This window comes from Paenibacillus sp. SRL342, assembly GCF_984798905.1.
This window is the reverse complement of sequence record NZ_OZ481790.1, coordinates 5,995,850-6,053,520: the sequence shown is the minus strand read 5'-3', so window position 1 is coordinate 6,053,520 and position 57,671 is coordinate 5,995,850. Positions and strand designations below refer to the sequence as shown.

General features: G+C 46.4%; 42 protein-coding genes and 2 pseudogenes (2 of these 44 running past the window's edge). 41 read left to right on the top strand and 3 right to left on the bottom strand.

All coding sequences use genetic code 11. The features are described 5' to 3' along the window. From AC4E8D_RS26770 to AC4E8D_RS26635, 28 genes and pseudogenes are all read left to right on the top strand, one after another. Nucleotides 1-594, top strand: partial view of a substrate-binding periplasmic protein gene (locus AC4E8D_RS26770; RefSeq protein ID WP_221820733.1) — the 3' portion only. 258 nt of this gene lie to the left of the window's left edge; only the last 594 of its 852 coding nucleotides appear in the window; its start codon lies beyond the left edge, outside the window; it ends in the stop codon at nucleotides 592-594. A gap of 32 nt (nucleotides 595-626) precedes the next feature. Further along, a complete protein-coding gene (locus AC4E8D_RS26765) occupies nucleotides 627-1,271 on the top strand; it encodes an amino acid ABC transporter permease (protein ID WP_017692207.1) in 645 nt (214 codons plus the stop codon). A gap of 16 nt (nucleotides 1,272-1,287) precedes the next feature. Then, the gene (locus tag AC4E8D_RS26760; protein ID WP_221820738.1) at nucleotides 1,288-2,034 is read left to right on the top strand and encodes an amino acid ABC transporter ATP-binding protein; all 747 of its coding nucleotides are present in this window, start codon (nucleotides 1,288-1,290) and stop codon (nucleotides 2,032-2,034) included. A 17-nt stretch (nucleotides 2,035-2,051) separates the two neighbouring features. Further along, nucleotides 2,052-2,474 carry an OsmC family protein gene (locus AC4E8D_RS26755; RefSeq protein ID WP_017692209.1) on the top strand — a complete coding sequence of 141 codons (423 nt, stop codon included), beginning with the start codon at nucleotides 2,052-2,054 and terminating at the stop codon, nucleotides 2,472-2,474. Between the two features lie 136 nt (nucleotides 2,475-2,610). Next, nucleotides 2,611-3,944, top strand: a protein-coding gene (locus tag AC4E8D_RS26750; RefSeq protein WP_339183318.1) for an IS3 family transposase whose coding sequence is annotated in 2 segments (ribosomal slippage) — nucleotides 2,611-3,013 and nucleotides 3,013-3,944 — 1,335 coding nt in all. Because the reading frame shifts where the segments join, the coding sequence is not laid out codon by codon here. Between the two features lie 388 nt (nucleotides 3,945-4,332). Further along, nucleotides 4,333-6,123: a sensor histidine kinase gene (locus AC4E8D_RS26745; RefSeq protein WP_100529851.1), complete on the top strand. Its 1,791-nt coding sequence runs from the start codon at nucleotides 4,333-4,335 to the stop codon at nucleotides 6,121-6,123. Next, a complete protein-coding gene (locus tag AC4E8D_RS26740) occupies nucleotides 6,116-7,708 on the top strand; it encodes a response regulator (RefSeq protein WP_339179494.1) in 1,593 nt (530 codons plus the stop codon). The genes AC4E8D_RS26745 and AC4E8D_RS26740 overlap by 8 nt, the downstream gene beginning before the upstream one ends. A gap of 175 nt (nucleotides 7,709-7,883) precedes the next feature. Continuing rightward, nucleotides 7,884-10,793 (top strand): glycoside hydrolase family 2 protein, encoded by a 2,910-nt coding sequence (locus AC4E8D_RS26735; RefSeq protein WP_490205392.1) that lies wholly within the window; start codon nucleotides 7,884-7,886, stop codon nucleotides 10,791-10,793. Nucleotides 10,794-11,071: 278 nt separating this feature from the next. Continuing rightward, nucleotides 11,072-12,055 (top strand): ABC transporter permease, encoded by a 984-nt coding sequence (locus tag AC4E8D_RS26730; RefSeq protein WP_127546607.1) that lies wholly within the window; start codon nucleotides 11,072-11,074, stop codon nucleotides 12,053-12,055. A gap of 15 nt (nucleotides 12,056-12,070) precedes the next feature. After that, nucleotides 12,071-12,973: a carbohydrate ABC transporter permease gene (locus AC4E8D_RS26725; protein ID WP_127546605.1), complete on the top strand. Its 903-nt coding sequence runs from the start codon at nucleotides 12,071-12,073 to the stop codon at nucleotides 12,971-12,973. 190 nt (nucleotides 12,974-13,163) lie between these two features. Continuing rightward, a complete protein-coding gene (locus tag AC4E8D_RS26720; RefSeq protein ID WP_339179489.1) occupies nucleotides 13,164-14,852 on the top strand; it encodes an ABC transporter substrate-binding protein in 1,689 nt (562 codons plus the stop codon). A 389-nt stretch (nucleotides 14,853-15,241) separates the two neighbouring features. After that, nucleotides 15,242-16,945, top strand: a complete 1,704-nt coding sequence (locus AC4E8D_RS26715; RefSeq protein WP_490205391.1) for an ABC transporter substrate-binding protein — start codon at nucleotides 15,242-15,244, stop codon at nucleotides 16,943-16,945. A 319-nt stretch (nucleotides 16,946-17,264) separates the two neighbouring features. Beyond that, the gene (locus AC4E8D_RS26710; protein ID WP_017692217.1) at nucleotides 17,265-18,962 is read left to right on the top strand and encodes an ABC transporter substrate-binding protein; all 1,698 of its coding nucleotides are present in this window, start codon (nucleotides 17,265-17,267) and stop codon (nucleotides 18,960-18,962) included. A gap of 190 nt (nucleotides 18,963-19,152) precedes the next feature. Beyond that, complete coding sequence (locus AC4E8D_RS26705; protein ID WP_221820753.1) at nucleotides 19,153-21,534, top strand: glycoside hydrolase family 95 protein; 2,382 nt, start codon at nucleotides 19,153-19,155, stop codon at nucleotides 21,532-21,534. 16 nt (nucleotides 21,535-21,550) lie between these two features. Further along, on the top strand, nucleotides 21,551-22,912 hold the full coding sequence (locus AC4E8D_RS26700; protein ID WP_221820754.1) for a GH1 family beta-glucosidase: 1,362 nt from the start codon (nucleotides 21,551-21,553) through the stop codon (nucleotides 22,910-22,912). 360 nt (nucleotides 22,913-23,272) lie between these two features. Beyond that, a complete protein-coding gene (locus AC4E8D_RS26695) occupies nucleotides 23,273-23,536 on the top strand; it encodes a hypothetical protein (protein WP_036606904.1) in 264 nt (87 codons plus the stop codon). 318 nt (nucleotides 23,537-23,854) lie between these two features. Further along, a complete protein-coding gene (cyoA, locus tag AC4E8D_RS26690; RefSeq protein ID WP_221820756.1) occupies nucleotides 23,855-24,829 on the top strand; it encodes a ubiquinol oxidase subunit II in 975 nt (324 codons plus the stop codon). 21 nt (nucleotides 24,830-24,850) lie between these two features. Further along, nucleotides 24,851-26,821, top strand: a complete 1,971-nt coding sequence (locus AC4E8D_RS26685; RefSeq protein ID WP_076212762.1) for a cbb3-type cytochrome c oxidase subunit I — start codon at nucleotides 24,851-24,853, stop codon at nucleotides 26,819-26,821. Beyond that, nucleotides 26,822-27,442 carry a cytochrome o ubiquinol oxidase subunit III gene (gene cyoC / locus AC4E8D_RS26680; protein WP_036606911.1) on the top strand — a complete coding sequence of 207 codons (621 nt, stop codon included), beginning with the start codon at nucleotides 26,822-26,824 and terminating at the stop codon, nucleotides 27,440-27,442. Beyond that, nucleotides 27,443-27,772 (top strand): cytochrome o ubiquinol oxidase subunit IV, encoded by a 330-nt coding sequence (gene cyoD, locus AC4E8D_RS26675; protein ID WP_036606914.1) that lies wholly within the window; start codon nucleotides 27,443-27,445, stop codon nucleotides 27,770-27,772. A 221-nt stretch (nucleotides 27,773-27,993) separates the two neighbouring features. Continuing rightward, nucleotides 27,994-28,977: a zinc-dependent alcohol dehydrogenase family protein gene (locus tag AC4E8D_RS26670; RefSeq protein ID WP_221820758.1), complete on the top strand. Its 984-nt coding sequence runs from the start codon at nucleotides 27,994-27,996 to the stop codon at nucleotides 28,975-28,977. Between the two features lie 354 nt (nucleotides 28,978-29,331). Further along, the gene (gene kduI, locus AC4E8D_RS26665) at nucleotides 29,332-30,171 is read left to right on the top strand and encodes a 5-dehydro-4-deoxy-D-glucuronate isomerase (protein WP_036606918.1); all 840 of its coding nucleotides are present in this window, start codon (nucleotides 29,332-29,334) and stop codon (nucleotides 30,169-30,171) included. Nucleotides 30,172-30,257: 86 nt separating this feature from the next. Then, nucleotides 30,258-31,016, top strand: coding sequence for a DeoR/GlpR family DNA-binding transcription regulator (locus AC4E8D_RS26660; protein ID WP_221820760.1), 759 nt, complete (start codon nucleotides 30,258-30,260; stop codon nucleotides 31,014-31,016). A 77-nt stretch (nucleotides 31,017-31,093) separates the two neighbouring features. Next, nucleotides 31,094-31,846, top strand: a complete 753-nt coding sequence (kduD, locus tag AC4E8D_RS26655; RefSeq protein WP_221820762.1) for a 2-dehydro-3-deoxy-D-gluconate 5-dehydrogenase KduD — start codon at nucleotides 31,094-31,096, stop codon at nucleotides 31,844-31,846. Between the two features lie 37 nt (nucleotides 31,847-31,883). Then, nucleotides 31,884-32,729, top strand: coding sequence for a sugar phosphate isomerase/epimerase family protein (locus AC4E8D_RS26650; protein ID WP_221820764.1), 846 nt, complete (start codon nucleotides 31,884-31,886; stop codon nucleotides 32,727-32,729). Between the two features lie 238 nt (nucleotides 32,730-32,967). Continuing rightward, entirely contained in the window at nucleotides 32,968-34,275 is a 1,308-nt protein-coding gene (locus AC4E8D_RS26645; protein ID WP_339179470.1) for a homocysteine synthase, read from the top strand. 420 nt (nucleotides 34,276-34,695) lie between these two features. Beyond that, on the top strand, nucleotides 34,696-36,711 hold the full coding sequence (locus tag AC4E8D_RS26640; protein WP_339308775.1) for a heavy metal translocating P-type ATPase: 2,016 nt from the start codon (nucleotides 34,696-34,698) through the stop codon (nucleotides 36,709-36,711). A 133-nt stretch (nucleotides 36,712-36,844) separates the two neighbouring features. Further along, nucleotides 36,845-37,654: pseudogene (locus AC4E8D_RS26635) on the top strand (alpha/beta fold hydrolase). A 123-nt stretch (nucleotides 37,655-37,777) separates the two neighbouring features. Here the strand turns inward: AC4E8D_RS26635 and AC4E8D_RS26630 are convergent. Further along, nucleotides 37,778-38,509: a ZIP family metal transporter gene (locus tag AC4E8D_RS26630; protein ID WP_221820769.1), complete on the bottom strand. Its 732-nt coding sequence runs from the start codon at nucleotides 38,507-38,509 to the stop codon at nucleotides 37,778-37,780. 256 nt (nucleotides 38,510-38,765) lie between these two features. Here AC4E8D_RS26630 and trxB point away from each other — a divergent pair, with 256 nt between their 5' ends. Together trxB and AC4E8D_RS26620 are read left to right on the top strand one after the other, a co-directional pair. Continuing rightward, on the top strand, nucleotides 38,766-39,707 hold the full coding sequence (gene trxB, locus AC4E8D_RS26625) for a thioredoxin-disulfide reductase (protein ID WP_036668032.1): 942 nt from the start codon (nucleotides 38,766-38,768) through the stop codon (nucleotides 39,705-39,707). Nucleotides 39,708-39,769: 62 nt separating this feature from the next. Then, complete coding sequence (locus AC4E8D_RS26620; RefSeq protein ID WP_076212704.1) at nucleotides 39,770-40,000, top strand: glutaredoxin family protein; 231 nt, start codon at nucleotides 39,770-39,772, stop codon at nucleotides 39,998-40,000. Nucleotides 40,001-40,139: 139 nt separating this feature from the next. Here the strand turns inward: AC4E8D_RS26620 and AC4E8D_RS26615 are convergent, their stop codons facing one another. Together AC4E8D_RS26615 and AC4E8D_RS26610 are read right to left on the bottom strand one after the other, a co-directional pair. Then, nucleotides 40,140-40,337, bottom strand: coding sequence for a hypothetical protein (locus AC4E8D_RS26615; protein WP_017692236.1), 198 nt, complete (start codon nucleotides 40,335-40,337; stop codon nucleotides 40,140-40,142). A 147-nt stretch (nucleotides 40,338-40,484) separates the two neighbouring features. Next, nucleotides 40,485-41,651 carry an ROK family transcriptional regulator gene (locus AC4E8D_RS26610; RefSeq protein WP_339305660.1) on the bottom strand — a complete coding sequence of 389 codons (1,167 nt, stop codon included), beginning with the start codon at nucleotides 41,649-41,651 and terminating at the stop codon, nucleotides 40,485-40,487. Between the two features lie 198 nt (nucleotides 41,652-41,849). Between AC4E8D_RS26610 and xylA the strand changes: the two genes are divergently transcribed. The 11 genes and pseudogenes from xylA to AC4E8D_RS26555 all read left to right on the top strand — a co-directional run. Next, complete coding sequence (gene xylA, locus AC4E8D_RS26605; RefSeq protein WP_036606941.1) at nucleotides 41,850-43,166, top strand: xylose isomerase; 1,317 nt, start codon at nucleotides 41,850-41,852, stop codon at nucleotides 43,164-43,166. A gap of 706 nt (nucleotides 43,167-43,872) precedes the next feature. Then, entirely contained in the window at nucleotides 43,873-45,366 is a 1,494-nt protein-coding gene (gene xylB, locus AC4E8D_RS26600; RefSeq protein WP_221820773.1) for a xylulokinase, read from the top strand. 221 nt (nucleotides 45,367-45,587) lie between these two features. Continuing rightward, nucleotides 45,588-46,304: a glycosyltransferase gene (locus tag AC4E8D_RS26595; protein ID WP_490205390.1), complete on the top strand. Its 717-nt coding sequence runs from the start codon at nucleotides 45,588-45,590 to the stop codon at nucleotides 46,302-46,304. Beyond that, nucleotides 46,292-46,945: pseudogene (locus AC4E8D_RS26590) on the top strand (glycosyltransferase family 2 protein); the annotation flags it as partial. The gene AC4E8D_RS26595 and the pseudogene AC4E8D_RS26590, both read left to right, overlap by 13 nt. A gap of 441 nt (nucleotides 46,946-47,386) precedes the next feature. Then, nucleotides 47,387-48,457 (top strand): glycosyltransferase, encoded by a 1,071-nt coding sequence (locus AC4E8D_RS26585; RefSeq protein WP_221820849.1) that lies wholly within the window; start codon nucleotides 47,387-47,389, stop codon nucleotides 48,455-48,457. 249 nt (nucleotides 48,458-48,706) lie between these two features. Then, on the top strand, nucleotides 48,707-49,333 hold the full coding sequence (locus AC4E8D_RS26580; RefSeq protein ID WP_237178233.1) for a bifunctional 4-hydroxy-2-oxoglutarate aldolase/2-dehydro-3-deoxy-phosphogluconate aldolase: 627 nt from the start codon (nucleotides 48,707-48,709) through the stop codon (nucleotides 49,331-49,333). A gap of 169 nt (nucleotides 49,334-49,502) precedes the next feature. Further along, a complete protein-coding gene (locus tag AC4E8D_RS26575) occupies nucleotides 49,503-50,429 on the top strand; it encodes an alpha/beta hydrolase (RefSeq protein WP_490205389.1) in 927 nt (308 codons plus the stop codon). A 228-nt stretch (nucleotides 50,430-50,657) separates the two neighbouring features. Further along, entirely contained in the window at nucleotides 50,658-53,051 is a 2,394-nt protein-coding gene (locus AC4E8D_RS26570) for an S-layer homology domain-containing protein (protein ID WP_490205388.1), read from the top strand. 201 nt (nucleotides 53,052-53,252) lie between these two features. Then, on the top strand, nucleotides 53,253-54,380 hold the full coding sequence (locus AC4E8D_RS26565; RefSeq protein WP_221820777.1) for a transglutaminase domain-containing protein: 1,128 nt from the start codon (nucleotides 53,253-53,255) through the stop codon (nucleotides 54,378-54,380). Nucleotides 54,381-54,543: 163 nt separating this feature from the next. After that, nucleotides 54,544-57,552 (top strand): collagen binding domain-containing protein, encoded by a 3,009-nt coding sequence (locus AC4E8D_RS26560; protein WP_490205387.1) that lies wholly within the window; start codon nucleotides 54,544-54,546, stop codon nucleotides 57,550-57,552. Between the two features lie 50 nt (nucleotides 57,553-57,602). Next, nucleotides 57,603-57,671 carry the 5' portion of a SpaA isopeptide-forming pilin-related protein gene (locus AC4E8D_RS26555; protein WP_490205386.1) on the top strand. Its footprint extends 1,401 nt past the window's final position, so only the first 69 of its 1,470 coding nucleotides appear in the window; it begins with the start codon at nucleotides 57,603-57,605; the stop codon falls past the right edge of the window.

The window sequence follows — 57,671 nt, the reverse complement described above, 5'->3', positions numbered from 1 at the left end:
GAAGTTGCGAAGCGTCTTGGGGTTGAAGTTGAATTTGTATCTCAGGAGTTCTCCGGTCTGACACCAAGTCTGCAAGCCAAAAAGCTGGATGCCATTATCAGCCAGATGACGATTACCGATGATCGTAAGAAAGTACTGGATTTCAGTGATCCGTATATTACGAACCAAGTTAAAATTATTGTAAAAGAAGATAATAACGATATTACCAAGCTGGAAGACTTCAAAGGAAAAACGATTGGCGTAGGTTTGGGTACAAATGATGAATCATATCTGCGCAATGAAGTATTGCCAAAAGTGGGAGACTTCACGATTAAAACCTATGACGATGTCATCTCTTCACTCAAAGATCTGAATGCTGGTCGGATTGACGCAACAATTAACAATATGTATGCACTGAAACCGATTGTGGATGCCAACGGGTTGAATATTAAAGCTGTAGGTGAACCGATTAAGAGTGACCAGGCAGGTATTGCTGTTCGTAAAGACAATCCGGAACTCGTAGCAGCACTGAATGATGCTCTCAAAGGCATGAAAGATGATGGCACGTACAATACCATTTTCAAAAAATGGTTTGGTGAAGAGCCTGCGCAATAACGAACCTGCAAGGCGAAGGGAAGATTTGACCCATGGAACTGGTATTTGAGAATATCCCCTTTTTTCTGAAGGGGGCTTACTATACGCTGTATGTAACTGTGATCTCCATGTTTTTTGCGTTCATCATTGGAGTGCTCGTTGCCATTGCTCGTCTGAAGGGACCGATGTGGCTTAGGTTGATCGCAAGGTTTTATGTATCCATCATGCGGGGAACCCCGCTGCTGGTGCAATTATTCGTCATTTATTACGGATTGGTCGATTATGGAGTGACCTTGGGATCACTCACGGCTGCATGTCTGGGACTCAGTCTGAATGCAGGAGCGTTTCTGTCGGAGACGTTCCGTGGAGCCATTCAGGCTGTACCAAAAGGACAGACCGAAGCTGCATATGCAACGGGAATGACCCCGGCTCAAGCGATGAGACGGATTATCTTCCCGCAGGCTGTGCGCATTGCCATCCCGCCGATGGGTAACACCTTCATTGGCATGTTGAAGGAAACATCACTTGTGGCGGCGATTGGTGTCACCGAGTTATTACGGTCAGCACAACTGCTGGTATCACAATATGCATTGAACATGCCGTTTTATCTGGCCATCGGTGTGATCTACTGGATCATGAGTATCGGCTTCTCGGCCATTCTGGAACAAGTGGAGCGCCGGTTGGCCCGGGCTTACTGAGGGGAGGAGAGAACCGATGATTACAACAACTGGACTTACCAAACGTTTTCAGCAAAATGAAGTACTTACGAACATCGATCTTCATGTCGATGCCAAAGATATTGTTGTATTGCTCGGCCCAAGTGGTTCAGGCAAAAGTACCTTACTGCGCTGTCTGAATGGGCTGGAGGAGCTGTCCGGAGGACAGATCGAAGTCAACGGCATTGTGGTCAACAGCGCAGATCCGCTGCGAGTCCAGCGTGCCCGGGTACTGGAGATTCGTCGCCAGACCGGCATGGTATTCCAGCAATTCAATCTGTATCCGCACAAGTCAGTGCTGGGTAATGTGATGGAAGGTCTCGTTACGGTGAAAAAAATCAAACGGGACGAAGCAGCTGAACGCGGCCGAATTCTGCTGGATCGGGTCGGCTTGTCGGACAAGCAGGATGCGTATCCATCCCGATTGTCCGGTGGACAACAGCAGCGGGTTGCCATTGCACGTGCACTTGCCATGGAGCCGGAAGTGATGTTGTTTGATGAGCCCACTTCAGCTCTTGATCCTGAATTGGTCGGAGAAGTGCTTTCCGTCATGAAGGAGCTGGCAGAGGAAGGTATGACGATGCTGGTTGTGACGCATGAATTGAAGTTTGCCCGTAATGTGGCGAACAAAATCGTCTTTATGGCGGATGGATCGATTGTGGAAGAAGCAAGTCCACAGGCGTTCTTTGAACAGCCGAAGCAAGAACGCACTCGCCGTTTCTTGCAACAGATTACTGAATTTTAAGAAAGAAGGATAACATCATGAATGTAACAACCGTATGGAAAGGCAAACGTGCGTTTACTTCCGAAGGACCCTCTGGCTACGCCGTTGGCATGGATGCCACTGCTGCTTATGGTGGTGACAGCAAGGGAGCTACCCCGATGGAATTGTTACTGGCGGGTCTCGGTGGCTGTATGGGAATCGATATTACGATGATTCTGGACGCATTTTTGGACAAAATTGAATCGATTGAGATTGAAGCGCAAGGCACACGAAGTGAAGAGATGCCCAAAGGCTTCACATCCATTGATCTGATCTTCAAAGTCGATGGGGATATCCCGGATTATCGTATCTGGAAAGCCATCCAGATGGCTGAGGAAAAATATTGTGCAGTTTCTGCTTCGCTGAACGCTGATATTCATCCTAAACTGATCCTCAATGGGGTAAGTACACCTCGTCCTTAACACATATGAGTAAATCTTATACGGAGAAGGCACTTCCAATCTAAACTGTACCCTATAGAGTAGATACTTTAAAAAAGTCTCTCTATGGGGTGTTTTTGTTATATACCATGTACGAGACAAGGACGGAGAACGATTAATGAGTAAGAAAACATTTACAACAAGCGAACTAGAGCAACTTGCTACAAATCCCTATGTGAAGTCTGTTTCGACCAAGGGAATCACTTATACGGACGAGTTCAAACAACTCTTTATTACATTAAATCAGCAAGAAAGGCTGCCTAGAGAGATCTTTGAGACTTGTGGATTTGACGTTCAGATCATTGGAATGACTCGGGTCAAAGCCGCAGCCGACCGATGGAGAGCCAGTTACAACGAGCAAGGGGCTATAGGCTTACAAGATACACGAGGCAAACATTCAGGAGAGTCTCTAAAACGAGAGTTAACCTTGGCAGAAAAGAACGCGAAACTCGAAGCGCAGATTCACCTGCTCCAAGCAGAGAATGAACTCTTAAAAAAGATTCGCCTGGCCGAACGGGGGTGGAACCACGAGTAAAACTAACGCCTAGCCTTCGATACAGGTTAATCCGAACCGTGATTGAGAAATACCATCTTCAGCGAATGGTAAGTGTTCTGTGTGAGACTGCTGGGGTCTCCAAAAGCGGATATTACCGATACTGGAGCACTTCAGCCATTCACAGACGCACGAAGAAGGAACAGGTTGATGAGGAAATAGGTGTGTACATTCGTCAAGCCTTCCAGTTTAAGAAACGTAACAAGGGCGCTCGTTCCATTAAGATGACGCTGCAAGGACAATTTCAGATCATTTGGAATCTCAAGCGCATCCGAAGAATCATGAAAAAATACGATATTGTATGCCCTCATCGACGAGCTAATCCCTACAAACGAATGATGAAGGCAACCCATGAACATCGAACCATGCCTAACCTGTTACAACGCAACTTCAAACAAGGCATCCCGGGCAAAGTACTTCTAACAGATATTACATACTTAAGTTACGGCCAAGGGAAACGCGCCTATCTGTCCACCATTAAGGATAGTTCCACCAATGAAATTTTGGCTTATCATGTGTCGGAGCGAATGACGATGGATCTGGCGACAAACACGTTGCTTCACTTACAGAAAAATCGCAAATTCAAGAAGAGTCGTAATGCCTTCATTCATTCCGATCAAGGTACGCATTACACTCATCCGGATTTTCAGAAGAAAGTGAAACGGATGGGGCTTGGACAATCCATGTCAAGACGAGGAAATTGTTGGGATAACGCACCGCAGGAGTCGTTTTTTGGTCATTTTAAGGATGAAACTTCCTTAAAGAGCTATGCCACGTTAGACGAAGTCAAACGTGAAGTTAAAGCCTATATGACCTACTATAATCACTATAGATACCAGTGGAACCTAAAAAGGATGACCCCTGTACAATACAGAGATCATCTTCTTGAAGCCATATAGTTTTTTTTAGAAATGTCCTTTACATAGGGTACAGTTTAATCGTGGGAGTGCCTTTTTGGCTTTTCTAACCCATCAACAGTTCGTAAGTAAAGTCAGGCTGGATGTTGAACAAGGTTCCAGATGCCCATGAGCCAAAGGATATAGATTCCGTCCAACTAGGAGTCGCTAAACTTCTGTCAGTAGAAAATAATTCCGTAAGCCTGGTCGCCATGTTAATGGCGGCCTCTTCTACTAGAGGTAGGCTGGCTTGTAGGCCTGGCAATATATTACCCATTGCAATGACAATCCGAATTCTGGCGGTTATGTGGTATGATTAATTCTGAGGACAGGGCATCCTGATCCTGCTGTTTATATGTAAGCGCTTATACAGATGACGGAAGGTGCAGACATGTTGAAAAGGCTGATACGAACCACCAATAATCTCAAATTAAAGCATAAATTGCTCATTTCCTATGTACTGGTTGTCATGATTCCGGTCCTGATTGTTGGTCTTGCTGTGACCAGTTATTTTCGCCAGCAAGCCCTGGACAATGCGATAGGACAGACGATCATCAATGTGGACAAGATCAAGAGCCAGACAGCAACCATGCTGCGTGTACCAACCGATATATCCAATCTTTTAATGTTTAATGCGGATCTCAAGGAGATCGTGAATAAGCGGTACAAGAGCGTTGTGGAGTTAACCTCAGCGTATCTTGCATACAAAGACTTTCAGGAATACAGGCGTTTGTACCGTGAGATAGCCGGCATTCGCTTTTACTCAACTAACCCAACATTGATCAACAACCTCGAATTCATTCCGGTAGACAAGCAGACGGAAGAGAGTTACTGGTACCAACAGGCATTGAAAACAACCAGCATCGGGTGGTTCTACATCCCAGACAAGGAAGATAATCCTGTACACAAGCTCAGCCTGGTGCGCAAAGTACCTTTTGCCGAGTATCGGACAGAGGGCGTGTTGATGATTGTGATCAATCAGGATGAGCTGAACGGATTGCTACGTCAGGAACAGTTCGAGACGATGATTACGGACGAGCAGGGGTATGTGGTTGCAGCCAAGAATACCGAGCTGGTGGGTAAAACGCTGGATGAGCTTGATTTTGGCGTTGATCTGCAGAATCAGGCGAAAGGCACCATAGAGGGTGATTTCCGGGGGGAACCATCTAATATTGTTATTGATGAGCTGGGCCCTGGATCGAGCATGAATAGCCTGAAGGTGATTTCGGTTTTTGCCACCAAAAATATCGTCAAAGACGCCAACACCGTCAGCTTGATTGGCATGATTTTTATTATACTGGTGCTGGTGATCGCCCTACTATTCGTATATATCATCTCGTTCCTCACTTCGAACCGATTGCTCCGGCTGAGTAAACACCTCAACAAGCTTGCATTAGGAGACCTGAACGTGACTTCACGGATTGATGGAAATGATGAGATTGGGCAACTATCAAGACAGTTCAACTATATGGTGAAAAGTATCAATGAACTCATGACGCAGGTGGTAGAAGCGACCGAACAGAACAATCAATTGGAAATCGCACAAAAAGAGATTAAACTGAAAATGATGGCGAGCCAGATCAATCCCCATTTCTTGTTTAATGCATTGGAGTCCATTCGCATGAAAGCCCATATCAAAGGGGAAGCAGAGATTGCCAACATCGTCAGGCTGTTGGGCAAGCTAATGCGCAAGAGTCTGGAGATTGGCAGTGGAAAAACAACCTTCCGGGCTGAACTAGAAATGGTACGTTCCTATTTGGAAATTCAGAAATTCCGGTACGGCGATCGCCTCGCATTCCAGATTCATATCGATCCCGAGGTGGAGAAGATGTACATTCCGCCTTTGATTATTCAACCTTTGGTTGAGAATGCGATTGTCCATGGTCTGGAGAACAAAGAGGGGACAGTCCGTGTTCATATAAGTATTCGTTTAGTTGAGAACATTGTACAGATCCGTGTGGATGACAATGGTGCAGGCATAACGCCAGAACGACTGGCTGAGGTGATGCAGTTTATCTGTGGACCGGAGGAACAGGAGAAGAGTCGGATCGGCATGCGTAATGTACATCAACGCTTAACATTGACGTACGGCGAGCCGTATGGATTACAGATTAAGAGTGTATATGGGGAAGGAACAGAGGTTTCTTTCACTTTGCCAGCAGGAGGGGACCAACATGTATAAAGTATTTTTGGTGGATGACGAACCGAGCATACGTGAGGGACTGACAACCATTATCGAGTGGGAAAAATACGGATTCCAGGTCATCGCTACAGCTGCCAGCGGGCGTGAGGCCATCTCCCGGTTTGAGGAATTGGAGCCTGATCTGACGATTATTGACATTCGTATGCCCGGTATGACCGGGCTGGATGTGATTGAAGAAGTCCGCCGGAATCATCCGGATTCGCACTTTTTGATATTAAGTGGTTACGCGGATTTTGATTATGCCAAAAAAGCCATCAGTTTTGGTGTGGATGGTTATCTGCTCAAACCGGTGGATGAAGAAGAGATTATTGGTGAACTGGAGCGTATTGCTACAATCCTGACCCGTGAACGGGAGACAATTGCACGTCATGCTGGTGAAGATACCGTCTATCGGGAGCATCAGATCGAGGCTTTGCTCTTTGACAGTCTGGAGGGTGCGGGTAGCATGGAAGAAGATAGCTTGGGACTGCACTGGCCTCACTATCAGATTGTGCTGCTGGAGCTGCATGTAGCCCCCGACCTGCAACGGGGAAGTGTTATGAAACGCAAACTGATTGAAGCATTTGACCATAAAGACCGAGGCATTGTATTCTCGTTCCATTCAGGTCTGGGGCTGTTAAGTAAGGAAACAATCACATCCGAGTCTTCTGCAAGAAATCTGTATGATGAGCTGGAAGGACTGTTGGGAGAATGGGAGGTTCACATGTACGGTGCTGCGGGAGAACCTGTACATTCCACTTCTGAAATTGCGCGGTCATACACACAGGCGAATCGTTTACTCGGGGAACGCTTCTTGTTCACGGAGCAACGCATCATTTTGTGGAATGAAGGCAGCGAAAGCGTTGTTAAGCCAGAAATTGAAGCTGTGGACGGAGCCCATGAGCCAGTTGAGGACGAACTTGCGGACAAGCTGTATTATGCGTTAGACATCCGAAGTAGTGAGTCCGTTATGCGAGTACTGGGTGAGATGGAAGAGCGCCTGGTTCCATATCACCGAACAGAGCAAGCGATCAAGACGGCGTTCTCACAGGTATTTTCCCTGGCGTTCAACAAGCTTGCAGCGACGAATCAACATATGCACTCCATTATGCAGGAACATTCGGTTCTGATTAATGAAGTCTATCATCAATTTACGATGTCTGACCTCAAAGTCATGGCAGCGGAACATTTGAATCGACTTATTCAACGTATGGGTGGAGGAAGTAAGGATACTGTATTAAAACAGATGATTGAATTTATCCAGCGTAACCCTGGCGAAAATCTCAAGCTGGAGGTACTTGCTGAAGTATTCAACTATAACAGTAGTTATCTTGGCAAGTTGTTCAAGAACCATACAGGAGAGTACTTTAATGTATTTCTGGACAAGGTCCGTATGGAAAAGGCCAAGGAATTGCTGGATGAAGGACTCAAGGTCCATCAGGTTGCGGCCAGAGTGGGATATGCGAACGTGGACTATTTCCACGGTAAGTTCAAGAAGTATGTAGGTGAATCCCCTTCCGCGTACAAACAGGCCAGAAACCAATCATCAATTAAAGGAACGGCTACGGATATAAACGAGGAATAAGTATGGAGTGCGGGGCCTAGCCCTTGCCTATTGTGTAAAACGTTTTCGGTATTGCTGAGAAATTCCCAGATTCATCATATTGTCCATGCACTTCCCATGATAAGCAATGGTCACGGAATGTTTCACATTTTAGACTGGATTTACAAGAATCCAGTTGAAGGGATGGCTATACGATATGAATGTATCTGATATAGGCGCTGTACGTCAACCATTGAACTTAAATGGAACATGGCAGTTTTGTTTGGATCTGGAGTCCGATAAACTCGTTGAACAAGAGATATTACCGCCATCACAGTGTGAAAACACATCATGGGAGACCATTCAGATTCCCGGTTCATGGGAAGAGCAAGGATACGGAGATGAGCCTGAATACGAAAGGCTCGATACCTGGACAAAGGTACGCGAGTATGAAGGCTCAGCCTGGTATGCTCAGGATGTCCATGTTCCATCAGAGGATCCCGGATGCCACTATGTATTCAGATTGGAAGGTGTCCGATGGACAACGCATCTCTGGATCAATGGACAGTATGCCGGGCAGCAGGATAGTCTGGTGAATCAACAGAAGTGGGATGTCACTTCTCTGGTGAAGCAGGGAGAAGTGAATCGTGTGGAGATCCGCGTGGATAATACGATGAAACTTCCGCTGGCGGGTAGCCATATTCATTCATTGCATACGGCCACAGCCTGGGGGGGAATCACAGGTGGTGTTTATCTGGACAGTATGCCTCCCTGCCGATTACAGACGTTACGTATTCAACCAGATGCTGAGAACGGAACCATTCTGGTTGATTGTACTGTAAGCGCTCCCGCAAATGAATCGGCTAGATCAATGCAATTACATGTGGATATCCAGCATCCGGACGGCACATGGCTTAATCGATATAGTTGTAATGTGAATCTGAGTGATCCATCACATGTGGATATAAGCTCAGCAGGTTTAACTGAAATCAACGCTGTAATAGAACAGTGGCAATTGGAACTTGGAACAGAAAAGTCTATCGCAAAATGGTCGGATGAATCCCCTGAATTATACAAGGCAGTGATCCGTCTCCATGAAGGTGAACAGGAACTGGATCGACTGGAGCAATCATTTGGTGTACGCTCCTTTGCAACAAACGGGAAGCAGCTTGAATTGAATGGGACACCAGTATATCTGCGTGGGTACGTCGATTGCTGTATCTTCCCACTGACGGGTTATCCCGTCTGGGACAAGGAGCATTATCTTCAGCAGTTTCGAATCGCCAGATCGTATGGTTTCAATCATGTCCGACTGCATGGGTGGAGCGCGCCGGAGCCTTTCTGGGAGGCGGCTGATGAAGTCGGCATGCTGGTACAGGCAGAACTTCCCCATTGGTCTCGTTTCTTTGAGCAATCGGATCAGTCTGCGCCAGCTGAAGTGTTGTCCTATCTGACACAAGAACTGGACGGGTTGCTTCAGTCGCTGCATAGACATCCTTCATTCGTCATGTTCTCCATGGGGAATGAACTCATTGGCCCGAATGGTCACCCTGAACTCAATGCATGGGTATCGAGGGCAAGGGATATCGACCCAACCCGGTTATATACGGACAATACAGGTTTTGGACAACTTCCGGCGCAAGGGCGGGAAGGTGATTATTATATCCAGTCGTTGAACTGGCATCCCCCCCTGGAATCCGCATACTCAGCTGTGCCGGATACCACGCTGGACTATCATGCAGTCACCCGGCTTGCGGAGCATCCCGTCATTGGGCACGAACATGCACAGTACACCATGTATGTGCGGCCCCAAGAGCGAGCCAAGTATACTGGCGTATTGCGTCCTAGCTGGTTACGACCGATCGAAGAATCGTTAACTAACAAAGGAATGATGGAGGACCTCGAGCATTTTCAACAGGTCAGTGGTACCCATCTGGTACGTTCCTTAAAAGAAGCCATGGAGCGAATTCGGCGAACACCGGACGCTGCGGGGGTACAGCTTCTGGACATTCGCGATTTTCCAGGGCAGGGACATGCTACGACGGGCATTCTTGATGTATTTTGGGATGACAAAGGCATTACAACACCAGAAGAATTCATGCGTTTCAACGCAGATGTGGTGCTGTTATTAAGCTGCAAGGAGCGTACATTTTACGCCGGAGAATCCATTCATGTCGATGTACGCATCTCTCACTACGGTAAGGAGCCGCTTGAGGACGCGCTCATTCAGTGGAGGTTAATAAGCGATGATGTGATACTCACTGAAGGAGAATGGAAGACCGGAGATATCCAATGTGGGTCCGTCATGTCACTGGGAAGCATCGTCGCTACAGCACCTCGGGAAGCAGCAGCGGCTTTTCGGATTGAGGCGGAGTTGATATCAGGCGATTTGGAAAGAACTGTAGCGAATGTATGGCATGGCTGGTCGTTTCCTTTTTATCAGTCTCATCCGGGTTCGAATCGGTTCTGGAATACCGTGGCAGAGCTGCAGCCACTTCTCGGGGAAGCACAACATGATGGCGTAGATCGCATCGATGGATTTCAGTTGTTGAAAAATCGGGAGATTGACTTGGTGATCGTTCAGTCGTTAACACCCAATGTCGTTGATTATGTGGTCAACGGGGGGAGTGTTTGGCTACAGTCAACCGCAGAAGGGTTATATGATTCAGTGAAGACCAAGTATCTGCCTGTATTCTGGAATTACCTGATGTTTGCTACACAGCCTGGTGCAACGATGGGCATGTATTTGAGAGAACAGCTAGCACTACTAGGGTCCTTCCCGCATGATGGGGCTTCGGACTGGCATTGGTATCACTTGGTGAACGGTACACCAGCGATATGTTTGGATACGTTGCCCGGGGTGGAGCCGCTGATCGAAGTGGTGGACCATTTCCATCGGGCCAAACGACTCGCTTATGCCTTTGAGGCAAAAGTAGGGAAGGGTAAGATTTTGATATCCTCACTTCCGTTTGCCAACCTGGCTTTAATGAAGCGTCCAGAAGTCGCCTTTTTATTTCAGGAGATACTTGCGTATCTGCATGGAGATCAATTCCGTCCAGCAACCTCCATATCCGTAGCGCAATTACTCGGCATCGTTAAACTGCAAACGATTCAATTCACATTGTAATTATAGGGACCCGAAAGGGTCCTTTTTGTATGCAATCAGTTTGAAGTAAACGATTTCTATAAAACGTTTTCGAAATTTACCAATTTAGATAATATATTACCTTAATATAACTTTTGTTTCATTTAAAAGTAGAATTTATCACTGATTTTAACGAATTAATGTCTGATTATATATGTCTATATCTAATTTTTATATGATTTTCTCTAAAATCCAGATGGTATTTTGAAAACGCTCTATCGGGTATGATTATTTTATAAAACAGAGGAGGGGGAACGGAGATGGAAACGCTAACAAAAAAATCCGCTTCCGCGAACAGAAGCAGTGACCCCAAACCGCCTTTAAAGAATCGGCGGAACGGAATTTGGGACAGAATGAAACAGCAGAAATATCTCTATCTCATGTCATTGCCATTCGTAGCTTGGGTTTTCGTTTTTAACTATCTGCCACTATGGGGATGGACGATGGCTTTCCAAAATTATAAACCTGCCAGATCGTTTGGTGATCAAGAGTGGGTTGGTTTTAAACACTTTGTAGAGCTGTTCAGTGATGATCGTTTCTATCTGGTACTTCGAAATACACTTGCAATGAGTTTGATGGGACTGGTTGTCGGTTTTATCGTACCGATATTCTTCGCTATTCTCTTGAATGAAATGAGAGGCATGTTCTTCAAACGTGCCGTGCAAACGGTATCATATCTGCCTCACTTTGTATCCTGGGTCGTTGTGGCAGGTATTATCACCAAGATGCTCTCCACCGATGGCGGGATTATCAATGATCTATTGGTAGGACTGAACATTATCGATCAGCCGATCCAATTCATGGCCAAGGGGAACTTGTTCTGGTACATTGTAACCGCTTCAGATATGTGGAAGGAAACCGGTTGGAATGCCATCATCTATCTGGCGGCGATTACAGGTATCGACAATGAGCTGTATGAAGCTTCCCGTGTAGATGGAGCCAACCGCTGGAGACAGATGTGGCACATCACGCTGCCTGGCATACGGACCACGATTTCCGTACTTTTCATCATGTCAATTGGACATCTGATCAGTATCGGTTTCGAGAAGCAATTTTTGCTACAAAACAGTCTGGTCACAGACTACTCGGAAGTACTTGATCTATACGCGCTCAATTATGGTTTGAATATGGGACGATTCTCATATGGTACAGCCATAGGTATATTCAACTCCGTTGTCAGTATCATCCTTCTGTTTACTGCGAACGGCTTGTTCAAAAAATTCACAAAAGAAAGCATCATGTAGGGAGGGGACGACATTATGGCGAACAAAGCATTCAATGCTACTCGGGGCGATAAACTGTTCGATATATTCAACATCCTCGCGATGACCATGGTGCTGGTTGTAACACTTTATCCATTCCTTAACGTACTAGCCATCTCACTCAATAACTCGACAGATACAGTACGTGGCGGAATTTACTTGTGGCCTCGCGAATTCACATTACAGAATTACAAAACGATTTTCCAATATGATGGATTGCTACAAGGTTTGCAGATCTCCATTCTGCGTACACTTGTAGGTACCGTGCTCGGATTGATCAGTTCATCCATGATCGCCTTTACACTGAGCAGACCTGACTTTGGACTTAGAAAATTTGTATCCACAACACTCGCACTCACGATGTATTTCTCCGGTGGTCTGATTCCGGTATACATCCTGATGCGTGACTTGGACCTGATCGGTACATTCTGGGTATATGTATTGCCTGGCATGATCAGTGCATTTAACGTGTTTATCATCCGTTCATTCATTGATGGCCTGCCATACTCATTGCAGGAATCCGCGAAGCTGGACGGAGCGAATGACTTTACAATCTACTACAGAATCATCTTGCCACTGTGTAAACCAGTGCTTGCTACCATCGCATTGTTCCTGGCTGTAGGTCAATGGAATGCGTGGTTTGATACGTACCTGTATAATGGTTCAAAGGCACATCTGACCACGCTCCAATATGAGCTGATGAAAGTATTGCAAAGTACGCAGCAAGGCTCAGGTGCTGGACGAAATGCCAATGATATGGCACAGCAAATGACACAGATTTCACCGGAATCGATCAAAATGGCGATTACGATCGTTGTAACGGTTCCAATCCTCATTGTATATCCATTCCTTCAGAAGTACTTTGTTGGCGGTATGACACTGGGCGCAGTAAAAGGTTAAACAATTGGGTACAGGCTGCCACATAGAGCGGCCGTACATCTACAAACAAATGAAGCATCAGGATACCCGAAGCGCAGCCATTTGGTCTGCGCTTCACCGTATAGGGCTGCGGTGTGGTATTCATGAAGCTATAGACAGGGACAAAAAAGTCCCGGACAAACAGACATATGAAACAGGGAGGATTACCATTATGGCAAGTTCCAAAATGAAGATTGCACTGGCACCAGTGCTTGCAATGTCTTTACTCGCAGGTTGCGGTGGAGGAAGCGGCAGTGATACGTCGTTCAAGGATACAAGCGCAGAGACAACTCCACTTACTTTTGATTTCTTTAGCGTTGACCCCAGTCCGAACTGGAATGGCATGAAGGATGAAGTAGGTAAAGTCCTTACGGAAAAAACAGGGATAACCCTTAACGGTGAATTTGCCGTTAGTGGTGGTCAAGATAAAATATCCTTAATGGCGGCGAGCGGAGACTATCCGGATATTGTCTCCCCCAAAGGAGAACTCAGCAAACTGGTGGATGCCGGAGCAATGCTCGATCTGACAGATCTGATCGACCAATATGCTCCCAATCTGAAGAAGCTGTATGGTAATTACATGGACCGGTTGAAATACAGTAATGAAGATCAGGCTATTTATGTGCTGCCGACGTATTATGCGGTAGACCAGAAGTACTTTGATGCAGGTGGTGGATTTGGTATTCAGCACCGTGTACTGAAAGAACTCGGATACCCTGAAGTGCGTACACTTGAGGATTACGAGAATGTATTGAAGGCGTACAAAGAGAAACACCCAACAATTGATGGTCAGCCAACAATCCCGTTAACATTGGACGCGGATGATTGGAGAATCATGATTACGGTAACGAACCCTGCCTTCCAGGCAACAGGTGCTCCGGATGACGGTGAATACTATATCGATCCAGAGACGTATGAAGCAAGTCTGCATTACAAACGTCCAGAGGAAAAAGAGTACTTCCGCTGGTTGAACCATATGTATAACACTGGATTGCTGGATCAGGACAGCTTCATCCAAAAAACAGACCAATACAAATCCAAAATTGCAAGTGGACGTGTTCTGGGTGTCATTGACCAGGATTGGGGTTATTCCGATGCAGAAAATGCACTGAAATCTGCGGGCAAGGATGAAGCAACGTATTCACACTTCCCGGTAACCCTGTCCGAGGATATCAAGGATCATGCTTACCAAGATCCAGGTTTTGTATCCGGTTGGGGTGTAGGGATTACCACATCGAATCCTGATCCGGTTCGTACGATCAAATTCTTCGATTACCTGGCTTCTGAAGAAGGGCAAGTGCTGATGAACTGGGGAATTGAGGGCAAACAGTACGAAGTGAAGGACGGCAAACGTGTCATTCCTGCCGACATTCTGGATCAGAAAACCAATAATGCAGCCGTATTCCAGAAAGAAACGGGTATTGGACTGTACACCAATATGTCTGGTCACTATGGAGACGGTGTGAAGGATTCAACGGATAACTACTACACTACGAATTTCCCTGAACAGATCGTGGCAGCATATTCCGATGCAGAGAAAGAAACACTCAAAGCTTACGGTGCTACGACGTGGAAAGATCTGTTCCCGAGTGAAGACGAGTTCCCGATCAAACCATGGGGAGCAGCATACAATCTGCCAACACCAGGTGACTCCAACTACAACGTCATCTTCAAGAAAACACAGGATATCATTCGGAAACGTATCCCGGAAGCCATCCTGAGTACTCCTGAGCAGTTCGATGCCATCTATGATGGCATGATTGATGAAGTGAACAATGCAGGAGCAGAGGACATGGAGAAACAATACACAGAACTCGTTCAAAACCGTGTTCAATTGTGGAGCGGTGAAGAGACTAAATAAGCTATCGATTGAATGGATTCAAACCGAGAAAGAACCCGGATAACCGGGTTCTTTTTTATAACTAAAACGTTTTCTAAAAAACGTTTTCAATTTTATAAATTCACTATTGACAAGGGATATAGGAGCGATTATTATTCAATTATGAAAGCACTTACATTGTCCCGTACATCAGAGAAAAACAACATACATCATTCTCATTTATTCAAGGGGAATTCCAGAGGGTGACGAGTAAATTAAGGTGTGTGAAGATCCATTCACCGTTTTAAAGAAAACGCTTCTAATGTTATAAAAACAAGAAAATTACATTTGTTTCATCTGGTCACGGTATGTGCAGGTCAGCCTGTTATACAAATATACAGCTTCATTAATATCCATAAGGGGGATTACACATGAAGGGCAAAACACCAAAAACATTCGCAATGCTTCTGTTAGCCAGTGCACTTGCAATTACAGCAGGATGCAGCGGCAGTGGAGGAGGAACTAACGCTTCAGAAAAGCCGGTTGATTCCGGAGATACAACCACTCCAGTGACCTTTACATTCTTTGGTGCAGATGCAAGTCCAAGCTGGAACAACATGAAAGATGCAGTGGGCCAAGAGATTACCAAAAGAACAGGTGTTACAATTGAAGCAGAATACGATGTGAACAATGGTGGCGACCAAAAGATACCTTTGATGGCTGCCAGCGGTGATTACCCTGATATTATCTTTCCTAAAGGTAACCTGTCGAAGCTGGTGGATGCAGGCGCAATGCTGGACCTGACTGACCTGATTGAGGAACATGCACCTAACCTGAAAAAGATATATGGCGATCAGATGAATCGTTTGAAATACAGTCTGGAAGATCAAGCGATCTATGCTATTCCAACCAACATGGGTGTAGATAACGTTGCTTTTGATGCAGGTGGTGGATTCGAAATTCAGCAAAGAGTGTTGAAAGAACTGGGATACCCAGAAGTGAAAACACTTGAGGATTACGAAAACGTTCTTAGATCGTATTATGAAAAGCATCCAACGATTGATGGTCAACCAACCATTCCACTGACACTCAATGCAGATGACTGGAAGATCATGATCACGGTAACGAACCCGGCCTTCCAGGCAACAGGTGCACCGGATGATGGGGAATATTACATTAATCCTGAAACGTATGAAGCGATGCTTCACTACAAACGTCCAGAGGAGAAAGAATACTTCCGCTGGTTGAACAAAATGTACAATGAAGGCCTGCTCGACAAAGATACTTTTGTACAAAAAGATGATCAATACAAATCCAAAATCGCCAGTGGCCGTGTACTTGGTCTGATCGACCAGGACTGGAACTATGGCGAAGCTGAGAACGCTCTCAAGGCAGCAGGCAAGGACGAAGCCACATATGCTCACTTCTCCGTGTCCCTGAATAAGGACATTGTGGATCATACATTCCAGCCAACAGGATTTGACGGTTATGGCATCGGGATTACAACTTCGGCCAAAGATCCGGTACGGATTATCAAATTCATGGATTGGCTCGCTTCCGATGAAGGCCAGGTGTTGAGAAACTGGGGTATTGAAGGTGAACACTACAATGTAGAAAATGGCAAACGTGTGATTCCTGACGATGTTCAGGAACGCAAAACAAATGACAACTCCAATTTCACGAAAGAAACAGGAGTTGGGTTGTACAATATTTTCAGCGCAAGATACGGTGATGGTGTAAAAGATTCTACAGACAACTACTATACAACGAACTTCCCAGAGCAGATCCAAGCAAGCTACACACCGGCTGAGAAGGAAACGTTGAAAGCATACGGTATCACAACATGGAAAGATTTCTATCCATCCGAAGATGAATTGAAACTGAAAGATTGGGGCGCAGCGTATAATATGCCTGTACCTTCTGACACAGACTACAACGTAACATTCCAGAAGACACAGGATATCATCCGCAAACGGATCCCAGAAGCGATCCTTGCCAAACCTGAGAACTTTGACAGCGTGTATGACAGTCTCCTGGCTGAACTTGATAAAGCAGGTGCAGTAGAAATGGAGAAACAATACACGGTTTGGGTGAAAGAACGTGTCTCCCTGTGGACTGGAAAAGATGTGAAATAAGCTTGAAAACAAAGCATTAAAGTTAAGGATTTTCATTGCAAAAAAGCTCTTGAAAAAGGGCTTTTTTTGTTGTTGACGTAAGGTGGTGATAGCAGTATAATCTATCATGTAAGCACTTTCAGTAAGCGGTTTATTTCATTTCCGAAAACGTTTTACGTCTGTTAGAAGAATAATCTTCTTTTTACAGAATCGAAACGTCAGCTTCACTAAAAACGTCGGAATGAATGAACTCGAAAGCGTATTCAAAAAAAGTGGTATCCTCAGGCATAAAGCCTGTTATACAGATAAAACCTTCATAAATAATAGGGGGAACTAGACAATGAGAGGCAAAATGAAAGGCAATACACCCAAGACGTTTGCAATGTTGATGCTCGCAAGTGCAATGTTGGTTACAGCTGGCTGCGGGAATTCGGGAACCAAAGAGACTTCGGAGTCCAGCGGTACCGAACCCATTACAGTTACGTTCTTCGGAGCGGATGCTAGTCCCACCTGGAACAAGATGCAAGATGCTGTTGGTAAAAAGATCACGGAGCAAACAGGCGTTACAATTGAAGCTGAATATGATGTAAATGATGGTGGTAACCAGAAGATTGCACTGATGGCTGCCAGTGGTGACTTTCCGGATATGATTTACCCTAAAGGTAACTTATCTAAGCTTGTGGATGCAGGCGCGATGCTGGATCTCACGGATCTGATTGAGGAGCATGCTCCCAATTTGAAAAAAATCTATGGGGAACAGATGAACCGTTTGAAATACAGTCTCGAAGATCAAGCGATCTATACCATTCCAACCAATATGGGTGTCGATAATGTTACGTTTGACGCTACAGGTGGATTCGAAATTCAACAAAGAGTATTGAAAGAGCTTGGATACCCTGAAGTGAAGACACTTGAGGATTACGAGAATGTACTCAGAGCCTATTATGAAAAACATCCAACGATTGATGGTCAACCAACCATTCCATTAACATTAAATGCAGATGATTGGAAAATCATGATCACGGTAACGAATCCAGCTTTCCAGGCAACAGGTGCACCGGATGATGGTGAATATTACATTGACCCTGAAACGTATGAAGCAAAATTGCACTACAAACGTCCAGAGGAAAGAGAATATTTCCGCTGGTTGAATAAAATGTACAATGAAGGCCTACTGGACAAAGATGCATTTGTTCAAAAGGATGACCAATACAAGTCCAAAATTGCCAGTGGTCGTGTCCTCGGTCTGATTGACCAAGAGTGGAACTATCAAGAAGCGGAGAACGCACTTAAATCATCTGGCAAGGATGATGCCACATACGCTCACTTCTCTGTATCACTTAACGATGAAATTGTGGATCACACGTTCCAACCAGCCGGATTTGACGGTTATGGCATCGGGATTACAACTTCGGCCAAAGATCCAGTGCGTATCATCAAATTCATGGATTGGCTTGCTTCCGATGAAGGACAAGTTCTGAGAAACTGGGGTATCGAAGGTGAACATTACAACGTAGAAGATGGTAAACGCGTGATTCCAGATGACGTTCAGGACCGCAAAACGAATGACAACTCCAATTTCAGTAAGGAAACAGGAATTGGGATGTACAACGTATTTAGCGCAAGATACGGTGATGGGGTAAAAGATTCAACGGATAACTATTACACAACGAACTTCCCAGAGCAGATTGTAGCTGGTTACACAGCTGCAGAGAAAGAAACACTGAAAGCTTACGGTATCACGACTTGGAAAGAGTTCTATCCGGCTGAAGAAGATCTGCCAGTTAAGGATTGGGGCGCAGCGTATAACATGTCCGTACCTTCCGGTACAGACTATGAGGTAACGTTCCAGAAAACACAGGATATCATCCGTAAACGGATTCCGGAAGCTGTTCTGACTACACCAGCAAACTTTGATGCAACCTATGATGCTTTACTGGCTGATTTGGACAAAGCGGGTGCAGTTGAAATGGAGAAACAATTTACGGTTTGGGTTAAGGAACGTGTCTCTCTGTGGACAGGAAAAGACGTAAAATAACATGGATTGTCTGTGATCCATGGTTAAACAAGGAAAGGGCTCTATATGGGGCCTTTTTTTTGTGTAATGATGTGATGATTTGCATTGACGCAAATTTTGAAATCACATATAATTTTATTATTGTAAGCACTTACCGAAAACGTTTTATGACATAAGGAATATACAGCTGATTCAGGAACAGGAGCTAATCATGTCCCAACACAATAACCAAACTAAAATCAATCGTCTATGGTATCAACAACCGGCAAAACGCTGGGAAGAAGCGCTCCCCATCGGGAACGGCCGTCTTGGAGGCATGGTGTACGGTGGCGCAGCAGATGAACGAATTCAGCTCAATGAAGATACATTATGGTCAGGATTTCCACGGGATACGATTCAATACAGCAGCCAGCGGTATTTGAAACAGACACGTGAGTTGATCCTGTCCGGACAATATGGTGAAGCTGAGGATTTGTTAAACCGTGAAATGCTCGGTCGTGATGTAGAGGCCTATCAGCCAATGGGTCACTTTCTATTGCACCATGAAGGTCTGGATGATCTTTCATATGATGCATTTGAACGGGAACTTGATCTGGAATCGGGTATTGCAACCACGACGTACTCATGGGAAGGAATTCGTTACGTACGTGAAGTGTATTCCAGTGCTTCGGATGATCTGATGGTCTGCACATTAACTGCTGATCAGAAGGGCGCTGTGAGTGTAAGTGTTACGCTAGACAGTCCCCATCCTTATCGCGTTGAGACTTCGGGAGATGCACTAACCATGTTCAGTCGGTGCCCAAGTCACGTGGAGTCCAATTACTTCAGAGATCACCCGGAATCCGTCCTCTATGAAGAGGATCGGGGAACGGCTTATGCTGTCCGTGTAGCATTCACGGCATCTGGCGATCAGGTGAAGGTCTCCAATCTGGAAGGCAAGTTACATATTCAGGGTGCTGACCAGGTTGTTTTCTATCTGGCAGCGGCTACCTCCTTTGAGAGTTACGATGTGTTACCTCTGAAGGATCATCCTGTATTGGAAGAGGAATGCAAGGAGTTGATCTCCAAAGCGATCACACATGGCGTGGAAGGCCTTCGTGACCGACATATTCAGGATCATAGTGCGCTGTTTAACAGAGTCTCTATTGATTTAGGGGTATCGGCTAACGCCGAATTACCTACAGATGAGCGGCTGCAGGCTTATCAGGCAGGGCAACAAGATCCTGGACTGGAGGCACTTTATTTTCAATATGGAAGATATCTGTTAATGGCTAGTTCGCGTCCAGGCAGCCAGCCTGCCAATCTGCAGGGAATCTGGAACCATCAGGTAGAGCCGCCATGGCATAGTGACTACACAATCAACATCAACACGGAAATGAATTACTGGCCGGCAGAAGTCTGCAATCTCAGTGAATGTCATGAGCCGCTGTTCGATATGCTGACAGATCTCAGTGATACAGGGCGCAGAACAGCACGGATTCTCTACGGAGCCCGTGGATGGACTGCGCATCATAACGTGGATATCTGGAGAACCACCACACCTACAGGCGGAGACGCGAGCTGGGCATTCTGGCCAATGGGCGGCGTTTGGCTGACCTCGCATCTATGGGAGCATTACCAATTTACCGGGGATCAGCGTTTTCTTGAGAAACGTGCGTATCCCATCATGAAAGAGGCTGCCTTGTTCTGTCTCGACTGGTTGGTGGAAGGACCTGACGGTTATCTGGTCACGATTCCATCCACTTCACCAGAGAACAAGTTTCTCACAGATAATGGGGAGGCACGCAGTATATCCATGGCTTCAACGATGGATATGACGTTAATTCGTGAACTGTTCACCCGCTGTATTGAGGCCGCGAAGCAATTGAATCTAGATGAGTCATTGGCGGGCGAGTGGGGGGAGGCTCTGGACAAACTCTATCCATTCCGAATTGGAAGCGAAGGACAATTGCTGGAGTGGTTTAAGGATTTTGCCGAATCCGAGCCAGGGCATCGTCACGTCTCCCATCTGTATGGACTGTATCCGGGAGAGCAGATCAATCGAGTACACACACCGGAATTGGTAGAAGCAGCACGGGTATCGCTTGAACGTCGTATCTCACAAGGTGGCGGGCATACAGGATGGAGCTGTGCATGGTTGATCAATCTGTATGCACGACTGCTGGATAGCAGCCAGGCACATCAGTTTGTGCGCACGTTGCTGGCCCGGTCCACACATCCAAATCTGTTTGATGACCATCCACCATTCCAGATCGATGGTAATTTTGGAGGTACGGCCGGAATCGCGGAGATGTTATTGCAGAGCCACTTGAACGAGTTACATTTACTGCCGGCACTACCCGAACTCTGGACTCAAGGTCGAGTTGAAGGGCTTCGTGCAAGAGGTGGTTATACGGTAGCCATAACGTGGACGGACAACAAGCTTGCTTCAGCGGTTATTAAGGCAGATCGAAGTGAGTCGCTTACCCTTCGCAGTGCTTATCCGCTACGCGTGGAAGGACATGAACAAGCCAAGGCAGAGCTTACGCCTCAGGGCGATTATGTAATTATTTTAACGATGACCGTAGGACAGACGATCCGCGTGTCATCATGAGACGGAGGAGCCAACCATGACCATTTTTAAATTTCCGCAAGATTTCCGCTGGGGGACAGCAACAGCTTCCTATCAAATAGAAGGAGCGGCACAGGAAGGTGGACGCGGGGTATCCATCTGGGATACGTTTGCGCGCACACCTGGCAAGGTATATAACGGAGACAATGGGGATGTCGCATGTGACAGTTACCATCGTTACGAGGAAGACATCGAACTGATGAAGAAACTCGGGATTAATACGTACCGGTTCTCCATTGCGTGGCCGCGCATTATTCCTGACGGAGATGGGGAGATCAATCGGGAAGGACTGGACTTCTACCATCGCTTCGTGGATGCATTGTTAGAGGCTGGCATCGAACCGTTCCTCACGCTGTATCACTGGGATCTTCCACAAACGCTGGAGGATGACGGGGGTTGGGGCAACCGAAGAACGGTAGACGCTTTTGTGAAATATGCCGAAGTGATTTTCAAAGAATTCTCGGGCAAGATCAACTTTTGGCTGACATTCAATGAACCATGGTGTATCGCGTTCCTGTCGAACCTTCTCGGGATTCATGCGCCAGGAAACAAAGACCTGCAAACGTCAATTAATGTGGCTCATGGATTGCTGGTTGCTCATGGTAAAGCCGTTCAATCCTTCCGTCGCTTGGGAACAACGGGTCAGATTGGAATTGCTCCGAACGTATGCTGGGCTGAGCCGTACAGCAAATCTCCTGAGGACCAAGCTGCCTGTGACCGATCGATTGCGCTCAATACCGATTGGTTCCTAGATCCAATCTACAAAGGTTCATATCCGCAGTTTATGGTGGATTGGTTTGCAGAAGCGGGGGCTACTGTGCCAATTCAGGAAGGTGATATGGAGATCATCTCACAACCGATCGATCTGCTCGGCATTAACTATTACACGATGGGGATCAATCGCTTCAATCCGGAGGCGGGTGCTCTGCAATCGGAAGAAGTTGATATGGGCCTCACCAAAACCGATATTGGCTGGCCTGTGGAATCACGTGGTTTGTATGAATTTATGCATTACTTGCAAAAGTACGGCAATGTGGATGTATATATCACAGAGAATGGTGCTTGCATCAATGATGATCTGGAGAATGGCAAAATTAATGATGATCGCCGGATTGCCTATTATGAACAGCATTTGGCTCAAATTCACCGCATCATTAATGACGGCATTAACCTGAAAGGGTACATGGCATGGTCACTGATGGATAATTTCGAGTGGGCAGAAGGCTACCGCATGCGTTTTGGTCTTGTTCATATGGACTATCGTTCACTCGTGAGAACACCGAAGGAGAGTTATTACTGGTATCAGAACGTCATCAAGAATAATTGGTTGGAGACACGGAACGAACATAATCCCCAATAGTTTGGGTGGCAGGTTACAAGGGAAGAGCAGGTCCTCATTATATACGGTTCCCTTATTAAAGATAAAAAAGACGGCAACTTTGGAGTATTCCATTGTGCCGTCTTTTTTTGTATTTTTACCGTTGAAAATGAGTAGTTCATAAAGGTTTCATAAGGTCAAGTGCAGTTCCTGTTATGAAGAGACGTTTTTTGGGTTATAAGAAGTATGAATGAATTGAAAAATGTTTTGTCAACGGTTGAAATCAAAATAAAGTGTCCAAATTGCGAAGGAAATTTGAACATTTGTTGACTAAAAATCATACTGATGTGGTATATTGGTATAAGGAAAGCACTTACAAAAAGGGAAAAGGAAGTGTTTACTATGGCATCGAAGACAGCAATGGTTAGCCAATTGGAGCGCAAAGACAAAAATATGCGGCGCGCCGTCTTGACGATGACAGTTCTGGCATGGGTCGCACTCATTACGGGAGTGATCATGTGTCTGATCAATCTGAATGAATTTAATGATCGTAATCTTGGCTTGATGGTCGGTATTGGATTCCTTGTAGGTAGTGTGTTTATTTACGTTATTGCCAAAGCGATTGGCCTTGTTCATACACGCCGGGAAGACGAAGGCGCCGATTGATTATAATCCTGCGTTAATTCGTTCATAATAAGACTGGATAAGTTCCCGGAATCCAGTCAATAAAGCCCTTTGCGGATTCGTTGACATTGTTCAACGGGACTGCAAAGGGTTTTATTTTGTGACTTGATGTGTAAAGATTACAATAAGCAAATATCAACCATGCAAGCGATTTGTGAGAAAAAATTCACACATTTAAGGTGTAAAATCGACAAATTTGTTAACAAGAACAAAAAAGTTGTTCATTTCTGATATCTTTAGTAGGAAGAGAGTAGTATACTGATTTTTCAGTATGAGCGAATTTAAGGAGAGGGGATCAAAATGAACAAGAAACCTAGGTCGCTAACCCGGATTATCATTCCGGTTGTCCTGACGTTGGTTACAATTGCATTGATTGTCTGGCCAATGCTGGCAGGCGGGCAGTACGTTGTTCTGGATCCGAAGGGACCAATTGGCGCTTCGCAGAGAGATTTGATTGTCATCTCGACAATTTTGTGTGCTGTCATTATTGTGCCAGTACTCATTTTGTCTGCCGTCATCGTATGGCGTTACCGCGACAAGCCGGATAACAAAGCTGCTTATGAACCTAACTGGTCTCATAGTACGAAGGCGGAGGCAATCTGGTGGACCGTTCCAATTATTATTATTGGAATACTAGCCATTGTTACGATTCGTTACACGTATGATCTGGAGCCTTCGAAGCCGTTGGCTCACGAGAAAGCACCAATTACCATCCAAGTGTCTTCACTGGATTGGAAATGGCTGTTTATGTATCCTGAGCAAGGGATTGCAACGGTTAACACGTTGAATATTCCGGCAGATCGGCCCGTGAAATTTGAACTCACTGCGGATTCACCAATGAACTCGTTCTGGATTCCGCAACTTGGAGGACAAATTTATACAATGTCGGGTATGGCAATGACCTTGTACCTGCAGGCAGATCATGAAGGTAAGTACTGGGGTTCCGGTGCTAACTTCACAGGCGAGCATTTTGGAGAAATGCGTTTTGATGTGAATGCTACATCGGACGAAGATTTTGACAATTGGGTAGCTGATGTGAAACAGAATTCTCAGCCATTGACCACAGAAGGTTACAGTGCACTGGCTGAACCAGGAACAAGCAATGTTGCTTATTATTCTGCCTTCCCAGAAGGATTGTTCCAAAATATCGTAACCAAGTATGTTGTAGATGGTCAAAGTGCTCATAGCAAACATGGAACTTCAAACGAAGCTTCTGGAGCCATTCAAAATGCAACTGATACGTCCAATCAAGACGAGGACAAGAGTGCTAACTAAAGATTCGAAAGGAGGCCCCCAATGTTAGAGGGACTTAAAGAGTTTGCATCGGAGTTTTTCGTAACCGGTGATCCGCTCATTTATGGTGCGATGGTAGCTATCGGAATTACCATGATTACTATTGTAGCGGTGCTAACTTATTTCAAAAAATGGGGCTGGCTCTGGCGTAACTGGTTAACGACTGTCGATCATAAAAAGATCGGTATCATGTATATCATCGCTTCCATTATCATGTTGTTCCGTGGTGGTGTGGATGCGCTAATGATGCGCCTTCAGCTGGCTATGCCTAACAATGAATTTCTAAATCCTGAACACTATAATCAGGTCTTCACAACTCACGGCACGATCATGATCCTGTTCATGGCGATGCCATTTATGTTTGGTCTATTTAACGTTATTGTACCACTACAGATCGGAGCAAGAGACGTTGCGTTCCCATTCCTGAATGCACTCAGCTTCTGGCTGTTCTTCTTGGGCGCAATGCTGTTTAACCTGTCCTTCGTTATCGGTGGTTCACCGGATGCAGGATGGCTGAGTTATCCGCCTCTATCGGAGCTGTCGCACAGTCCAGGGGTAGGACAGAACTTCTATATATGGGGTATACAGATATCAGGTATCGGTTCCCTGGCTACCGGTATCAACTTCCTGGTTACCATCATTAAAATGCGTGCGCCAGGCATGAGATGGATGAAAATGCCGATGTTCACATGGTCGGTATTCTCCACTTGTATTATCATCTTGTTCGCTTTCCCAATCTTGACCGTGACACTTGCATTGTTATTCCTCGACAGGTTTGCCGGGGCGCATTTCTTCACACTTGATTTGGGTGGTAACCCAATGATGTATATCAACTTGATCTGGATGTGGGGTCACCCTGAGGTATACATTGTGGTCTTGCCGGCATTCGGTGTATTCTCCGAGATTGTAAGTACCTTCTCTCGGAAAAAACTGTTTGGTTACAAGTCGATGGTATTCGCAATGTTGATCATCAGCTTCCTGTCCTTCTTCACATGGGCGCATCACTTCTTCACGATGGGTTCCGGAGCAGACGTAAATGCATTCTTCGCCGTAACTACGATGTTGATTGCTATTCCAACAGGGGTTAAGATATTCAACTGGCTGTTTACCATGTATCGAGGAAGGATACGCATGGCGACTCCGATGATGTGGACACTTGCCTTTATCCCGTGCTTTATTGTCGGGGGTATGACAGGCGTTCTGTTATCCGTTGCTCCTGCTGACTTCCAGTTCCACAACAGTTACTTCCTGATTGCCCACTTCCACCAAGTATTGATCGGTGGTGTTGTCTTCGGATACTTCGCAGGTCTGTACTACTGGTGGCCTAAAATGTTCGGTTTCCAACTCGAAGAGAAACTGGGCAAATGGGCATTCTGGACTTGGAATATTGGTTTCTATGTCTGCTTCATGCCGCAGTACGCTGTCGGCTTGATGGGTATGACACGTCGTCTGAGCACTTACGGCTGGGATACTGGCTGGTGGGAATTGAACTTCGTATCCACAATCGGGGCATTCCTGATGGGTGTCGGATTCCTGTTCCAAGTTGCGCAAATCGCAGACGGTATTCGCAAATACAAATCACTCAAAGCTCCTGCCGATCCATGGGATGGCCGTACGCTGGAGTGGTCAATTCCTTCACCAGCTCCTGAATACAACTTCGCCGTTACACCGCGCGGAGATGATATTGATGAGTGGTGGGAAGAGAAGGAACGTCGTGCCAAAGGCATCTATCCGCCAGAGCAACCGCTTGAGCCGATTCATATGCCGAAGAACTCTGGAATTCCGTTCATCATGTCTGTCTTCTGGTTCATCGCCGGTTTCGGCTTTGTCTTCGGATGGCTGTGGATGGCAATTCTCGGACTCGCTGGCGTAGGGATCTGTATGATCGCCCGTTCATTCTCATACGATACGGATTATTATATTCCGGTCGACGAAATTAAGCGTACCGAAGCGTCGTTAAGGGGGTCGGTATAGATGGCTCAAGCAGCCGCTAAGCACGGTGAGAATCATGCACATGGTCACGACCATGGACATCATGATCCACAGGAAATGAAAATTCTCGGATTCTGGTTCTTCCTGATTTCCGACGTTATCCTGTTCTCCGTATTGTTCGCAACCTTCATTGTGTTGCGTGACAATACGGCGGGCGGACCGATTTTGTCTGAATTGATCAAAATGCCTGGTGTTATTGCCGAAACGTTTATCTTGCTCACAAGTTCATTCACGAGCGGACTAGCCGTACTGGCGATGAATCAAGGCAAAGTAAAACAATTAATCAGTTGGCTGGCGGTTACAGCCGTTCTGGGTGCAAGCTTTATCGCACTGGAAGTATATGAGTTTATTGAGTTGATTCACGAAGGGTTCAGCTTTACAACGAGTGCTGCTTCGGGCGCATTCTTCACCCTTGTGGGAACTCACGGACTTCACGTATCGCTCGGTCTGATCTGGATGATTGGACTTATGTTACAACTGAAAAAACGTGGTATTACCGATGTTACTCGCGGTAAAATCAACGTAATCAGCTTGTACTGGCACTTCTTGGACGTCGTATGGATTTTCCTCCTGTCGATCGTCTATCTCATGGGGGTGATGTAGATGTCAGAGCACAACTCACATGATTCCCACGGTCATGAGCAACATGGTTCATTGAAGTCTTATGTCATCGGCTTCATCCTGTCCGTCGTTCTGACAATCATTCCACTTGTGGTGGTTCTCAATGATATGATGGAAAGAACAGGAACACTCATTGTTGTTCTGGGCACGGCAGCACTTCAGTTTGTGGTTCAACTCTTCTTCTTCATGCATATCCGTGAAACAGAGAAACCACGCTGGAATGTCATGGCCCTTATTTTCGGATTACTGATTATGATGACCATCGTAATTGGTTCGATCTGGATTATGCTTAACAATGCTGTTGCACATTAATTGATATGATGAAAGAGCTTCACGACCTTGGTATTCAAGGTTGTGGGGCTCTTTTTTTTCTAAGCTGAAGTTATCGCATATTTTAATGGAAAAAGTTGTATTATATCTTAATAAGTCGTTGATGAAATAATTTTCCAGTGATACTATTGTTATTCACTCTGTCAATATATTCAATATTTTAACTAAGATATTTTGGAAAAATTATTATAGGAGATGTACCAATGAAAGCTAGGGTAATCCGTTATTATCGTTTTGGCGAACCAAGGGAAGTGTTATGTATGGAAGAAAAAGATGTGATACCCCCTGGCCCCGGTGAATTAGCAGTGAGGATGTATGCTCGGCCTATTAATCCCTCCGATATTATTCCTGTTCGAGGAGCTTACCCGCATCGTACCCAATTACCAGCTGTTCCCGGGTTTGAGGGTGTGGGGATAGTAGAAGCAGTAGGATTGGGAGTATCCAATCAAATGTTGGGGCGTCGTGTCTTGCCACTAAAAGGCGAGAATACTTGGCAGGACGTCGTGAAGACTTTGGAGCGACATACAATTATTGTGCCGAATGATATCGATGATCACTCAGCCAGCCAGCTCTATATTAATCCGGTTACGGCTTGGTTGATCTGTACAGAGGTGCTTAAGCTTACGTATGGTGATACCCTGATTGTGAATGCAGGGGGATCTGCGCTCGGACGAATCTTTGCACAGATCTCAAAAATCAATGGATTCAAATTGATTGCGCTTACGAGAGATGATCGTCATACTGCTGAACTGTATCGTCTTGGAGCAGTTTCTGTTATCAATACAACAAAAGAGTTGCTACAGGCTAGAATGGCGGAATTAACAGAGGGATACGGTGCTGATGCAGCCGTGGATTGTATTGGAGGGCCAGACGGGGAACAGTTGGTGAGCTGCCTTAAGCCAAATGGTACGGTCATCAGTGTAGGGCTGCTTTCGGGGATCACACCGTTATGGCATGAAGTTACCCGGGGAACACAAGTTCATGTGAAACTTTTCTGGTTAAAACATTGGGTGGAACGCTGTTCGCAAGAACGCTGGGAACAGGTATTTCATGAGGTAATGGAGCTGGTCAGAGCAGGGAGGCTTGTCATGGCAAACATTGGGGCGACGTATGACCTAACGAATGTACAACAGGCTATTGCAGCGGCTGAATCGGGTATCGAGGGGAAGGTTCTCTTATTACAGTAGTATATAAGACTTGGAAAAAACTCAGCATAAAGAATGCGTAATTAACAACTAATTCATATTGGGGGCCTTGTTGTGAAGATTAAAGATATGATGTTTACTGCGATTATGGCAGCCGTTATTGCAGTACTTGGACTGTTACCGCCGGTTCCACTACCATTTTCTTGGGAGGAGTAGATACTCCGATCCACGACTGGTAATCCATAGACAGTTAGAATCATAAATGTTTTATCGCAGAAAATTCTTTTTTTGAAAATAAAGGTACACAAAAGATACATAATGAACTAAAATGAACTTATATGAACATTAATAATATCAATCTCAACCAATTTAAATGACGAAGGGAATGGATGAATAATGGAAAATCGCTATGCTGCACATCCCAATGAAGTGAAAACGTATGATACATCTCGCCTGCGTGAGGAATTTTTGATGGAGCAACTGTTTGCAACTGATGAATTGGTAACGGTGTATTCTCATGTGGATCGTTATATTGTGGGAACGGCTGTACCCGAGAGTAAGGACATTACCCTTGAAGTGAACCTGAAAGATATCGGAACGAACTTTTTCCTGGAGCGTCGTGAAATCGGTATCATTAATGTCGGTGGTCACGGAACAGTGACAGCGGATGGACAAGGTTATGAGATTGGAGCGAAGGAATGTCTCTACATCGGTAGAGGGGTGAAGGAAGTTGTGTTCACGAGCAGTGACAAGGCTCAACCTGCCCAATTCTATTTTGTATCCACACCGGCTCACCACACCTATCCAACAGTAAAAGCAACACAAGAACAAGCTCAGCCGAATCATCTGGGCAGCATCGAAACTTCCAATGAGCGTACGATCTATCGTTACATTCACCAAGGAGAAGGTGGAATTCAGAGTTGTCAGTTGGTGATGGGCATTACCGAACTCGACAAGGGTAACATGTGGAACACGATGCCTGCACATACCCATAACCGCCGTTCCGAAGTATACTTGTACTGGAACTTGCCTGAAGACGGTGTTGTATTCCATATGATGGGTGAGCCAAACGAAACACGTCATCTGGTTGTACGTGATCGCCAGGCGATCATTTCCCCAAGCTGGTCCATTCACAGTGGTGTGGGTACAAGCAATTACACCTTCTGTTGGGCGATGGCTGGTGAGAACCAGACGTTCGAAGATATGGACGGCGTAGCAATGAAAGACCTGAAATAATAAATTACAGTTTTCTGAGTTAAATTGACAGGGTAGACACTATGACTCATTCATTTTGACTCAGATAGTATAGGAAGTTGATTGTGATGAATCCATTGAAAAGACATGAAAAAATTATGGAGGCTCTGCTGGGACGCCAGGAAGTAACCGTCAGTGATCTGAGTGAGTTGTTGCAGGTGACTGGGAAAACAGTGCGAGAGGATCTCGACAAGTTGGAGAGTATGGGACTGCTCGTACGTGTCCATGGTGGTGCTATGCTGGCTCAGAATGACCAGTATGGCATCTTGAATAGCCGTGGAGTTACCGAGAAACATCATCCGGAGAAGACGGAGATTGCTGAACGTGCCCTTGCTTACATTCGACCTGGAGATATCGTTGCTCTCGATGGTGGTAGCACCACGCTGGAGATGGCCAAACGTCTCGATAATCAACCGCTGACGGTGGTGACCAATGACCTGTTCATTATTGCGGAGCTGACCAAGAAGGAGCAAGTGCGACTGGTTGTGCCTGGCGGGGCTCGTGTACGGAATATGTTGGTTGGGGATGATACGGCTTCGTTTATATCCAGTCTTAACATTCACAAAGCCTTTATATCCACGACAGCCCTTCATCCGGAATTCGGATTATCCATATACACGGGAGATCTGGTTCCTTTGAAAAAAGCAATGATATCTGCCTCGCAGCAAGTATACGGCGTTGTGGATCATTATAAATTCGGACAATTTGCACTGCGAACTTTCGCCCAGTGTTCGGAACTGGACTACATTATCAGCGATAGTCGTTTGGATGAAGAGACGGTTGCCTTATACGAGCTGAGCGGTGTCACAGTGGATTATCAAAGTTAACCTCATTCATTATTCATGGGATTAAAGAACGGACGGCTCTACGGATTGCATATCAAAACCATGCGGAGGAATCATTCATGAACCCATTTGATTTAAGCGGACAAGTTGCACTGGTAACAGGTACCTCGGGAGGACTTGGACAAGGGATGGCCATTGGTTTGGCAGAAGCAGGTGCTGATGTGGTGCTGGTCTCTTATTCCAAGCCTGCGGCAACGGCAATTGCCATTGAAGCACTCGGACGCAAAGCTTATGTGATTGAAGCGGATTTAAGTCGTGAAGATGAGTTGTCTGCAGTGTTCGAACAGGCGCTTGCGTTCCAGGGCAGAATCGACATTCTCGTCAACAATGCCGGAATCATTCGTCGCACACCTGCGGTTGATCATGCAGGGCAGGACTGGCATGATGTAATTGGTCTGAACCTGAACACTGTATTTTTCCTAAGCCAATTGGCAGGCAGACATATGATTGAACGCGGAAGTGGCAAAATCATTAATATTGCATCCATGTTGTCCTATCAAGGTGGGATCAATGTGCCAGGGTATACAGCCAGTAAACATGGCGTTGCCGGTTTAACCAAAGCACTTGCCAATGAATGGGCAGGAAAGGGAATCCAGATTAACGGTATCGCACCTGGTTATATGGAAACCGATAATACTACCCAGATCCGTGCGGACGAGAATCGTTACCGGGATATTACAGCCCGTATTCCTGCGGGGCGCTGGGGAACACCTGAAGATCTGAAAGGCCCGGTTGTCTTTCTGGCATCTGCCGCTTCGGATTATCTGAATGGTCATGTGCTGAATGTCGATGGCGGTTGGATGGCACGTTAATCGTTTGATAATCGGATTAGCATAAGGAGGCAGTGAGATGAAACTTGGTATTCTGGCGCATACATTTGGCAAACAGCCTACAGCACAGCTTGCGCAGACGATTGCGGATAACGGATTTAATTCCGTACAGCTGGCGCTGGCCAAAGCATTATCAGATGTGGACTCATCGAATGGCAAGCTGAGCCCTGGACTGGCGAATGAGATTGGAGATCAATTTGCACAGCGCGGGGTGAAGATTGCGGTACTGGGCTGTTATATTAATCCGATTGACCCTGATCCGGTAACAAGACGTGCGGACATTGATCGATTCAAGGAGCATCTGCGTTATGCCCGGGATTTTGGTTGCAGCATGGTAGCAACGGAGACTGGGGGCTTGGACACCTATCAGGATACACATCCGGATGGATATGAAGAGAAGGCGTGGAGTGTGCTGAAAGAAACGGTTGAGGAGTTGGCTGAGGAAGCGGAGAAATGGGGCGTGCATGCGGCGATTGAGCCTGTGTCCACACATACTCTTCATACCCATGAACATATGACACGTTTGTTTGAAGAGATTCCTTCATCGAATCTGGGGATGCTGTTCGACCCGTGTAATCTGATCAAGCAACCACATGCTGCAGATCAAGGGGCTTTCTTGCGCGAGGTGATGGAATCACTGTATCAGCGCATGATTGTGATCCATGCCAAAGATGTAGCCTTTGATGCACAGGGAGAGAAGTACAATCCGGTACCTGGGGCAGGTATACTGGATTACCCGTTATTTTTTGAATTGTTAAAAACGTATAAGCCGCATATTGATATTTCACTTGAAGGCGTAACTGCGGAGGAAGCTGTACCTGCAGCCAAACATTTGCGTGAAGTATGGAGTGCAGTTCGGGTCTAACCAAACCCAGGATGAGGTAATGCATACCGAAGCCAAAGTAGCTGAAAAACCTTTGCGAGTGCAAAGGTTTTTTTGGTACAGAAATCGATAAAGCACATATTTAATTTTTCTTATCGGAACAATCGGAAATAAGTCTTTTCAAATACGACATCTTGTGAGAGAATATGGAAAACATATGCCACCATGCGAAGACATCAGGAACTTCAAGAACGTATATATCGAGGGAGGATTCAGATTTATGTCAAACGAACGTGAGCTTTCATTTGAAACATTGGCAATTCATGCAGGCCAGGAGATTGATCCAACCACCAACGCACGAGCTGTACCCTTGTATCAGACAACATCATATGGATTCAAGGACACCGAGCATGCAGCTAACTTGTTTGGTTTGAAAGAGTTTGGCAACATCTATACCCGCCTGATGAATCCAACAACCGACGTGTTTGAGCAGCGGATTGCGGCGTTGGAAGGCGGAGCTGGAGCGCTGGCTACAGCTTCTGGTCAGGCAGCCATTACGTTTTCACTTCTGAATATTGCTGGTGCAGGCGATGAGATCGTGTCTTCGGCAAGTTTGTATGGAGGTACATACAATCTGTTCTCGACGACTTTGCCGAAACTGGGTCTGGATGTGAAATTTGTGGATTCCAGTGATCCTGAGAATTTCAGAGCTGCGATTACGGAGAAAACCAAAGCATTGTATGCCGAAACGATCGGTAATCCAAAGGGGAATGTACTGGATATTGAAGCGGTGGCAGCCATCGCCCATGAACATGGAATTCCTTTGATCGTGGATAATACGTTCCCGAGTCCGTACCTGCTTCGTCCAATCGAACATGGCGCAGATATTGTCGTTCACTCTGCAACGAAATTTATTGGGGGTCATGGTACATCCATTGGTGGCGTTATCGTGGATAGCGGAAAATTTGACTGGAAAGCAAGTGGCAAGTTCCCGGGATTGACGGAGCCGGACTCCAGTTATAACGGTGTTGTATATACGGAAGCGGTTGGACCGATTGCTTATATTATCAAAGCTCGTGTACAACTTCTGCGTGACTTGGGTGCAACGATTTCTCCATTCAACTCATGGTTGTTGCTGCAAGGACTGGAGACATTACATCTGCGCGTAGAGCGTCATAGTAGCAATGCCCTTGCGGTTGCGGAATTCCTTGAGAAACATGAGGATGTGTCTTGGGTAAGTTATGCAGGTCTGCCGAGCCACGGTTCTTATGAGCTTGCAAAGAAATATCTGCCAAGAGGGCAAGGTGCGATTCTGACCTTTGGAATTAAAGGTGGTGCGGACGCAGGTCGCAAATTGATTGAAAGTGTCAAATTGTTCTCTCACCTTGCGAATGTTGGTGACTCCAAGTCTCTAATCATTCACCCGGCAAGCACAACTCATGCGCAGTTGACTGAAGATGAACAGACCGCAGCAGGGGTTAATCCGGAATTGATTCGTCTGTCTGTAGGTACTGAGAACATTCAAGACATTATCTATGATCTGGAGCAAGCCATCAAAGCAAGTCAGGGAGCAAGTGTAGGCGCATAAATGGCATTGGGTGGATGTGTAACAATCACTTAAGCGGATATGCCATAAACAGGTTATATGAATATCAATAGATGGTTAAAGCCGTTGTCCTCCGGGACAGCGGCTTTTTATCTTTTTGAACACGCATGTATGACTATCCATTGAAAAAAGCCCATTTACAAATGTGGATCACAGGCATATACTGATTAAAAGTTGTATTGGGTAAAAATAATTGCATAAGCACAAAAATGATTATCATTCTCATTCGAGATTATTGCAAAATCATTCACAAAACCATGCTGCTGCGGGACTCCCGCAGCAGCATGTGTCATTTTTAGGGCATTAACAATGGCTCTCATTCTCAATACAACTTCATCTCTGGAAGCGGAACTGAGCACATTCACTATCCGCAAACCTACCATCGAATGGAACGTGATTCATATGCAAGCGATACATCAACCTTTACACAGACAGAAACAAGCAGAACAATGCTCATCCCAAACACCAGGTCCCAATCGGGGCAAGAAGCCTGATTTTCGAGCCATGATACAGAATAAAGAGATGCAATCAGCATTGGGCAGCGGGCTGTTGATGCTGATTGCCTGGGGAACTGCACCGTATTTTGCTACCTTATCCATCATGCTCTACATTGTGGCGTATGCCGTTGGCGGTTGGACCAAAGCGAAGGAAGGCATCGAGACACTGGTCAAGGACCGTGATCTGGATGTAAACCTGCTGATGATTGCCGCATCCCTTGGGGCAGCAGCCATCGGTTACTGGAATGAAGGAGCGATGCTGATCTTTATTTTTGCACTCAGTGGTGCGTTGGAAAGTTATGCGACAGAGCGCAGTCATAAGGATATCTCATCGTTGCTGGCGCTCAAGCCAGAGACTGCAATGCGTATTGAGGACGGACAGATGAACCTTGTGGCTATTGATGATTTGCAGCCGGGTGATCTGCTGTTGGTCAAACCGGGAGAACTTATCCCAGCAGATGGTGTCGTGTACCGGGGGAGTTCTTTTATCAATCAGTCGTCCATCACGGGAGAATCCCTGCCTGTGGACAAAGTTGTGGGGGATGAGGTCTACGCAGGTACGGTAAACGGGGAGGGTGCCTTATATGTAGAGGTCACAAAATCGGCTGAAGGGTCACTGTTTGGCAAAATCATTAAAATGGTGGAAGAAGCACAGGCAGAAGTGCCGGATTCCCAGCGTTTCATGGAGCGGTTTGAAGGAATATACGCACGCATTGTTGTAGGGGTGACTTTACTTGTGATTGCAGGAACTCCACTACTGCTTGGCTGGACATGGAATGAGGCATTTTATAAAGCGATGGTGTTTCTGGTTGTTGCTTCGCCTTGTGCATTGGTGTCTTCGATCATGCCTGTCATGCTGTCCGCGATGTCCAGTAGCGCCCGTCGTGGCATTCTCTTCAAGGGTGGTGCCCATATGGAGAATATGGCTCGCACGCGGGTCGTGGCTTTTGACAAAACAGGTACATTGACCATGGGCACCCCACAAGTGACCGATATTATTACGGCTGAACATGTAGATCGTGCTCAGCTCTTAGCTGCGGTAGCGGCGATTGAGAACCTCTCCATGCATCCTTTGGCTCGTGCCATCGTAGATCAGGCGAACAAGGAGAATATTACACTTCAGGAAGCGGAACACGTACAGGCTCTAACAGGCTGGGGCATCGAAGGAACTGTGAACGATGTGGTCTGGAGCATTGGTAAAACAGATGTACTGGGATTAATGCAGTCAGAGGAGATGAAAGATAGCAACGTTGATGATCCAGATGGACATGGTGCTAACCATATGAAGGTATCTTCTAAGTGGGACGATGTATGCTCCCGTCTTGAAGGGGAGGGGAAAACCGTATCCGCTGTTATGGCTGATGGTGAATTAGTCGGGCTGATCGCGATGCGGGACACGGTACGGCCACAGGCAGCAGCTGCAGTGAAAAAGCTTGAAGCGATGGGTGTAAAAGTTGCCATGTTAACAGGAGATCGAGCCAGATCAGCTTCTGTAATTGCGCGTGAAACTGGAGTAAGCATGGTCTATGCAGACTTGCTGCCTGGAGATAAAGTGAAGCAGGTCCAAGCGCTCCGCAAACAGTATGGTCCTGTGTTAATGGTAGGGGATGGTGTCAATGATGCACCGGCACTTGCAGCAGCTACTGTGGGTATGGGGATGGGATTGTCCGGCAGCGGAACTGCACTGGAGGTCGCTGATGCGGTACTCATGAACGATAACATTGAAGAGATCGCTTGGGTGATTGGGCAGGCTCGTCGAGCTCAGCGTACGGTGAAACAGAATATGTGTTTTGCCATCACCGTTATTCTGGCCTTAATTGCTGGGAACTTCCTCCAAGACGTCGCACTGCCTTTGGGTGTGGTAGGTCATGAAGGCAGTACAATTCTGGTTATTCTGAATGGGCTTAGGCTGCTACGGTAATGAGATTTGAAGAGGAAAATGAGTAATTTGTTTCGCTGGTAGTATGCGGCTGGTTTAACAGCTTACGTTTGAACCTTGGGTCAGTGGGCAATGATTCGAAGAGACGATTCGAGGATAAAGGGAGCTGTGAAATATGGGACGTTATGTACAAGTGGAACCAAATGTAAAAGTATATGTTGAAGATATTGGCGAAGGCACCCCGGTTGTCTTTTTGCGTGGCTGGCCTGTTAATTATAAAATGTTTGAATACCAATTGAACGTACTGCCGAACCATGGCATTCGTGCCATCGCGATAGATTTTAGAGGATATGGCTTATCGGATAAGCCTTCAACAGGATAAGATTATGATCGCATGGCAGACGATGTTCGTGCCGTTATTGATGATCTGGAGCTGAAAGACGCGGTACTCGCAGGATTATCTATGGGTGGAGCGATCGCAGTACATTACATGGCTCGCCATAAGGGACATGGTGTCTCCAAGCTGGCCTTGTTATCTGCGGCAGCACCTGTGTTCACACAGCGTGAAGGTTATCCGTATGGATTGACTCCAGAGCAGCTGAACGAGCAGATCATTGAGCCGATCTTTGAAGATCGTCCGAAGTTACTGGAGACGTTTGGCGGCATGTTCTTCGCGAAGAAACACAGCCAGCCATTCATGGATTGGTTCCACGCCCTCGGCATGGAAGCTTCATCTTATGGTACCATTCGCAGTGCAATTGCGTTACGGGATGAGGACTTGCGAGGTGACCTGAGTTCAATCCAGATGCCAACAGCCATTTTGCACGGGAAAAAAGATGAGATCTGTCCGTTTGAGTTCGCCGAGCAGATGCACCAAGGCATCGCTTCGTCTCAACTGATTGCTTTTGAAGAGAGCGGTCATGGTGCATTCTATGATGAATTGGAAAAATTCAATTCGGAACTGATTCGTTTCATCCAATCCTGATCAGGAGTGGGCGCAATATCTCTGACAGACGATCCCAGTAATTTCATGGAATCTTCATTTGTGGCTAAACAAAGAACCCGGTCGACAGTCTTGGACTGTTCGCTCGGGTTCTTTAGTCTTCAATTAAAACAGTTCGGTCAGACCAATCATCGTGATGAGCCCGAGCAAAAAGGACATCGTCGCCACACGTGCATTACCATCACCGTGACTCTCAGGGATAAGTTCCTTATAAACAATGAACATCATCGCACCGGCTGCAAAGGCCAGACCATAAGGCACAAGACCAGCTACGAGACTGCTCAAGGTGTAACCAATCATAGCTGTAATAATCTCTACCGCTCCGGTCAGGGTGGCAATACCCAGCGCTTTGAAGCGGCCAATGTTCTGGTTCACGAGAAAGAGGGCCACCAAGAATCCTTCCGGTGCATTCTGCAATCCGATGGAAAAGGCAATGAGATTGCCCAGGCTCTCATCTGAGCTTGCATAGCTGACACCAACGGATAACCCTTCCGGCAGGTTATGCATGGTGATGGCTGCAATAATCATGAAGGCTTTGGTTTCAATTTTAAAAGGCATTTTCTCGGGATTCTCCAGATCGACGTGTGGAATCTTCATCTCCAGCACCAGTAGAACCAGGCTACCAAGCAAAATACCAAATGCGAGTACAAAAAGATTTGATTGGCCAAGTGCTTCCGGAATGAGGTTATACACTGAAGCCGAGGTCATAATACCTGCAGCGTAGGCCAGCAAGATATCACGCAGACGGTGTGATATTTTGCGCATAAATAAAATCGGTACGGCCCCTAGGCCGGTAGACATGGCTGATATAAAACTGCCAATGAGTGCATCGTTCATGCTTCCATTTTCCCTCCTGATGAAGACTTCTTCATAATCGCTGCCGAGCATTGACACCGTACATAAAAGAGATCATAATGAACAACAGATTAGAATGATTATAAATTAGAATTCCGTTTCTGCATAGGATAATTCTCATTTCGCAGGCAGGACTTGTGGACATGATATGGGCTTTTCGTTCTAGTGTATGCAAAAGCCTAAGCTTTTGATGCTCGAGGGCCTAACCTTTTTGCAGAACCCGGGGGAGGAACTATACATGTATAAATCAATTATTATTGGAACAGGCCCTGCAGGGCTGACAGCAGCAATCTATCTGGCACGTGCCAACTTGAACCCACTCGTTATTGAAGGACCACAACCTGGTGGCCAACTGACAACAACGACTGAAGTGGAGAACTTCCCAGGTTTCCCTGATGGGATTATGGGTCCTGAACTGATGGACAACATGCGTAAACAAGCTGAGCGCTTCGGTGCTGAATTCCGCACAGGCTGGGTGAACAACATTGACATGAGCGAGCGTCCATTCAAGATTCAAGTTGAAGGTATGGGTGAACTCGTATCGGAAACATTGATCCTGTCTACAGGCGCATCTGCTAAATACCTCGGTATCCCTGGCGAAGAAACAAATGTAGGTCGTGGTGTCAGCACATGTGCAACATGTGATGGATTCTTCTTCCGTAACAAAGAAATCATCGTCATCGGCGGTGGCGACTCTGCTCTTGAGGAAGCAAGCTTCTTGTCCCGTTTCGGTTCCAAAGTAACGCTGGTACACCGTCGTGAAGAACTGCGTGGCTCCAAAATCATGCAGGATCGTGCACGCAGCAACGAAAAAGTAGAAATGGCTTTGAACCGTACACCACTTGAAGTACTCGCTGGCGACAACGGCGTAACCGGACTGAAAGTGTTGAACAACGAAACAGGTGAAGAAGAAGTGATTCCGGCAAGCGGCGTATTCGTAGCGATCGGTCACACACCAAACACTGGTTTCCTTGGCGGACAGATCACGACGGACGAACATGGTTATATCCTGACTACACCAGGTACATCCGAGACAAACATTCCAGGCGTATTCGCATGTGGTGACGTACAGGATACACGTTACAAACAAGCGATTACAGCTGCAGGTAGCGGATGTATGGCTGCCATGGACACAGAGAAATACATTGAGAGCTTGGAGCACAGCGCAGTTGTTCTGTAATAGAATGAGCTGATTCCAACCAAACTATAGATTAATATAAAACCATATGAGGTGAATTAAACATGGAAAACGTAATTGTATATACATCAACGAACTGCCCGAACTGCAAATCCGTAAAAACGTTCCTGGCTGACAAAGGTATTTCTTATGAAGAGCGCAACATCGAAACTAGCGATGAATATGCACAACAAGTATGGGACATGGGCGTACGTGCCGTGCCATTGACTGTCATCGGTGAACACCGCATTCTGGGTATGAACAAAACTCAATTTGCCAAAGCATTGGACGCTTAAATCAGGCTGATTATCTGAATCATCATGTGTTGAAAGAAATTTTCGATTCATATGCAATTCCGGTTTTCGCGAGCCGTTAGGATATAGAAAGAACCGTACCCGGAAGGGTACGGTTTTTTGTGCAAACGCAGAATATGATCTAGAAAAAAATACTCATGAAAGTCTGAAATACAACATACACCAGCAATCCTGACAGCATGTACATGAAACCAGCCTTCTTTTTGCTCTGGAACAATCGGAGTATGCCAAGGCTGAACAAGGGCGCAAGCACAATCAGGAACAGGAGTACGGTGACAAACATTTGCGCCGAGATATCTGAAGTATCCACGTAGGTCACGCTTTTTTTCACTCCGTTTCGTTATCGGAATTAACACAGCTTCATCCACACAGCCATGACAAAAATCACATAACCCCATTATACATCTGGATTTCTTTAACAAAAAGGGAGGAAATGGGGCGAAATGATGTCAATTTTCATCTGTTATTAGACAGACACCCTAATTTTTCCTAAAAACTGGGATATCGCAGAGTAAGCGGCACCAACGCGGGTGGAACGGCTGCCCAGAGCTGCCCATTCAATCTGCAAACTGCGGCGGTGATAAGGTAATGTACGTTCCTCGACAACTTGTTTTAACGCTGTTTCAATCCAGGGACCTGCTTCAGAGAGCGGACCGCCAATGATAATACGTTCCGGGTTGAAACTGTTAACGATATTGGTAATGCCAATCCCCAGTTTGCGCCCAATCGTGTTGTATAATTCCTGAACAGCCTCGTGGCCTTGCTCGGCATAATGAATAAGCTCGCGTGTAGTATGAGCAGGTAATTTTAGCTGATGATCCGGGTGCTCGTAAGCTTTTTCCGATGCGTATAACTCCCAGCAACCACGATTACCACAGGAGCAGGGCAGACCTTCCGCTTCAATGGACATATGGCCTGTTTCCCCTGCGTAGCCCCATGCGCCTTTGTATAATTCACCATCTACCATGATGCCTGAACCAATCCCCATGCCTGCACTGATGTAGATCATGTGACGGACATCGATACCTGCCCCAAAATTCAGCTCTCCATGAGCACCCGCATTGGCTTCATTATCGATCGTTACAGGCAGTTCAAATTCTTCTTCAAGCATTGAGCGCAGAGTTACCTTCTCCCACCCCAGGTTGGGTGCAAACAGGACCGTTCCTGCCTCATCCACCATGCCGGGCACGCCGATACCAATACCAATGACGCCGTGAGGGGAAGGAGGAGCTGCTTCAATGAGCTGCTTTGCTGCCAATTTCAATTGCTCCAGTACAGAGGACACATCATGATGTTCCAAGGTCACTGCGTACTCTGTCATGATGTGTCCTTCCAGATCTGTAAGCACGCCTTTCAAATGAGTCACACTGAGTTCCAGACCGACTGCATAGCCTGATGTCCCTCGAAACAGCAGCATGAGTGGTTTACGTCCGCCGCTGGATTCACCAGGGCCAATCTCTTGCACCAGGTCATCACTGATCAGATCAGCAACCAGATTGGATACCGTTGCTTTGTTCAGCCCCGTAACCTCGGACACTCGCGCACGAGAAAGAGGGGCATGGCGCCGGATCGTATCCAGAACGATCGACTTGTTTATTTTTTTGACCAGCATCTGGTCTCCGGTAATTTTCATATGGTTAAGGCACTCCTATTCTTCTGATAAAAGGGTTCTGACCCACATCCGAAACAAGTTATTCGACTATTATAGCGTAAACAAACATGTAAAAAACAATTTTATTTTACTTTGTTTAACCAATAGACAAAGTAAATTCGATGTGATAGGATAACGGTGTAAACGATTTCTTAAAACTATTGAGGAGGCATTTTACACATGGCCTATTTTGAATCCGTTAATAAAATTGCATTTGAAGGTAAAGATTCCAAGAATCCTTTTGCTTTTAAACATTATAATCCGGAAGAAGTGGTAGCCGGCAAATCGATGGAAGAACATTTCCGTTTTGGCATGGCTTACTGGCATACATTAACTGCAGGCGGCAGTGACCCGTTCGGTGCGGAGACAGCTGTTCGTTCGTGGGATAAATACTCGGGTCTGGACCTCGCGAAAGTACGCGTGGAAGCGGCATTTGAATTTTTGGAAAAAATGAATCTCCCGTTCTTCTGTTTCCACGATGTGGACATTGCACCAGAAGGTAACAACCTGCGTGAGTTCTACAGCAACATTGATACAATCGTTGATCTGATTGAAGATCATATGAAATCCAGCGGCAAAAAACTGCTCTGGAACACGGCAAACATGTTCTCGAACCCACGCTTCATGTTTGGTGCAGCATCCACTTGCAACGCAGACGTGTATGCTCACGCTGCAGCACAGATCAAAAAAGGTCTGGAAGTGGGTAAACGCCTGGGCGCTGAAAACTATGTATTCTGGGGCGGTCGTGAAGGTTACGACACATTGCTGAACACAGACATGCAACTGGAGCAAGACAACATTGCTCGCATGTTCCACATGGCTGTAGACTACGCGAAGGAAATTGGCTTTGACGCACAATTCCTGATCGAGCCTAAACCAAAAGAGCCAACAAAACACCAATATGATTATGATGCAGCAACTTCCATTGCTTTCTTGCAAAAATACGGTTTGGACAAACACTTCAAACTTAACCTGGAAGCGAACCATGCTACACTGGCTGGTCATACATTCGATCACGAAATCCGCGTTGCTCGTACAAACGGCATGCTCGGTTCCCTCGATGCGAACCAAGGCGACATGTTGATCGGTTGGGATACGGATGAGTTCCCGGTTGATATGTACGATGCTACGTTGACAATGTATGAAGTATTGAAAAACGGCGGTATCGGCCGTGGTGGTGTGAACTTTGACGCGAAAGTACGTCGTGGTTCCTTCGAAGCAGACGATCTGTTCCTGGCACACATCGCAGGTATGGACACGTATGCAAAAGGTCTGAAAGTAGCAGCGAAGTTGATTGAAGATCGTGTATTCGATGACTTCATCGAAAAACGTTACAGCAGCTTCAGCGAAGGTATTGGCGCAGATGTGGTTGCAGGTAAAGCGACACTGGCTTCCCTTGCTGAGTATGCACTCAACAACGAAAGCCCACGCAAAAATCAATCCGGACGTCAGGAATTGCTGAGAGCACAACTTAACCAGTACATCCTGGCTGACTAATAGCGCATAAGGCAGGGTTGGTGCACGTCGGCCACCGATGGTTATTCAACTCATATGTGTTGGACATTAGTATCCAAGCTTGCCTATGCACAAGATTAGCTTGTACCATGGAACGCCTGAACAAGCATGACATTCGGACCGTCCCCGACTTTCCCTTGGGAAGACGGGGGCGGTTTTTAAATTTTTGATATAAATGTTTCTTTAAGATGGTGCATGCAGAACGAAGTGAGCAGAAAGGACCCGAGGAAGCAAAGCGTTTGCTAAGAACTTTTCTGAAAGAAAGCTGGCTTCGGAAGCATAGGCTTATCCCTGGATTTCTCCCTTTTCAAAGGGATTAAAGTAAATCTAGGGGTAACGGCGATCTGAGGGTTTTCTGATCACGAAGTGACCATATGAGCATCAAGGTTTCATTTATATACCAATGACGGATAGACGTCGTTGGCACGATTTTTGGCTACAGAAACGAGTATGTTTTACTCGTTTCATATCCATGTGTGTCCAGGATCATGCATGCAAAACGGAGTGAGCAGAAAGGACCCGAGGAAGCGAAGCGTTCGCATTTATCCCCGGATTTCTCCCTTTTCAAAGGGATTAAAGGAAATCTGGGGGTAACGGCGATCCAAGGGTTTTCTGATCACGGAGTGACTTTCATGCGTACTTGGATCTTTCGTGGATATAACCTGTGATAAACGAGAGGAGTTAACCTATGAGTTACGTAATCGGTGTCGATCTTGGAACCAGCGCGGTCAAAACCGTGTTGGTCAATCGTGAAGGTAAAGTGGCATTTGAAGCATCTGAGGCATATCCGTTGTATCAGCCCAAGGCTGGATACAGCGAACAAAACCCTGAAGATTGGGTAGAGCAGACCATTGTTTCCTTGCGTAAGTTGCTGGAAGTGTCTGGCGTGCAGCCTTCGGAAATCGAGGGAATGAGCTTCTCCGGTCAGATGCACGGACTGGTGTTGGTGGATGCAGAAGGTAAACCGCTGCGAAATGCAATCTTGTGGAACGATACACGTACTACGGCGCAGTGCCGCCGGATCGAAAAAGTACTGGACGGCAAGCTGTTAAGCATTGCCCGGAACCGTGCACTGGAAGGCTTCACATTGCCGAAAATTCTGTGGGTTCAGGAGAACGAGCCTGAATTGTTACAGCAAGCATCCTTGTTCCTGCTGCCAAAAGACTATGTGCGTTATCGCCTGACGGGTGATTATGCTATGGATTATTCCGATGCAGCGGGAACTTTGCTGCTGGACGTTGCAGGCAAGCAGTGGAGCAACGAGATTGCAGATGCATTCGACCTGCCAATCTCCCTATGTCCACGTCTTGTGGAATCGTTTGAGGAAGTGGGCACGTTGCTGCCTGAGATTGCGGATCAAACGGGTCTGGCGGCTGCGACGAAAGTATACGCAGGTGGTGCGGATAATGCTTGCGGTGCGATTGGCGCAGGTATTCTGAGTGAAGGACAGACGATGTGCAGCATCGGAACGTCCGGGGTTGTGCTTTCCTACGAAGAGCGTAAAGATCTCGATTTCGAAGGCAAAGTGCACTTTTTTAATCACGGGGAGAAAGATGCCTTCTATATTATGGGTGTAACACTTGCCGCAGGATATAGCCTGTCCTGGTTCAAGGATACGTTTGCAGCGGACAAATCGTTTGATGTGCTCTTGCAGGGCATTGATCAGGTTCCGGCGGGCAGCAACGGATTGTTGTTTACACCATATATCGTTGGGGAGCGTACACCTCATCCGGATGCGAATATCCGTGGCAGCTTCATCGGTATGGATGCAGGACACAAGCTGGAGCACTTTGGACGTGCGGTGATGGAGGGTATTACCTTCTCGCTGCGCGAGTCCATTGATATTCTGCGAGGTGCAGGCAAAACCGTCAATGAAGTCATCTCCATTGGTGGCGGTGCCAAGAACGAAGCCTGGTTGCAAATGCAGGCTGATGTCTTTAACGCTACGATTGTGAAGCTGGAGAGCGAACAGGGTCCTGCGATGGGTGCAGCGATGCTGGCTGCCTATGGTTGCGGCTGGTTCCCGACTATGCAAGAATGTGCAACAGCGTTTATTCGTCCAGCGAAGTCCTATGAGCCGAACCAGGAAACGGTTGCCGTCTATGATGGACTGTTTGCACTGTACCAGGAAGTCTATGGACAGACACGTAGTCTCAATGATCGTTTGGCTGAATACCGTTAATTCATTTATTTCACTACATTAATCTTGTGATTACATTTGAAAGCATCCGCGAAGGCGGGTGCTTTTTTGTCGTTCATCAAGATTAACCCCATGAAAGGTTTACTTGGCCTGCATATCCGCATTCCGGCTCTGCATAGATTGGAAATAGAGGATTGTGATTCGTCCAGGCATTGTGTATCCGACATTTTAATAGGTAGAAGCTTGAGTATGGGGGTGAAGCTTTGGATGGATATGAGGAACATGAAAGACCACATATTACCTTGTCGATGATCGTTCGTAATGAAGAGAATCGTTATCTCAGGCAGGCACTGGAGAGACATCGTCCCTGGATTGATCGCGCAGTAATCATTGATGACGGAAGCACGGATGGAACGGTCGCACTGTGCAGGGAACTTCTGGACGGTATTTCACTCGTATTAGTGGAGAACGCTGCTTCACGTTTTGCAGACGAGGTAAGCCTGAGAAAACAACAATGGGAAGAGACGGTGGCGACCAATCCGGAGTGGATTTTGAATCTGGATGCGGATGAGATTCTAACCAGTGACTTTGGATTGGTACGGGATCTGCTGCTCAGTGGCAATGAAGATGCGATCTATTTCAGATTGTTTGATATGTGGAGTGAGACGCATTACCGGGAAGATGAGTTCTGGCAGGCGCATGCCTATTATCGGCCATTTCTGATTCGTTATCACCCGGGGATGAGCTATGAATGGAAGGAGACACCCCAGCATTGTGGTCGTTTTCCGTTAACGATCCAGCATTGGTCCTATGGATGTCATGCTCCCCGGGTGAAGCACTATGGTTGGGCGCGGGAAGAAGACCGTATCCGCAAATATGAACGCTATCAAGCACTGGACCCTGAAGCAAGATACGGTTGGAAGGAACAGTACGAATCGATATTGGATCAAGAGCCACGACTTTTGGCATGGTTCGAATAAGGAGAGGGGGAGTGAGCACGTTGAAGAAAGACACTTTACGCAAATCGCAAGAAGAATCCCAACCTCAAATAGAGCCGAATTCACATAAGAAAGATAATCAGAAAGAGAATCAGAAAGAGGAGCAACCTGAGAGCCAGAAAGAGAGCCAGAGTAATCATCGACCGCCCAGACGTTCTGATCAATCGCTGGAAACCCGCCAATCGGAAAAGCTTGAAGAGCTTAGCTTGGAAAAAATACTGATCGCCAGCCCGGTTCGACAGACCACTCCGGTGCTCCGTGAATTTCTGGATTCTCTGCATGCACTGGAACGAACCACAGTGAAGACGGAGTATCTGTTTGTTGACGATAACGTGGAAGAAGCCGCATCGAATATATTGCGTGAATTTGTGCTCCAGCATGAAGGGACGGTTATTCAAGCAGATGAACAGGGCAGTGGTAGTTCTGACAACAAAGGGGTGTACAGCAAAGATGAGGGAGGACACTATTGGCAGGATGAGCAGATTTGGCGTGTAGCCGGCTTGAAAAATCGCATATTGCAATATGCACGCGACAACCACTACGATGCGGTTTTCCTGATTGATTCTGACTTGGTGCTGCATCCGCGGACGCTGGAGCAACTTGTATCGAGTGGCAAAGACATTGTATCCAATATCTTTTGGACCCGCTGGCAGCCGGATGCCAGGGAAATGCCACAGGTATGGCTGCAAGATGAGTATGCCTTGTATCGCCGCGGTGGCAAAACATTAGACGGAACCGAGGTGGAGGACGAGGGCACGCAAACGACTGCATTTCTGAATCAACTGCGGATCCCGGGTTGTTATGAAGTTGGAGGGCTAGGGGCTTGTACCCTTATTCGCAAAAATGTTCTGGCAGCAGGAGCTTCATATGACCAGATTCCCAATGTATCCTTCTGGGGCGAAGATCGTCATTTCTGTATTCGTGCTCAGGCACTGGGTTTTCGTTTGTTCGTGGATACTCATTTCCCTGCGTACCACATCTATCGATTGTCCGAACTGCCGGGGGTTTCCGCCTTTAACCGCAGGGCGAGACGAGGTGAGGAGACGATCAGTATTACCCTGTGTATGATTGTGAAAAATGAAGAAGCTTCCCTCGCCAGATGTCTGGACTCGGTCAACGGTATTGCCGATGAGATTGTAATCGTGGATACCGGTTCGACGGATCGTACCCGTCAGATTGCTTCCAGATATACGGATCGTATCGTTGATTTTGAATGGGTGGATGACTTTGCAGCAGCACGCAACTATGCCTTCGATCAGGCAAAGAGTGAATATATTCTTTGGCTGGATGCCGACGATGTGTTCGAACCGGAAGATCGGGCGAAACTGATCGCCTTGAAACGTTCGCTGGACCCGGATGTTGATAGTGTCACGATGGATTACAATCTGTCATTCACAGCAGATGGTAAGGTAGCCTACAGTCTGCGCCGGAATCGTCTGGTGCGTCGGGATCGGCAATTTCGCTGGATTGGCGCAGTGCATGAATATCTGGCTGTAGCGGGCAATCTGCTGCATAGTGATATAGCGGTTACCCACAAGAAAGATAAGGAGTATACCGATCGGAATCTGCGAATCTATCGCAAAAGGGAACAGGCCGGAGAGAAATTCGGGCCGCGTGACTTGTATTATTTCGGTAATGAACTGAAGGACCATGGGCAGCATGAGGATGCGGTGAAGTACTATGAGAAGTTTCTGGATACCGGGCTGGGCTGGGTGGAAGATCAGATTGCTGCTTGTCAGAAAATTGCGGATTGTGAAGCTGCACTTGAACGTCCGGAACAGGAAGTCACGGCGTTGTTCCGATCATTTGCCTATGATTTGCCAAGAGCCGAGATTTGCTGTCGATTGGGTGGTTATTTTGCCGACCGTGAAGATTATCGCAAGGCCCTGTTCTGGTACGAACAGGCAACTTGTGCTGTACGTCCTGATGATCCTATGGTAGTGCTGAATGAAGCAGCCTGGACCTGGATGCCGCATCTGCAACTATGTGTGTGTTATGACCGGATGGGGAACCGTGCCAAGGCCCGGGAACATAATGATATCGCACTTGCCTATCATCCAACACATCCGAGCATGTTATATAACGATCGATACTTTAAAGATTTGGAGAAGGATAACGTATTGGAAAACGCTTAGTATTTTCAGTCGAAATGCGGCCTCTTTCGTGGAATTGAATGGGTGAATCAGCCCATGTTCCATGGAGAGGTTTTTTGCATTGTGATAAAAGTACATCATAGAGTTGGTGACAGACGCATTCACATTGAAAAATGGATTAATGTATTTCATCTAGGAGAGGATATGCTTTACAATAATGAATAACGGAAAAGCGGTGACCATGATTGCCTGTCTTCGGCTACCGAATTGATGAAGCAAGGGGAACTGGATATGAATCTGACAGAAGTTCTATTGGAGTCGAGGCTGGTCGCGATTGTGCGCGGTATAAGCCGTGAAGCGGCAGTAACAGCTGGACAAGGTATGACAGGTGGTGGAATCCGACTGATGGAAGTCACACTGAACACGCCTGGAGCACATGATATTATTGCAGACTGGCGTGAGCGGCATGAAGGAAAGGCTTTTGTTGGAGCGGGTACGGTACTAAATGTGCAGATGGCGAAGGAAGCAGTTGCTGCAGGAGCACAATTTCTGGTGTCTCCCAATGTCGATCTGTCTGTCATTGAATATGCTGTAGAACATGGTGTCGACATCTGGCCTGGAGCCATGACACCCACGGAAATTGTCGCTGCCCATGAAGCGGGAGCACGAGTTGTGAAGCTGTTTCCGATGGCGAGTCTGGGCATACCGTATCTGCGGGAGATCAAAGCTCCACTGAATCATATTCCACTGCTGGCAACAGGTGGTGCCACACTGGAGAATATTGCTGACTACTATGCAGCAGGCGCTGCTGCAGTGGGTCTGGGAAGTGCACTTTTACCACGAGAAGCTCTTGTAGCAGGAGATCATGAGCAGATTGCAGCATGTGCACGGAGATTTGTGGAAGCAGCTGAAGTCTAGGATTCCAGCGTCAGATGAGGGCTATGTATATTTGGGTATATATGTGAAGGTGCCTTTAGATTAGTTGTTGGATTAATCTTTATCATAAAAACCCATGTCGCTTAACGTGCCGTTCATTCTATTGTTTTATGATGGATGTATGCCAGAATTCGGAGAGGAGAGATGCCCTGTGAAAGCTAAAACAATGATAGGCGGCATGCTCGCCGTGGCCGCAGTAACGGCAGGTGGATTATGGAAGGCAGCGGTAAAGAGCCAGACACCCAAGAAGATTCCAATCACATTGACACCCCCAATGCCATTTGAGGATGTGACCTTTGACAGTGGGGGAGGTCGGGTGCATGGCTGGTTCATCCCGGCCAGAGCGGACATTCCGAAGCCATGGCCGCTCGTTATTATTGCACATGGCTGGGGCTCTAATCGCTCCCGTGTTCTTCGTTACGCACGTCCGATCTGGGAAGCAGGATATGCTTTATTTATGTATGATGTGCGTAGTCATGGGGCCAGTGATCTGGTTCGTGCTGCATCTGCCTACCTGTTCCGGGATGATCTGCTCGCGGCGTTGCAGTATACGACTGCACGACCGGAGATCGATCCGGATGCCATCGGTGTGCTTGGACATTCTTTGGGCGGACTGGGCACGATTCTTGCGGTGACGGAAGGCATTCCTGTATCAGCGGTGATTACCGACTCCATGCCATCGCAATTTGAGGTTATTGTCAGTTCGGAGCTGAGACGTCGGCGTCTGCCCTTGTTTCCACTGGCCCAGTTAATTCCGAGAATCTGGTTCTGGCGGCTTGGTGAATCTCTGAAATCCTATCGTCAGCGTGAACCGGTGATGATGCTCAATGAACGGCGCAGGGGAATGCAACTACCGATGCTTATGGTGCACTCCAAGGGCGACAACTTCATTCCCCCGAGTGAGCTTGAATATTTTATGTCCAAAGCCGATCCACCTGTAGAACATCTATGGGTCAACAGCGGAGGACACAGTTGTTCCGAGGAAGACCCCGCCTTCTGGGATACCGTTATTCCATTCTTGCAAACCCATGTCCAAGGTCGGTCAAAGTCGAACGATTCCACTATTGCGAGCAGTTAAACCAGGTAGAATCAGGCCTACATAAGAGTGCAGGCTAACAAAGAGAACGCCAACGTGGTTGGCGTTTTTTTGCTGTTATGAGCAATATGCAGAAATTCACATTTGTAAAATTGCCCCGAAAACGACCATTAAAAAGGAAGCTTATGGTATCATAGGATAGACTGGCAATATTCATGCGAGGTTATTTGCTATGCATCTTTGTATGAAATTGAAGGGAGAGGTCCAGATTTGAGTTTGAATTGGAAGTTTAATGTACGTTTCAAAATGTTCACTGCGAAAGCTGCAACGGCAGCGATGGCAACACTGTTACTTGCTTCGCAAACACCAGGTTTTGCAGGCAGTGCATCAGCCGCGCAAGCAGAACAGTTGACTGAAGCGACAACGGGGGAAAATGAACAACTAGACGCAACGAGCAATGACGTGCCCGAGGGAGCGAAAATCTCATCCAGGCAAGCCAGTGAAAATATACTGAAGCTATTTCCTTTGTTAAAGAAAGCAACGATCTCATCTGCACGATTCGATTCACCTAATTCTTATCCACCGCCAGACTACAAGGCATGGGAGATTGGGTTCCAGATTACGCAAGGCAATCATACGTCAGGATTCAATGCAACCGTACATGCAGGCACAGGGGAAGTGTTAAGTGTACATTTGCCGTCGGATGTCATGGATAAATATGTCACGGCATCGGATGTTAAGCTAACCAAAGCTGAAGCCGAAGAGAAGGCCGTGAACCTGTTGTACCAAGCGATTCCAGGTCTGAAAGATACAGAGTATGCTCCGCTTGGAGATCTGTATTCTTCTATTGAACAACAGTCATTATTCGGCAGAACAGAGTATCGATACGGTTACCAGTTGAAGCATGACGGGTTATTATCTGACGCAGAGACAGTCTACATAAATGTGGATGAAAGTGGTTTGGTGACAGGTTACTCACGAGGTACTACCTCAGCTAAGTATCCTTCATCGAAACCGGCAGCTTCGGAAGAGAAGGCGAGACAGCAGTTTGAAGAACAGTTCGATGTGGAGCTGGCCTATATCTCCAAAGATCGTCTGTCTTCCAAACAAGGTCAGCAGTATTATCTTGGCTACACACCAAAGCCTATCAGTATCGTTCCGATTGAAGCCAATACGTTGGAACGGATTAATACATTAACCGGTAAAGCTGTAGATGAAGATTCTTTGCAGCAGGATACGAAGCTGAAAGGCGATGTAACTCCGTTTGTCCCGGCCAATGGTACGAGGTTAAATGTACAGCAGGCCGCCAATCGGGTGGCTACGAACTTTGATATTCCCAAGGGTTACAAGCTGGAGCACAGCCAGTTAAGCAAGGGATTATATGCAAGCCCGAACAATCAGGTATGGAGTCTGAGCTGGAGCGATCGAAGTGCCAATATGTCCTATATGTTCATGCGGGATATCTCAGCACAGGTAGATGCAGTTACTGGACAGATCTACAGTTATACGATGATGCAACGAATGGGACCACAGATGGAGCAGGAGAAGACAACTGAAGAGAAGGCAGGCAAAGGGGTAACCCGAAAGCAGGCTGAGAAACTGGCGATGGACACGGTCATTGCGTTAGTTCCAGATGCAACGGAACAGTTCCACCTATCTAACGTTATTGAGGTAGATGATGCGCGTACCTTTATGTTCCAGCGTTATCTGAACGGAATTCCGGTTAAGGATGATACGGCACAAGTACAGGTGCTGAACAACGGAACGATTAACGAATTCTATACGCGTATTGCCGCAACGCCTGAACAACTGCCAGCAGAGAAAGAGCCAGCCATTAGTTACGAAGAGGCAAGGGCAATCTATCTGAAAGAGTTCAAGCTGGTTCTGGCGTACTCTCGTTACGGTGGATGGGGTATGAACAGCGGTGAAGTCATCCCGGTGGGAGTTAACCTAGCTTATATGCCTACACGAGATGAAAATTCGATCTATGGCAACTATGAAGTGCTGGATGCTAACACAGGAAAATGGATGTTGTTATACGGGGATACAAGCTCTGCAACCAAGGCGGATCCTACGGATATTTCCGGTCATGTCGCCGAAGCAGCTCTACGCAATATGACACAGCATGGCGTATTGCTTGCGGATGAGCAGGGACGCGTATTCCCGGATCGTGTGATCACCCGAGGAGATTGGTTTAACTATCTGGCAAGAGCGATTAATCCAAATATGGATCTGTACTACAGTGGGGACGGAGATGACAAGCTATACGCTGATGTGACACCTGACAACCCGTATTATAAGGCAGTTCGGGCATTAATCGATCAGCGCTGGCTTGCCGGAGCGGACCCTGAACAGAATTTGAATCCGCAGGAAGAGATGACACGTGAAGAATTGGCAGTGCTGCTTGTACGTATTTTACGCTATGAGAAGCTGGCCGGATTCTATACGTTGCCATCAGATCTTCCCAACATTGCGGATGCCAGTGCCATTAAAAGTAAGGGAGCGGTTTCCCTGAGTCTGAAGCTGGGATTGCTTCCTTCGATTGAAGGACGATTCATGCCTGCACGAAAAGTGACGGTAGCTGAAGCGTCACAGGTATTGGAACGGCTGGCGAAGCTTCAAGGTAAAACAGATACGTTTATGAGTGGTAATCGCCTGTATTAGACGAGGAATTACTCATATCGTGCCCAAGCTGATCATAGGATGAAAATAACGGGTAATCGTGATTGATTGAACTGAAGATCAAAGGGACCTTCCATAGAAGGTCTCTTTTGATTTGCTTTGACAAAACTAGAAGAATGACGACAGAGCCTTTTGTGATACAATAGGGCGTGAGAACTTTGCAAAGAAGGGTGGGTTCCTTTCATGGGTAAGAACGGGAAACGAATTATCACCATACTGCTGGCAGGCTGTCTGATTGCTGTAGCGTTACCACGTACGGTTGATCTGGATCAACTGTATGCTGCATCAGGGACATCAGATATATCCACAGCAACAGATTTGCGCCAGACCTTGCTTACCGCAATGTCACAGCGAACGGAGGAACTTGTTTTTACATACAAAGGCAATGTGAAAGGCCTCAAAAAACAATTACAAACCTCCATCGATGAGGCAATGAAGAGTGACCCTTATATCCAATATACCGTTAAAAGTTATGCATTCAATTATAAAGGCTCCAATGTGTCGGCCGAGGTGCATGTGACTCTCTCCTATCGGGAGACCAAGGAGCAGACCGATTATGTGAATCGTAAAGTCACAAACGTGTTGAAAGAAATCATCAAACCCGGCATGACGGATCATGAGAAGGTCAAGGTCATTCATGACTGGATTGTGCTTAACCTTTCCTACGATACCTCTCTGAAGAAATATACGGCCTATGACGGGCTTGTTACAGGCAGTACCGTCTGTCAGGGATATTCACTGTTGGCATATCGGATGCTGGAGCGAGTAGGTATCGATAACCGGATTGTGGAAGGTACAGCGGGCGGGCAGCTTCATGCCTGGAATATCGTGAAGCTAGACGGCAAGTGGTATCACATGGACACCACCTGGGATGATCCTACTCCTGACCGCAAAGGTAAGGTGAGCCACAGCTATTATTTGCTGAGTGATGATGAGATGGCACGTGACCATATCTGGACAGACAAAAGCAAGTACCCCGCTGCGCCTGCCCCGTATCGGGAAGCTTTACTGAAGCTGGTGAAGGCCGGAGATAGCAAAAAGGCTGCCTATCAGAAGCTGTACCATGCTCTGGACTATTCCCTGTATGATGAACAGGATGCTGTTAAAGGCCATGCTGCGCTGAAGACCAAAGTTCAGAGTAAGCTGAAGGAAGGCGGAACCTCGCTGACATTCAGGTACAAGGGTACGGAGGCTGGACTGATTGAAGATTTGCAGGATTTGTACCAGCTTGGCATGAAATCGATATCTTATTATGTGTCCAAAATGGAAGGTACTACGGATCTGCGCGTCAAAATTAACTGGACAATATAACAGCCGTTTGAACAGGATGCTCCGATTGAGGAGTATCCTTTTTTGTGTTCAATTTTGTGTTCAATAGCGAGGATTTTAGTGTTGTCTATTTTTTGTATATGTCGCTTTGCTATTCTAATCTTCGGCGTATGCCAACACTACGTACGAGGAGGATATGCAAACAATGAGGAAAAAAGTGAGCATAGTGATCATTGCTCTGTTACTGGTCACGCAAATGATGCAGGGTTGGATATTTACACCAACAATGCATGCTCAGGATGAATTAACTAATTTGCCAGCCAGTGCAATCAGCGATACAGCATCAGAAGAAGGTTTGGCAGGTTCGGAAGAGGTCAACAACGTTGATGTTGCTGCCACTCCGGAAGAAGAGGGGGAGGGAAACCTCAACCAGAGCAGTTTAGCAGTGGCAGCTGCAGGTCCGGTAATTACAGATCAATTGATTACCAGTGTGCAGATGTACAATCAGGAGCCAGAAGACAATGGGAATGGCACGATTGAAGTTAAAGGAGATAAAATCGAGGATATTCGACCAAGCATTCAGGATGAGGTGGCTGTAGTCTTTGCATGGGGACTTGCAGACGACAACCACAACTACAGCGATGGCTCTACGTTCACCTTTAACTTGCCCGATAAATTCATCATCGGATCACAGCTTAAGGGTAATCTGGATGGCGGTGTAGGGGAGTATGTGGTGAATCCAGATGGCACAATCATCTTTACCTTTAATGAACTGATCGAGCATGCGAAGCTGGAAGGCAACTTCTACGTGTGGATTAAGTTCGATGAGAGCAAGATGGAAGATGGTTTGAAACAACAGATAGACTTTAGTTCCGTAGGGCAGGGCATCATTGATGTGCACTTTGCCAACACAGCCATAGATAAGTTAAAGAAATCGGGAACCGCAAACAAAAACAACTTCAACTCGGATGAAATTAAATGGACCGTAGATTTTAACCAAGGCGAGAAGGCTATGAAAAATGCTGTTCTTGCAGACACGTTCCCAGCAGAGCTAGAGCTCAAGGGCAATATCGAAATTCGCGAATTGGAAGTGCAATTGAATGGATCTGTTAAAGAAGGTCCAGGGGTTCGCACAGAATCACAGTTTCCAATTCAATTGGGAGACACGGATAAGGCCTACCGTGTGACTTACACGACAAGTGTTAAAGCACCAACCACTGCTCCGTTCACCAACGTGGAGTATCAAAATCAGGTTGCGCTTACAACAGATCAGAGCGAGCACAACGAAACAGATATTGGCCGAGTTCGTGTAAGTTTTAATGAGCCTTTGAACAAGTCAGGGCAAGATAGTGCGTATGATCCGGTAACACAGACGATCACATGGAAAGTGCAATATAACTACAATCAGCAAGAAATCATGCAAACGAATGCATGGATTGAAGACCGCTTTGATACGGCAAAACAGCAACTGATCAACAATTCCGTCAAAGTGTATCAAGTGGACATTAATGCAAGTGGAGCGGCTTCGAACAGAACACTGATCAATCCAAATGAATACACACTCGAAGCGATCGGTACAGGGTTCGATGATGGCTTCAGATTACATTTTAAGAACGATATTACAAAGGCCTATGAGATCGAATATGATACACAATCCATTCATCGTGTTTATACAAACGACACTATTACGAACACAGTGAACATGTATGATGGTACTTCCAAAACAGGCCGGAGAGACATTCAGGAAGTCATTTTTGCAAAGAGTGTAAAAAGTGAAAACTTCAACACAAAAGAAATTGAATGGCAGATGGTTTTGAATCATGATTTGCAGGACATGACGGATATCGTCATCACCGACAATTACGAAGGTAGACATATGAAACTGATTCCGGGTAGTCTTCAAGTGAGCGGTGTTAACAAAGACGACTTTGAACTGACTCCAGACCCGGCTGATCCAACGTATGAAAAAGGATTCTCACTTCGCTTGAAGGACGGGGTAACGCTCAGTACGGAGCATGTTATTACTTACAAGACAAGCTTTGATCCGACAGCAGGTATGCCAACGAATGATGAATATCGCAACTCGGCCAAGATCGATTGGGAAGAGTCTGATGTAAAACAGACTGCGATTACAAAATCTGCTGCGGTCAAACCGCAAGACTACACGATTCAAAATGGTAACAAAAAGGGTGAATATAGCGCCAAAGATAAAAAGATTACCTGGACAATCGATGTAAACTACAATTTGTTTGATATTCAGGATGCAATCCTTAAGGATGCTTACACTGGAGACCAATCTTTTGTAGACGGCTCATTGAAGGTTCATGAGTTAGAGTTACAGGGAGCCAATAATGTTACTGCTGTAGGTAGCGAGGTTCCACTCACACCTGGTCAATTCCAGCTGAACACGGACGGTAAAGGTTTTGTTTTGGATCTGGGTAACATGGGCAAAATGGCTTATCGCATTCAGTACCAAACAAGTCTGGATGGACCATATTCTGTCGTAGGTGCATATGCCAACCAGGCTGTTCTGACGGATGGTGAGGGGGGTGTAATACGATTTAATAGATCAGCCAGTGTTACACCTGCCAACGGTGGTGTGTACGTGCGCAAAACAGGGAAGCAAGAAGGTACAACGGATAAAGCATCATGGACGGTAAATATCAATCCAAGTCAATCTTTCATTCCTGCGGGTAATCAATTAACAGATACCTTGTCAGAGAACCAGATTTTATTGGCTGATTCATTGAAATTATATGCAACCAATTTACCTGCCAACAATTCAGGCAATGTATCCACCAAAGCTGGACTTGTTGATCCGGCTGATTATGAATTGCACGTGGAGGGCAATACATTTACCTTCACCTTCAAGAAAGATATCCATACCGCATTCATTTTGGAATATCAGTCTTATATTAATGCCGATCATGGTGCCCGAATTGAGAATAAGGTTGAATTTGCAGGCCAATCTTCCTCGGTAATCGGAGAAGGTAATCAGTCGGGAATCAAAGTTTCCTTGGCTGGAGCAGGTGGAGGAGCCTCTACAGGTCTGGGCAAAATCAGAATTCACAAAGTCAGTGATACAGGAGTTCCGCTGGAGGGTGCAATATTTGCAATCTATAATGCGTCTGGAACTACGCTTCTGGAAACATTGAAACCAACGGACGAGAATGGTGTGGTCGAAAGCTCCAGAAACTATCGATTAACAATCTAACCAACGGTATACCTTATAAGTTAAAAGAATTATCTGCACCGGCAGGATACTTGGTTGATCCTGAATATGGCTCTGTCTCAGGTAAAACGATTGAATTTAAGGATGCGGATATCGCTTTT

Excerpts from the sequence above, each read along its gene's own strand:
- AC4E8D_RS26765 (WP_017692207.1), top strand. The coding sequence starts at position 627 with ATGGAACTGGTATTTGAGAATATCCCCTTTTTTCTGAAGGGGGCTTAC.
- AC4E8D_RS26760 (WP_221820738.1), top strand. The coding sequence starts at position 1,288 with ATGATTACAACAACTGGACTTACCAAACGTTTTCAGCAAAATGAAGTA.
- AC4E8D_RS26755 (WP_017692209.1), top strand. The coding sequence starts at position 2,052 with ATGAATGTAACAACCGTATGGAAAGGCAAACGTGCGTTTACTTCCGAA.
- AC4E8D_RS26745 (WP_100529851.1), top strand. The coding sequence starts at position 4,333 with ATGTTGAAAAGGCTGATACGAACCACCAATAATCTCAAATTAAAGCAT.
- AC4E8D_RS26740 (WP_339179494.1), top strand. The coding sequence starts at position 6,116 with ATGTATAAAGTATTTTTGGTGGATGACGAACCGAGCATACGTGAGGGA.
- AC4E8D_RS26735 (WP_490205392.1), top strand. The coding sequence starts at position 7,884 with ATGAATGTATCTGATATAGGCGCTGTACGTCAACCATTGAACTTAAAT.
- AC4E8D_RS26730 (WP_127546607.1), top strand. The coding sequence starts at position 11,072 with ATGGAAACGCTAACAAAAAAATCCGCTTCCGCGAACAGAAGCAGTGAC.
- AC4E8D_RS26725 (WP_127546605.1), top strand. The coding sequence starts at position 12,071 with ATGGCGAACAAAGCATTCAATGCTACTCGGGGCGATAAACTGTTCGAT.
- AC4E8D_RS26720 (WP_339179489.1), top strand. The coding sequence starts at position 13,164 with ATGGCAAGTTCCAAAATGAAGATTGCACTGGCACCAGTGCTTGCAATG.
- AC4E8D_RS26715 (WP_490205391.1), top strand. The coding sequence starts at position 15,242 with ATGAAGGGCAAAACACCAAAAACATTCGCAATGCTTCTGTTAGCCAGT.
- AC4E8D_RS26710 (WP_017692217.1), top strand. The coding sequence starts at position 17,265 with ATGAGAGGCAAAATGAAAGGCAATACACCCAAGACGTTTGCAATGTTG.
- AC4E8D_RS26705 (WP_221820753.1), top strand. The coding sequence starts at position 19,153 with ATGTCCCAACACAATAACCAAACTAAAATCAATCGTCTATGGTATCAA.
- AC4E8D_RS26700 (WP_221820754.1), top strand. The coding sequence starts at position 21,551 with ATGACCATTTTTAAATTTCCGCAAGATTTCCGCTGGGGGACAGCAACA.
- AC4E8D_RS26695 (WP_036606904.1), top strand. The coding sequence starts at position 23,273 with ATGGCATCGAAGACAGCAATGGTTAGCCAATTGGAGCGCAAAGACAAA.
- cyoA (WP_221820756.1), top strand. The coding sequence starts at position 23,855 with ATGAACAAGAAACCTAGGTCGCTAACCCGGATTATCATTCCGGTTGTC.
- AC4E8D_RS26685 (WP_076212762.1), top strand. The coding sequence starts at position 24,851 with ATGTTAGAGGGACTTAAAGAGTTTGCATCGGAGTTTTTCGTAACCGGT.
- cyoC (WP_036606911.1), top strand. The coding sequence starts at position 26,822 with ATGGCTCAAGCAGCCGCTAAGCACGGTGAGAATCATGCACATGGTCAC.
- cyoD (WP_036606914.1), top strand. The coding sequence starts at position 27,443 with ATGTCAGAGCACAACTCACATGATTCCCACGGTCATGAGCAACATGGT.
- AC4E8D_RS26670 (WP_221820758.1), top strand. The coding sequence starts at position 27,994 with ATGAAAGCTAGGGTAATCCGTTATTATCGTTTTGGCGAACCAAGGGAA.
- kduI (WP_036606918.1), top strand. The coding sequence starts at position 29,332 with ATGGAAAATCGCTATGCTGCACATCCCAATGAAGTGAAAACGTATGAT.
- AC4E8D_RS26660 (WP_221820760.1), top strand. The coding sequence starts at position 30,258 with ATGAATCCATTGAAAAGACATGAAAAAATTATGGAGGCTCTGCTGGGA.
- kduD (WP_221820762.1), top strand. The coding sequence starts at position 31,094 with ATGAACCCATTTGATTTAAGCGGACAAGTTGCACTGGTAACAGGTACC.
- AC4E8D_RS26650 (WP_221820764.1), top strand. The coding sequence starts at position 31,884 with ATGAAACTTGGTATTCTGGCGCATACATTTGGCAAACAGCCTACAGCA.
- AC4E8D_RS26645 (WP_339179470.1), top strand. The coding sequence starts at position 32,968 with ATGTCAAACGAACGTGAGCTTTCATTTGAAACATTGGCAATTCATGCA.
- AC4E8D_RS26640 (WP_339308775.1), top strand. The coding sequence starts at position 34,696 with ATGCAAGCGATACATCAACCTTTACACAGACAGAAACAAGCAGAACAA.
- AC4E8D_RS26630 (WP_221820769.1), bottom strand. The coding sequence starts at position 38,509 with ATGAACGATGCACTCATTGGCAGTTTTATATCAGCCATGTCTACCGGC.
- trxB (WP_036668032.1), top strand. The coding sequence starts at position 38,766 with ATGTATAAATCAATTATTATTGGAACAGGCCCTGCAGGGCTGACAGCA.
- AC4E8D_RS26620 (WP_076212704.1), top strand. The coding sequence starts at position 39,770 with ATGGAAAACGTAATTGTATATACATCAACGAACTGCCCGAACTGCAAA.
- AC4E8D_RS26610 (WP_339305660.1), bottom strand. The coding sequence starts at position 41,651 with ATGAAAATTACCGGAGACCAGATGCTGGTCAAAAAAATAAACAAGTCG.
- xylA (WP_036606941.1), top strand. The coding sequence starts at position 41,850 with ATGGCCTATTTTGAATCCGTTAATAAAATTGCATTTGAAGGTAAAGAT.
- xylB (WP_221820773.1), top strand. The coding sequence starts at position 43,873 with ATGAGTTACGTAATCGGTGTCGATCTTGGAACCAGCGCGGTCAAAACC.
- AC4E8D_RS26585 (WP_221820849.1), top strand. The coding sequence starts at position 47,387 with ATGATTGTGAAAAATGAAGAAGCTTCCCTCGCCAGATGTCTGGACTCG.
- AC4E8D_RS26580 (WP_237178233.1), top strand. The coding sequence starts at position 48,707 with ATGAATCTGACAGAAGTTCTATTGGAGTCGAGGCTGGTCGCGATTGTG.
- AC4E8D_RS26565 (WP_221820777.1), top strand. The coding sequence starts at position 53,253 with ATGGGTAAGAACGGGAAACGAATTATCACCATACTGCTGGCAGGCTGT.
- AC4E8D_RS26560 (WP_490205387.1), top strand. The coding sequence starts at position 54,544 with ATGAGGAAAAAAGTGAGCATAGTGATCATTGCTCTGTTACTGGTCACG.